The sequence below is a fragment of the Streptomyces sp. NPDC050147 genome (assembly GCF_040660195.1).
Lineage (GTDB): Bacteria > Actinomycetota > Actinomycetes > Streptomycetales > Streptomycetaceae > Streptomyces.
The window spans coordinates 1-57,671 of record NZ_JBFALJ010000038.1; the positions used below are offsets into that span (position 1 = coordinate 1).

47 protein-coding genes, 1 pseudogene and 1 riboswitch (1 of these 49 running past the window's edge) are annotated in these 57,671 nt (G+C 70.2%); of the genes and pseudogenes, 27 read left to right on the forward strand and 21 right to left on the reverse strand.

Features of this window, described 5'->3' with window-relative positions; translation table 11 throughout:
- The 3 genes from AB0I94_RS38740 to AB0I94_RS38750 form a co-directional block, all read right to left on the reverse strand.
- Positions 1 to 392, reverse strand: a 392-nt coding sequence (locus tag AB0I94_RS38740; protein ID WP_363314503.1) for an alpha-amylase family glycosyl hydrolase, incomplete at its 3' end; no start/stop codon positions are given.
- Positions 389 to 2,449, reverse strand: coding sequence for an alpha-1,4-glucan--maltose-1-phosphate maltosyltransferase (locus AB0I94_RS38745; RefSeq protein ID WP_363314547.1), 2,061 nt, complete (start codon positions 2,447 to 2,449; stop codon positions 389 to 391). The genes AB0I94_RS38745 and AB0I94_RS38740, both read right to left, overlap by 4 nt.
- Before the next feature lie 489 nt (positions 2,450 to 2,938).
- Positions 2,939 to 4,153, reverse strand: coding sequence for a S8 family peptidase (locus AB0I94_RS38750; protein WP_363314504.1), 1,215 nt, complete (start codon positions 4,151 to 4,153; stop codon positions 2,939 to 2,941).
- Positions 4,154 to 4,554: 401 nt separating this feature from the next.
- Here AB0I94_RS38750 and glgP point away from each other — a divergent pair, with 401 nt between their 5' ends.
- On the forward strand, positions 4,555 to 7,185 hold the full coding sequence (gene glgP, locus AB0I94_RS38755; protein ID WP_363314505.1) for an alpha-glucan family phosphorylase: 2,631 nt from the start codon (positions 4,555 to 4,557) through the stop codon (positions 7,183 to 7,185).
- Between the two features lie 71 nt (positions 7,186 to 7,256).
- Here the strand turns inward: glgP and AB0I94_RS38760 are convergent, their stop codons facing one another.
- From AB0I94_RS38760 to AB0I94_RS38780, 5 genes and pseudogenes are all read right to left on the reverse strand, one after another.
- Complete coding sequence (locus AB0I94_RS38760; protein ID WP_363314506.1) at positions 7,257 to 8,891, reverse strand: M4 family metallopeptidase; 1,635 nt, start codon at positions 8,889 to 8,891, stop codon at positions 7,257 to 7,259.
- Between the two features lie 302 nt (positions 8,892 to 9,193).
- Positions 9,194 to 11,248 (reverse strand): M4 family metallopeptidase, encoded by a 2,055-nt coding sequence (locus AB0I94_RS38765; protein ID WP_363314507.1) that lies wholly within the window; start codon positions 11,246 to 11,248, stop codon positions 9,194 to 9,196.
- A 401-nt stretch (positions 11,249 to 11,649) separates the two neighbouring features.
- Positions 11,650 to 12,390, reverse strand: coding sequence for a DUF4232 domain-containing protein (locus tag AB0I94_RS38770; protein ID WP_363314508.1), 741 nt, complete (start codon positions 12,388 to 12,390; stop codon positions 11,650 to 11,652).
- A 153-nt stretch (positions 12,391 to 12,543) separates the two neighbouring features.
- Positions 12,544 to 14,568 (reverse strand): ABC transporter ATP-binding protein, encoded by a 2,025-nt coding sequence (locus tag AB0I94_RS38775; protein WP_363314509.1) that lies wholly within the window; start codon positions 14,566 to 14,568, stop codon positions 12,544 to 12,546.
- 647 nt (positions 14,569 to 15,215) lie between these two features.
- Positions 15,216 to 16,997: pseudogene (locus AB0I94_RS38780) on the reverse strand (ABC transporter ATP-binding protein); the annotation flags it as partial.
- Positions 16,998 to 17,183: 186 nt separating this feature from the next.
- Here AB0I94_RS38780 and AB0I94_RS38785 point away from each other — a divergent pair.
- The 4 genes from AB0I94_RS38785 to AB0I94_RS38800 all read left to right on the forward strand — a co-directional run bounded on the left by AB0I94_RS38785 (position 17,184) and on the right by AB0I94_RS38800 (position 20,828).
- Positions 17,184 to 18,086, forward strand: a complete 903-nt coding sequence (locus tag AB0I94_RS38785; RefSeq protein WP_363314510.1) for an ABC transporter ATP-binding protein — start codon at positions 17,184 to 17,186, stop codon at positions 18,084 to 18,086.
- A complete protein-coding gene (locus tag AB0I94_RS38790; protein WP_363314511.1) occupies positions 18,083 to 18,862 on the forward strand; it encodes an ABC transporter permease in 780 nt (259 codons plus the stop codon). The genes AB0I94_RS38785 and AB0I94_RS38790 overlap by 4 nt, the downstream gene beginning before the upstream one ends.
- A gap of 78 nt (positions 18,863 to 18,940) precedes the next feature.
- Complete coding sequence (locus AB0I94_RS38795; protein ID WP_363314512.1) at positions 18,941 to 20,206, forward strand: sensor histidine kinase; 1,266 nt, start codon at positions 18,941 to 18,943, stop codon at positions 20,204 to 20,206.
- On the forward strand, positions 20,199 to 20,828 hold the full coding sequence (locus tag AB0I94_RS38800; protein WP_363314513.1) for a response regulator transcription factor: 630 nt from the start codon (positions 20,199 to 20,201) through the stop codon (positions 20,826 to 20,828). The genes AB0I94_RS38795 and AB0I94_RS38800 overlap by 8 nt, the downstream gene beginning before the upstream one ends.
- Positions 20,829 to 20,831: 3 nt before the next feature.
- Here the strand turns inward: AB0I94_RS38800 and AB0I94_RS38805 are convergent, their stop codons facing one another.
- The 3 genes from AB0I94_RS38805 to glgX form a co-directional block, all read right to left on the reverse strand.
- Positions 20,832 to 22,202, reverse strand: coding sequence for a carbohydrate-binding protein (locus AB0I94_RS38805; protein WP_363314514.1), 1,371 nt, complete (start codon positions 22,200 to 22,202; stop codon positions 20,832 to 20,834).
- A 225-nt stretch (positions 22,203 to 22,427) separates the two neighbouring features.
- Entirely contained in the window at positions 22,428 to 23,381 is a 954-nt protein-coding gene (locus AB0I94_RS38810) for a LysR family transcriptional regulator (protein ID WP_363314515.1), read from the reverse strand.
- Positions 23,382 to 23,462: 81 nt separating this feature from the next.
- Entirely contained in the window at positions 23,463 to 25,793 is a 2,331-nt protein-coding gene (glgX, locus tag AB0I94_RS38815; RefSeq protein WP_363314516.1) for a glycogen debranching protein GlgX, read from the reverse strand.
- Positions 25,794 to 25,957: 164 nt separating this feature from the next.
- Between glgX and AB0I94_RS38820 the strand changes: the two genes are divergently transcribed.
- The 6 genes from AB0I94_RS38820 (at position 25,958) to AB0I94_RS38845 (ending at position 32,676) form a co-directional block, all read left to right on the forward strand.
- Positions 25,958 to 27,211 (forward strand): Ig-like domain-containing protein, encoded by a 1,254-nt coding sequence (locus AB0I94_RS38820; RefSeq protein WP_363314517.1) that lies wholly within the window; start codon positions 25,958 to 25,960, stop codon positions 27,209 to 27,211.
- Positions 27,212 to 27,369: 158 nt separating this feature from the next.
- Complete coding sequence (locus tag AB0I94_RS38825; RefSeq protein ID WP_363314518.1) at positions 27,370 to 28,614, forward strand: Ig-like domain-containing protein; 1,245 nt, start codon at positions 27,370 to 27,372, stop codon at positions 28,612 to 28,614.
- 67 nt (positions 28,615 to 28,681) lie between these two features.
- On the forward strand, positions 28,682 to 29,452 hold the full coding sequence (locus AB0I94_RS38830; RefSeq protein WP_363314519.1) for an enoyl-CoA hydratase-related protein: 771 nt from the start codon (positions 28,682 to 28,684) through the stop codon (positions 29,450 to 29,452).
- 274 nt (positions 29,453 to 29,726) lie between these two features.
- A complete protein-coding gene (locus AB0I94_RS38835; protein WP_363314520.1) occupies positions 29,727 to 30,230 on the forward strand; it encodes an ATP-binding protein in 504 nt (167 codons plus the stop codon).
- A gap of 611 nt (positions 30,231 to 30,841) precedes the next feature.
- Positions 30,842 to 32,035, forward strand: a complete 1,194-nt coding sequence (locus tag AB0I94_RS38840) for a PQQ-binding-like beta-propeller repeat protein (RefSeq protein WP_363314521.1) — start codon at positions 30,842 to 30,844, stop codon at positions 32,033 to 32,035.
- Positions 32,036 to 32,124: 89 nt separating this feature from the next.
- Positions 32,125 to 32,676, forward strand: coding sequence for a glycoside hydrolase family 25 protein (locus AB0I94_RS38845; protein WP_363314522.1), 552 nt, complete (start codon positions 32,125 to 32,127; stop codon positions 32,674 to 32,676).
- 27 nt (positions 32,677 to 32,703) lie between these two features.
- On the opposite strand, the gene AB0I94_RS38850 is transcribed toward AB0I94_RS38845, so the two are convergent.
- The gene (locus AB0I94_RS38850; protein WP_363314523.1) at positions 32,704 to 33,363 is read right to left on the reverse strand and encodes an NAD(P)-binding domain-containing protein; all 660 of its coding nucleotides are present in this window, start codon (positions 33,361 to 33,363) and stop codon (positions 32,704 to 32,706) included.
- A 279-nt stretch (positions 33,364 to 33,642) separates the two neighbouring features.
- Here AB0I94_RS38850 and AB0I94_RS38855 point away from each other — a divergent pair, with 279 nt between their 5' ends.
- Positions 33,643 to 34,287 (forward strand): RNA polymerase sigma factor, encoded by a 645-nt coding sequence (locus AB0I94_RS38855; RefSeq protein WP_363314548.1) that lies wholly within the window; start codon positions 33,643 to 33,645, stop codon positions 34,285 to 34,287.
- Positions 34,284 to 35,402, forward strand: a complete 1,119-nt coding sequence (locus AB0I94_RS38860; protein ID WP_363314524.1) for a CU044_5270 family protein — start codon at positions 34,284 to 34,286, stop codon at positions 35,400 to 35,402. The genes AB0I94_RS38855 and AB0I94_RS38860 overlap by 4 nt, the downstream gene beginning before the upstream one ends.
- Here the strand turns inward: AB0I94_RS38860 and AB0I94_RS38865 are convergent.
- Positions 35,360 to 35,839: an ABA4-like family protein gene (locus tag AB0I94_RS38865; RefSeq protein WP_363314525.1), complete on the reverse strand. Its 480-nt coding sequence runs from the start codon at positions 35,837 to 35,839 to the stop codon at positions 35,360 to 35,362. The genes AB0I94_RS38860 and AB0I94_RS38865 overlap by 43 nt on opposite strands.
- Positions 35,836 to 36,819 (reverse strand): hypothetical protein, encoded by a 984-nt coding sequence (locus AB0I94_RS38870; RefSeq protein ID WP_363314526.1) that lies wholly within the window; start codon positions 36,817 to 36,819, stop codon positions 35,836 to 35,838. The genes AB0I94_RS38865 and AB0I94_RS38870 overlap by 4 nt, the downstream gene beginning before the upstream one ends.
- 156 nt (positions 36,820 to 36,975) lie before the next feature.
- Between AB0I94_RS38870 and AB0I94_RS38875 the strand changes: the two genes are divergently transcribed.
- Positions 36,976 to 37,629, forward strand: a complete 654-nt coding sequence (locus tag AB0I94_RS38875; protein WP_363314527.1) for a MerR family transcriptional regulator — start codon at positions 36,976 to 36,978, stop codon at positions 37,627 to 37,629.
- A gap of 40 nt (positions 37,630 to 37,669) precedes the next feature.
- Here AB0I94_RS38875 and AB0I94_RS38880 read toward each other — a convergent pair whose 3' ends face one another.
- Positions 37,670 to 39,019 (reverse strand): hypothetical protein, encoded by a 1,350-nt coding sequence (locus tag AB0I94_RS38880; RefSeq protein WP_363314528.1) that lies wholly within the window; start codon positions 39,017 to 39,019, stop codon positions 37,670 to 37,672.
- A 150-nt stretch (positions 39,020 to 39,169) separates the two neighbouring features.
- Here AB0I94_RS38880 and AB0I94_RS38885 point away from each other — a divergent pair, with 150 nt between their 5' ends.
- From AB0I94_RS38885 to AB0I94_RS38900, 4 genes are all read left to right on the forward strand, one after another.
- Positions 39,170 to 39,547: a hypothetical protein gene (locus AB0I94_RS38885; RefSeq protein WP_363314529.1), complete on the forward strand. Its 378-nt coding sequence runs from the start codon at positions 39,170 to 39,172 to the stop codon at positions 39,545 to 39,547.
- A 258-nt stretch (positions 39,548 to 39,805) separates the two neighbouring features.
- Positions 39,806 to 39,988, forward strand: coding sequence for a hypothetical protein (locus AB0I94_RS38890; protein ID WP_363314530.1), 183 nt, complete (start codon positions 39,806 to 39,808; stop codon positions 39,986 to 39,988).
- An 82-nt stretch (positions 39,989 to 40,070) separates the two neighbouring features.
- On the forward strand, positions 40,071 to 41,654 hold the full coding sequence (locus tag AB0I94_RS38895; protein ID WP_363314531.1) for an asparagine synthase: 1,584 nt from the start codon (positions 40,071 to 40,073) through the stop codon (positions 41,652 to 41,654).
- A gap of 13 nt (positions 41,655 to 41,667) precedes the next feature.
- Entirely contained in the window at positions 41,668 to 42,288 is a 621-nt protein-coding gene (locus AB0I94_RS38900; protein ID WP_363314532.1) for a GNAT family N-acetyltransferase, read from the forward strand.
- Here AB0I94_RS38900 and AB0I94_RS38905 read toward each other — a convergent pair.
- Complete coding sequence (locus AB0I94_RS38905) at positions 42,285 to 42,977, reverse strand: FCD domain-containing protein (RefSeq protein ID WP_363314533.1); 693 nt, start codon at positions 42,975 to 42,977, stop codon at positions 42,285 to 42,287. The genes AB0I94_RS38900 and AB0I94_RS38905 overlap by 4 nt on opposite strands.
- Before the next feature lie 279 nt (positions 42,978 to 43,256).
- Here AB0I94_RS38905 and leuA point away from each other — a divergent pair, with 279 nt between their 5' ends.
- Both leuA and AB0I94_RS38915 read left to right on the forward strand, forming a co-directional pair.
- Entirely contained in the window at positions 43,257 to 44,969 is a 1,713-nt protein-coding gene (gene leuA / locus AB0I94_RS38910) for a 2-isopropylmalate synthase (protein WP_363314549.1), read from the forward strand.
- Positions 44,966 to 45,757: an ATP-binding cassette domain-containing protein gene (locus AB0I94_RS38915; RefSeq protein ID WP_363314534.1), complete on the forward strand. Its 792-nt coding sequence runs from the start codon at positions 44,966 to 44,968 to the stop codon at positions 45,755 to 45,757. The genes leuA and AB0I94_RS38915 overlap by 4 nt, the downstream gene beginning before the upstream one ends.
- Positions 45,758 to 45,816: 59 nt before the next feature.
- Here the strand turns inward: AB0I94_RS38915 and AB0I94_RS38920 are convergent, their stop codons facing one another.
- Positions 45,817 to 46,029 carry an EF-hand domain-containing protein gene (locus AB0I94_RS38920; RefSeq protein ID WP_363314550.1) on the reverse strand — a complete coding sequence of 71 codons (213 nt, stop codon included), beginning with the start codon at positions 46,027 to 46,029 and terminating at the stop codon, positions 45,817 to 45,819.
- 81 nt (positions 46,030 to 46,110) lie between these two features.
- Here AB0I94_RS38920 and AB0I94_RS38925 point away from each other — a divergent pair, with 81 nt between their 5' ends.
- Positions 46,111 to 46,770: a GNAT family N-acetyltransferase gene (locus AB0I94_RS38925; protein ID WP_363314535.1), complete on the forward strand. Its 660-nt coding sequence runs from the start codon at positions 46,111 to 46,113 to the stop codon at positions 46,768 to 46,770.
- Positions 46,771 to 46,816: 46 nt separating this feature from the next.
- Here AB0I94_RS38925 and AB0I94_RS38930 read toward each other — a convergent pair whose 3' ends face one another.
- The 4 genes from AB0I94_RS38930 to gcvT all read right to left on the reverse strand — a co-directional run bounded on the left by AB0I94_RS38930 (position 46,817) and on the right by gcvT (position 51,206).
- Positions 46,817 to 48,187 (reverse strand): L-serine ammonia-lyase, encoded by a 1,371-nt coding sequence (locus AB0I94_RS38930; protein ID WP_363314551.1) that lies wholly within the window; start codon positions 48,185 to 48,187, stop codon positions 46,817 to 46,819.
- A 159-nt stretch (positions 48,188 to 48,346) separates the two neighbouring features.
- On the reverse strand, positions 48,347 to 49,606 hold the full coding sequence (gene glyA, locus AB0I94_RS38935) for a serine hydroxymethyltransferase (RefSeq protein WP_363314536.1): 1,260 nt from the start codon (positions 49,604 to 49,606) through the stop codon (positions 48,347 to 48,349).
- 30 nt (positions 49,607 to 49,636) lie between these two features.
- A complete protein-coding gene (gcvH, locus tag AB0I94_RS38940) occupies positions 49,637 to 50,014 on the reverse strand; it encodes a glycine cleavage system protein GcvH (RefSeq protein WP_363314537.1) in 378 nt (125 codons plus the stop codon).
- 58 nt (positions 50,015 to 50,072) lie between these two features.
- On the reverse strand, positions 50,073 to 51,206 hold the full coding sequence (gene gcvT / locus AB0I94_RS38945) for a glycine cleavage system aminomethyltransferase GcvT (protein WP_363314538.1): 1,134 nt from the start codon (positions 51,204 to 51,206) through the stop codon (positions 50,073 to 50,075).
- Between the two features lie 157 nt (positions 51,207 to 51,363).
- Positions 51,364 to 51,469: riboswitch (glycine riboswitch) on the reverse strand.
- A gap of 153 nt (positions 51,470 to 51,622) precedes the next feature.
- Here gcvT and AB0I94_RS38950 point away from each other — a divergent pair.
- The 6 genes from AB0I94_RS38950 to AB0I94_RS38975 form a co-directional block, all read left to right on the forward strand.
- On the forward strand, positions 51,623 to 52,297 hold the full coding sequence (locus AB0I94_RS38950; protein WP_363314552.1) for an AAA family ATPase: 675 nt from the start codon (positions 51,623 to 51,625) through the stop codon (positions 52,295 to 52,297).
- Between the two features lie 61 nt (positions 52,298 to 52,358).
- Entirely contained in the window at positions 52,359 to 53,162 is an 804-nt protein-coding gene (locus tag AB0I94_RS38955) for an enhanced serine sensitivity protein SseB (protein ID WP_363314553.1), read from the forward strand.
- Between the two features lie 204 nt (positions 53,163 to 53,366).
- A complete protein-coding gene (locus tag AB0I94_RS38960) occupies positions 53,367 to 54,140 on the forward strand; it encodes an enhanced serine sensitivity protein SseB C-terminal domain-containing protein (protein ID WP_363314539.1) in 774 nt (257 codons plus the stop codon).
- Positions 54,141 to 54,494: 354 nt separating this feature from the next.
- Positions 54,495 to 55,499: an ABC transporter permease gene (locus AB0I94_RS38965; protein WP_363314540.1), complete on the forward strand. Its 1,005-nt coding sequence runs from the start codon at positions 54,495 to 54,497 to the stop codon at positions 55,497 to 55,499.
- Positions 55,500 to 55,602: 103 nt separating this feature from the next.
- Entirely contained in the window at positions 55,603 to 57,372 is a 1,770-nt protein-coding gene (locus tag AB0I94_RS38970) for an ABC transporter substrate-binding protein (RefSeq protein ID WP_363314541.1), read from the forward strand.
- Positions 57,373 to 57,497: 125 nt separating this feature from the next.
- Positions 57,498 to 57,671, forward strand: the 5' portion of a protein-coding gene (locus tag AB0I94_RS38975; RefSeq protein ID WP_363314554.1) for an ABC transporter permease. It continues 828 nt past the right edge of the window; only the first 174 of its 1,002 coding nucleotides appear in the window; the start codon lies at positions 57,498 to 57,500; the stop codon falls past the right edge of the window.

Below are 57,671 nucleotides of genomic sequence, written 5' to 3' on the forward strand. Positions count from 1 at the left end.
TGCTGGAACCACGGGTGCTGATCGCTGGTGTGGTTCATCACGAAGTCGATGATCACGCGCATGCCCCGCTGATGCGCGGAATCCACGAACTCCACGAAGTCGGCCAGATCACCGAACTCCGGAAGGACCGCGGTGTAGTCCGACACGTCGTAACCGCCGTCCCGCAACGGCGACTTGAAGAAGGGCGGCAGCCACAGGCAGTCCACGCCCAGCCACTGCAGATAGTCCAGCTTGGCGGTGATCCCCTTGAGGTCACCGATGCCGTCGCCGTTGCTGTCCTGGAAGGAGCGGACCAGGACCTCGTAGAAGACGGCCCGCTTGAACCAGTCGGGGTCTCGGTCCTTGGCGGGCGTGTCCTCGAACGTGTCTTGGACGGGCTCGTTGATGATCATGGTGTGGGTGACCCTCCGATCAACGGTGAGGACGGTCGCAGGACCCTGCTGTGCTCGGCCGGGGGAACCCCTTCGGGCCCCCGGCCGAAAAGCAATACGTGCGAGCCGCCCGGAGCGAGTCGCACATAGTTGGCCCTGCCCCAGTGATAGGTGTCGCCGGTGAGCTCGTCGCGCACCGGCACGGTCTCGTGCCACTGGAGGCCGAGTTTCGGCATGTCCAACGAGACCGTGGCCTCCTGGGTGTGGTGGGCGTCGAGGTTCACGACCACCACGACCGTGTTCGTTCCGTCCTTGTCACTGGCCGTCTTCGAGTACGCGATCACCGCTTCCTGGTCCGTGGGGTGGAAGTGCAGGTCACGCAGTTGCCGCAGGGCGGGATTGGCGCGCCGTACGCGGTTCAGCGCGGTGATGAGGGGCGCGATGGTGGAGCCGGTGCGCTCAGCGGATTCCCAGTCGCGCGGGCGCAGTTGGTACTTCTCCGAGTCCAGGTACTCCTCGCTGTCGGCGCGCGCCGGGGTGTTCTCGCAGAGCTCGTATCCGCTGTAGACGCCCCAGGTCGGCGCGAGGGTCGCGGCGAGCACCGCACGGGCCTCGAAGGCGGGACGTCCGCCGTTCTGCAGGTAGGCGTGCAGGATGTCCGGGGTGTTGACGAAGAAGTTCGGCCGGAGGTAGTGGGCGGTTTCGTCCGCCAACTCACGCAGGTAGTCGGTGAGTTCCTCCTTGGTGTTGCGCCAGGTGAAGTAGGTGTAGGACTGCTGGAAGCCGATGGCGGCCAGGGTGTGCATCATGGCCGGGCGGGTGAAGGCCTCGGCCAGGAAGATGACGTCGGGGTCGGTGCGGTTGATGTCGGCGAGGACCTGCTCCCAGAAGGCGACGGGTTTGGTGTGCGGGTTGTCGACGCGGAAGATGCGCACGCCGTGGTCCATCCAGAATCGCAGCAGGCGTACGGTCTCGGTGATCAGTCCCGGCATGTCGCGGTCGAAGGCCAGGGGGTAGATGTCCTGGTACTTCTTCGGGGGGTTTTCGGCGTAGGCGATGGAGCCGTCGGTGCGGTGCTGGAACCACTCGGGGTGTTTGTCGACCCAGGGGTGGTCGGGGGAGCACTGCAGGGCGAAGTCCAGGGCGACCTCGAGGTGCAGGTCGCCGGCGCGGCGTACGAAGGCGTCGAAGTCCTCCAGGGTGCCCAGGTCGGGGTGGATCGCGTCGTGGCCGCCTTCGGGGGAGCCGATGGCCCAGGGCACGCCGACGTCGTGCGGGCCGGGAGACAGGGAGTTGTTGGGGCCTTTGCGGAAGGTGGTGCCGATGGGGTGGATGGGCGGCAGGTAGACGACGTCGAAGCCCATGGCGGCGATGGCCGGCAGTCGTTCGGCGGCGGTGCGGAAGGTGCCCGACCTGGGGGGCTCGCCCTCGCGCACGACGGCGCCCTCCGAGCGCGGGAAGAATTCGTACCACGACCCGAACAAGGCCCGCTCCCGCTCCACCAGCAGCGGCAGCCGCTCCGACTCCGTGACGAGTTCGCGCAGCGGATGCTCGGCGAGGACCGCGTCGACCTCCGGGGTGAGGGCGGCGGCCAGACGGGCCGCGGCGGGGCGCTCCGTGTCCCGCAGGGCCTCGACGGCGGTGCGGAGGACGGCGCGGTGACGCTCGCTCGGCCCGGCTGCTGCCGCGGCCCGTTCGTGCAGCCGGGCGCCTTCCTCAAGGACGAGCTCGGTGTCGATGCCCGCCGGTACCTTGATGTGCGCGTGGTGCCGCCACTGGGTGAGGGGATCGCCCCACGCCTCGACGCTGTACGTCCAGTGTCCCTCCGCGTCCGGAGTGACGTTCGCGCCCCACCGGTCGGTGCCGGGGGCCAGCTCGCGCATGGGCGTCCACGGTCCGGGGCGCCCCTCGGGATCGCGCAGGACGACATTGGCGGCGACCGCCTCGTGCCCTTCGCGGAAGACGGTGGCGGTGACCTGGAAGACCTCGCCCACCACGGCTTTCGCGGGCCGCCGCCCGCCGTGGACGAGGGGCGCGATGTCGAGGACGGGTATGCGGCCGGTGAGGGGGGCGGCCAGGGTGGGAGAGGGGGGCGGGTCCTGCGGGTCCCGCCGATCCTGCGTGTCCCGTGGATCGTGCTGGGGCGCCGGGGACGTGGGCACTCTTGTGGAGACCTTTCCCGAGGGCGTCGCCGACGGGCGAGTTGAGGGCATTACCGCTCCTGTCCGCTTTACATGAGTGGGGCGGATACGGGGTTATGGAGAGGTTCAGCGACTGCGTGCCGCGCTTGTTCGGCCGTATTCGAGCCGTGACTGCCGTACTTGAGCCACTACTGCCGTACCGAGTCGTGACTGACCGTACTGAGCCGTGTGCGTACCGGGGGAGCCTTCCCACCAACTTCGGGCGGGCAATCCGACTCTTCGTTAACTACTGGTGCGTAAGGCCTCATACAAGACCGACGCCCTATCGAGGGTGCTTCGGGATGGCGCCGGAGGCAAGGCCGCACCCACACACGCAGAACCGGCCCCGCCGGGTTCGGCGGGGCCGGTTCTGTGCCGCGGTGTGCTCTACGGGTTGTTGACCTGCAGCAACTTGTTCGGCGAGCCGAGACCGGCGCCCGTCACCTTGCCCACCGCCGCCTGGTCGGCCAGTGCCTTGCCCACCTCGGCCGGGGTGGCCGACGGGTGATCGGCGAGGTGGAGCGCCGCCGCGCCCGCCGCGTGCGGCGAGGCCATCGACGTGCCCGAGATGGTCTCCGTGGCGCTGTCGTCCGTGCTCCACGCGGAGGTGATGCCGACGCCCGGCGCGAACAGGTCCAGGCTGCTGCCCCAGTTGGAGAAGCTCGCCTTGGCGTCCTTGACGTCGCTCGCGCCGACCGTGACCGCCTCCTTCACGCGGGCAGGCGAGAACAGGAACGCGGGAAGCCCGTCGTTGCCCGCGGCGACCGTGTAAGTGACGCCGGACGCGATGGAGTTGCGTACGGCGGCGTCGAGCTGAGTGTTGGCCGTGCCCCCGAGGCTGAGGTTGGCGACCGCGGGCTTCCGGGCGTTCTTCGTCACCCAGTCGATGCCGGCGATGACCTGCGCGGTCGTCCCCGACCCGGCGTCGTCGAGCACCCGGACGCCCACCACGTCCGCCTTCTTGGCGACGCCGTGGCTCTCGCCCGCGACCGTCGCCGCGACGTGCGTGCCGTGGCCGTTGCCGTCCTGTGCCGTGGCGTCGTTGTCGATGAAGTCCCATCCGCTGCTCGCGCGAGCGCCGAAGTCCTCGTGCGAGGCGCGGATTCCGGTGTCGATGACGTACGCCGTCACGCCCTGGCCCGACGGCTCGGGCGAGGTGTAGGACTTGTCGAGCGGCAGGTTCTTCTGGTCGATCCGGTCGAGCCCCCAGGAGGGCGGATCCTTCTGGGTGCGGTCCAGGGACACGATGCTGTCCTGGGCGACGGAGGCGACCTCCGGGTCACCCGCGAGTCTCTTGGCCTGGTCGGAACCGGCCCGCACCGCGTAGCCGTTGAGCGCGGTGCTGTAGGTGTGACGTATCTTCGCCCCGTACTTCGCGGCGAGGCCCTTGCCCGCGTCCGACGGTGCGGTGGTCCCGCCCTTGAGTGTGACGATGTAACTCCCGCTGATGGAACCGGGCTCCCCGGCTCCGAGTATCTTCCCCAGCGGGGCATCGGCGGGAGCGGCGTGTGCGGGCAGCGTGATGGCCGAAAGCACCACCGCCGTGGTGGCGGCGGTAACGGCCCCGGCCCACCGCAGACGCTTCGTTCGCGACAGAGTCATACGCTGGTTTTCCCTCCCCAACTTGACGTGCGCCTCGTGAGGTTGGGCCGGTCCGTGCCGGATTCCCGGTGTCCTCCACGAGCGCCACTTGGCAGCCTCTCGTGCGGCGTGAGGCCCTACAAGACCACACGGCGTGGGGGAATCGGCCATATCGCCGGTGGGGGTGCTGTGAGGGTTGCGCCGATTTCCGGACGGATTCGGGATGCCTCCGACAGGTGCGGTGGCACGGGGTGACCGTCGGTAAGCCGAGCTTCTTCCTCCCTCGGCCCTGAGGGCCGTGCGCCCTGTGCGCCGTGGTGGCAGGAGCGGCACACCGCTAACGTCGATGCGGCATGGCGACAAGCGAGGTTGGAAAGCCCCGGCACACGCCCCGTCAGACGCTCCGGCAGAGGTGCACCGTGATGAAGGCCATCCGTCGATTCACCGTACGTCCCGCCCTTCCCGACCCCCTCACCCCGCTCTCGGAGCTGGCGCGCAATCTGCGCTGGTCCTGGCACTCCGGAACCCGTGACCTGTTCCAGTCCATAGACCTCGAGCAGTGGGCCGCCTCGGGTTGCGACCCCGTGCGGCTGCTCGGCGGCGTGCCGCCCGCCCGGCTCGCCGAGCTGGCCGGGGACGGGGAGTTCCTGCGCCGCCTCGCCGAGGCCTCGGACGGGCTCCGGGAGTACGTCACCGGTGCGCGCTGGTACCAGGAAGAGGCCGCCGAGCGCGGAGGGAAACTGCCGCGCGCCGTCGCCTACTTCTCGCCCGAGTTCGGCATCACCGCCGCTCTGCCGCAGTACTCGGGCGGGCTCGGCATCCTCGCGGGCGACCACCTGAAGGCGGCGAGCGACCTCGGGGTTCCGCTCATCGGGGTCGGGCTGCTCTACCGGCACGGCTACTTCCACCAGTCCCTGTCCCGCGACGGCTGGCAACAGGAGACCTATCCCGTACTCGACCCGAACGAGCTGCCTCTCACCCTCCTGCGCGAGAGGGACGGGACCCCGAGCCTGGTCGCGATCGCCCTCCCCGGCGGGCGTGCGCTGCGTGCGCACGTCTGGCAGGCGAGCGTCGGGCGCGTACCGCTCCTGATGCTCGACTCGGACGTCGAGGAGAACGACCCCGGGGCCCGCGACGTGACCGACAGGCTCTACGGCGGCGGCAGCGAGCACCGGCTGCTCCAGGAGATGCTGCTCGGCATCGGCGGCGTCCGCGCCATCAGGTCGTACTGCCGGCTGACCGGGCACGCCGAGCCCGAGGTCTTCCACACGAACGAGGGCCACGCGGGCTTCCTCGGTCTTGAGCGCATCCATGAACTCGCCCAGGACGGCGTGGGGTTCGACGCGTCGCTGGAGGCGGTGCGGGCCGGGACCGTCTTCACCACCCACACCCCCGTCCCCGCCGGAATCGACCGCTTCGACCGTGAGCTGGTCGCCCGGCACTTCGGCCCGGACGCCGAACTGCCCCGCATCGACGTCGAGCACATACTGCGGCTCGGCATGGAGACGTACCCGGGTGGTGAGCCCAATCTCTTCAACATGGCCGTGATGGGCCTCAGGCTCGGGCGGTGCGCGAACGGCGTGTCGACCCTGCACGGCAAGGTGAGCCGTCAGATGTTCGCGGGCCTGTGGCCGGGCTTCGACGCCGAGGAGATCCCGATCTCCTCCGTCACCAACGGCGTGCACGCCCCGACCTGGGTGGCCCCCGAGGTGTTCCGGCTCGGGGCCCGGCAGATCGGCGCCCAGCGGACGGAGGAGGCGCTGTCGGTGGGCGGGTCGGAGAGGTGGGACGCGGTCGCCGAGATCAGGGACGCGGACATCTGGGAGCTGCGGCGGGAGCTGCGCGGGCAGCTGGTGACGGAGGTCAGACGGCGGCTGCACGCCTCGTGGCGCGGGCGCGGCGCGGCCAGCGCGGAGCTGGGCTGGATCGACGACGTGCTCGACCCCGACGTCCTGACCATCGGCTTCGCACGCCGCGTCCCGTCCTACAAACGCCTGACGCTGATGCTGCGCGACAGGGACCGCCTGATGGAGCTGTTGACGCACGAGGAGCGGCCGATCCAGATCGTCGTGGCGGGCAAGGCGCATCCGGCGGACGACGGCGGCAAACGCCTCATCCAGGAGCTGGTGCGCTTCACGGACGACCCGCGGGTCCGCAACCGGATCGTGTTCCTGCCGGACTACGGCATGGCGATGGCGCAGAAGCTGTATCCGGGGTGCGACGTCTGGCTGAACAACCCCCTCCGTCCGCTGGAGGCGTGCGGGACGAGCGGGATGAAGGCGGCGCTGAACGGCTGCCTCAACCTGTCGGTCCTCGACGGCTGGTGGGACGAGTGGTTCGAGCCGGACTTCGGCTGGGCGATCCCCACGGCGGACGGCGCGGCGACGGACGACGACCGGCGGGACGACCTGGAGGCCGCGGCGCTGTACGACCTCCTGGAGCGCAGGATCGCGCCCCGCTTCTACGAGCGGGGACCGGAAGGCCTGCCCGACCGGTGGATCGAGATGGTGCGCAGGACGCTGACCCGGCTCGGGCCGAAGGTGCTCGCGGGGCGGATGGTGCGCGACTACGTGGAGCAGCTGTACGTGCCCGCCGCGCGGGCGCATCGCACGCTGGACGCGGATACCGCGGGGGAGTTGGCCACCTGGAAGGCTCGGGTGCGCGCCGCCTGGCCGCGGGTCGCCGTCGACCACGTCGAGGCGTCGGCGTTCGGCACGACGGCCGAGCTGGGGGCGACGCTGGCGCTGCGGGTCCGGGTGCGGCTGGGGGAGCTGACCACGGACGACGTGGAGGTGCAGGCGGTCGCGGGCCGCGTCGACCCCGAGGACGTCATCGCCGACGCGAGTCCGGTGCCGCTGAAGCCGGTGGGCGGCCCCGACGCGGAGGGCCGCCGTCTCTACGAGGGCCCCCTGTCCCTGGACCGCACAGGGCCCTTCGGCTACACGGTGCGGATTCTGCCGGCGCATCGACTGCTGGCCAGCGGTGCGGAGCTGGGTCTTGTGGCGGTGCCCACGGAGGGGGCGGGGGAGGCCGCGGGGATGTTGTTGCGTTAAGGGCGGGGCGGCCCTCGCGGAAAAAGCCGGACGGGCTGGAGGCGCTCCAGCCCGTCCGGTCGTGCCGGGTGTTACTTGACGTTGACGCCGGCCCAGGCCGCGTCCACGCCCTTGTACTCCGCGGAGTCCGCGCCGTACAGGTCCTTCGCGGCGCTCAGCGTGCCCTCGCGGGCCGCCTTGTAGTCCGTCGTCGTCGTGAAGTACGACGTCAGGGCCTTGAACCAGATCTTCTCGGCCTTGTCGCGCCCGATGCCCTCGACCTTGGATCCGTCGGCGGTCGGGGAGTCGTACTTGACGCCGTTGATCTCCTTCGCGCCGCTGCCCTCGGACAGCAGGTAGAAGAAGTGGTTGGCGATGCCGGACGAGTAGTGGACGTCCACGTCGCCCGCGTCCGCGCTCCAGTTGTCCAGGGAGTTGCCGTCCTTGGAGGGCTTGTCCATGTAGCGCAGCGGCGATCCGTCGCCGTTGATGTCGATCTTCTCGCCGACCATGTAGTCGGGGACATCCTCGGCGTTCTTGGCGTTGAACTCGACCGCCGCCGCGAAGATGTCGGAGGTGGCCTCGTTCAGGCCGCCCGACTCACCGCTGTACTCCATGTTGGCGGTCGCCGCGGTGACGCCGTGCGTCATCTCGTGCGCCGCGACGTCCATCGACGTGAGCGGTTTCTTGTCGCCCTCGCCGTCGCCGTACGTCATGCAGAAGCAGCTGTCGTCCCAGAAGGCGTTGACGTACGCGTTGCCGTAGTGGACGCGCGAGGTCGCGCCCTTGCCGTCGCCCTTGATGCCCTCACGGCCGTGCACGGCCTTGTAGTAGTCCCAGGTCAACTGGGCGCCGTAGGCGGCGTCGACGGCGGCGGTCTGGGCGTCGTCCGGCTTTCCGGTACCCCACGTGTCGTCGTCGTCCGTGACGAGCTTGCCCTCGCCGCTCTGGCCGTGGGCCAGGTCGTACGTCGAGTGGCCGCCGCGCGCGTCGTCGGTCAGGTCGAAGCCGCTCGAACCCTTCTTGGAGCCGACCTCGACGTCGCCGCTGTACTGGCTGTGGCCCGCGCCGTTCTTGATGTCCTGGTACTGGAAGAGCTTCTCGCCCGTGGCCGCGTCGGTGATGACGTGCAGCCTGCTGGGCGTGCCGTCCTTCTGGACGCCGGTGACGACGGTCTCGTGGGCGAGGACCGGCTTGCCGGAGGCGGCCCAGACGACCTTGCGCGGAGTCAGCGCGTCGGCCTTCTTGGTGTCGCCGGACTTCGCGGCGGTCGACTCGGCGGACTTCGCGGCCGACTTGGCCCCGACCTTCGCCGTGGTGGAGGCGACCTTGATGGCGGCCTTGGCGGCCTTGGTCACGCTCTTGACCGAGCCGCTCTTCGCGGTGTGGACGACCAGGTCGCCGCCGAGGACGGGCAGTCCCTCGTACGTGCGCTCGTAGCGGGTGTGCGTGGTGCCGTCACGGTCCTTGACGACGTCGCGTACGACGAGCTTCTCCTTGGCGCCGAGACCGATCTTCTCGGCGGTGGCCGCCTTGTCCGCGTTCGCGTCCCGCAGCAGGTCGGCGCGGGCGGTGGAGGAGAGCGCGACGGGCGCGCCGGAAGGCGTCGATGCCCGGTCGGGCTGCGCGGAGGCTCCGGTGGTCAGAGCTCCGGCGAGGAGCGCTCCGGCGGCCACAGCGGTGGCGATGGCCAGGGTGGAGCGCTTCCGGGATATGTGGGGGGTCACGCATGCTCCTTCTGTGGGGGGCCCGGACGGCGGTGGGGAGCTGTCCGGGCTGAAAGATGCGGTGCGGGTGTACTGGTGTGGCTGTGCGAGGGAAGAGTGCCAGTTGGGGCAGGTTCATGTCAGGTACTTGATCAGAGGTTGGCCGGAAATCGTCCGTTGAGCGATGGTCCATGTACGCAATGCGAACGGCGCGTTACGCGGCTGACGGCAGACATGGGTGCGCCGCTCCGGGGAGTGGATCCACCCGGAGCGGCGCAGTCTGCACGTACCTTCAAGCCCGGTCGGGGGCTTGGGCCCAGGGCCTACGGGAACGTCAGCTTCCAGCTGTTGATGCGGCCGACGTCCTGCGCGGCCACGTCCTGGACCTTCAGCTTCCAGGTGCCGTTGGCCACCTCGGACGAGGCGTTGACCGTGTAGGTCTCCTGGATGTTGTCCGCCGAGTCCGACGAACTCGAGTTCTTCAGGCGGTACGTCGAACCGTCCGGGGCCACCAGGTCGACGACCAGGTCGCCGCGCCAGGTGTGGACGATGTCCACGCCGACCTTCAGCGCGGCGGGCGCGTTGCCCGTGCGGCCGGTGACGTTGACCGACGAGGTGACGGCCGCGCCGCGGTCCGGAATGGCCACGTCCGTGGTGTTCTCGAAGTCCGTGCCGCCGCCACCACCGGGCCGCGCTCCGACGTTGACGCCGGCCCACGCGTGGGCCACCGCCGCGTACTCGGCGCTGGTGGTGCCGTACAGCTCACCGGCCACCGCGAGGGTCCCGGTGCGGGCCGCCGCGTAGTTGGTGGTCGTCGTGAACTTCGTCGTCAGCGCCTTGAACCAGATGAGCGACGCCTTGTCACGGCCGATTCCGGTCACGGGCAGGCCGTCGGAGGTGGGCGAGTCGTACGAGACGCCGTTGATCACCTTGGCGCCGCTGCCCTCGCTCAGGAGGTAGTAGAAGTGGTTGGCGACACCGGACGAGTAGTGGACGTCGATGCCGCCGATGCCCGAGTACCAGGAGTCCTTGGACGAGCCGTCCTTGCTGGGCTTGTCCATGTAGCGCAGCGGGGTGCCGTTGCCGCGGATGTCGATCTTCTCGCCGACGTTGTAGTCGCCCACGTCCTGCGCGTTGTTGGCGTGGAACTCCACGGCCGCCGCGAAGATGTCGGACGTCGCCTCGTTCAGGCCACCGGACTCACCGCTGTACGTCATGTTGCCGGTGGCCGCCGTCACGCCGTGCGTCATCTCGTGGGCCGCCACGTCGATGGACGTCAGGGGCTTGGCGTTGTTCGCGCCGTCGCCGTACGTCATGCAGAAGCAGGCGTCGGACCAGAACGCGTTGACGTAGTTGTTGCCGTAGTGGACCCGTGAGGACGCGCCGACGCCGTCACCCCGGATACCGGAACGGCCCTGCACGTTCTTGTAGTAGTCCCAGGTCAGCGCGGCACCGTAGTGGGCGTCCGCGCCTGCCGTCTCCAGGTTGGAGGGAAGTCCGTTGCCCCACACGTCGTCCGCGCCCGAGAAGAGGGTGCCGGAGCCGGACGTGGCGCGGTTGAGGTTGTACGTCTTGTGGTTGCCGCGAGCGGTGTCGGTCAGGGTGTAGTTGGACCCCGACTGCGCGGTCCCCAGGGGGACTTGACCGCTGTACTGGGTGTTGCCCGTGCCGTTCTCGATGCCCTGCCACTGGAAGAGCTTCTTGCCGGTGGCCGCGTCCGTGATGACGTGCAGCTCGTTCGGGGTGCCGTCGTGCTGCAGCCCGCCGACCACCGTCTCGTACGCCAGAGTCGGCTTGCCGTCGGCCATCCAGACGACCTTGCGCGGCTCGCGGTCAGCGTCCGTCTTCTTCGACCCCTCGGCCTTCGCCGCGCCGAGCGCCTGCTTCTCGGCGGTGGCCGCCTTCACCTCGGCGCTGGTGTCGACGCCCTTGAGCTCCGCCTTCGCGGCCTTGGTGACGCCCTCGGTCTTGCCGGACTTCGCCTCGTCGACCACCAGGTCGCCGCCGAGGACGGGGAGTCCGTCGTACGTGCGCTCGTAGCGGGTGTGCGTCGTGCCGTCGCCGTCCTTGGTGACGTCACGTACGACGAGCTTCTCCTTGGCGCCGAGCCCCAGGTCCTTGGCCGTCTCCGCCTTGGTGGCGTTGGCGTCCTTGAGGAGCGCCGCACGCTGGGCGGGAGTGAGCTTCACGGGCAGGGAACCGGGGTCGGCCTTGCCTATTTTCACGGCGGCCGGGGCTTTGGCCTTCGGTATCGCGGGGTCGTCGGCGGATGCCGGGCCCGTCTGGAAGGCCACCGCGACGAGAGCGGCGACGGCGGTCAGGGCGCCCGCGGCGGTGGCGCGTCGGTGGGAGGCAGGTCTGTGAGAGGTGCTTCTCAACACGGACTCCTTCTGCGTGGCCGCGGGGTACGCGGCCAGGGGGAACGGTCGGCGCGGTCGTGCCGGCCGGGCAGAACAAGGCAGAACGTGGAGCTGGGGTGCACGGTGGAGCTGGGAATCGAACGGTGGAGCCGGGAATCGAGGGGAAGAGTGGCACCGGTGCGCTCTGTTTGTCAGGAGTGCGTCAAGAGTTGGCCGGAAATGGTCCGCTGCCCGGTGGGGCACGTTCGATATACGGAGGAGGTACTCGCGGTAAGGGGCTTCGCATTGTTCGAGGAGAGCGCGTCGCCGGGGCACGGAACGGCGTGGCTGATTCCGCACCCCGGCCTTCCGTAACCCGGCTTTCCGCAGCCTGGCCTTCCGCGGGCCGGCTGTCGCCTGGCATCGACGCAACCGGTGGATCAGAAGTCGTAGGGCTTCGTGGTGTTCCAGTTGGTGACGTCGGCGTCGGACCAGGTGAACACCGACGGCACGCCCTCGCCGTCGAAGGCGTCCGTCCCGGCGCCCGGACCGGTGTCGCCGGTCTGGTCGCGCAGGGCGACGGAGAGCTCCGTCGACGTGTGGGTCTTGCCGTCGGCCGTGAAGAGCGCCACCGCGGAGTAGACCTTGCCGCCGGGCTCGACCGTGATCCGGTCGGCGCCGCCCGGCGCGTCCTTGGACGAGTGGGGCAGGACGTCCGGGGTGTCGCCGAGCATCACCGACGGGAGCGAAGTGACCCAGCAGGGCCGGGAGTCGGTGTTCGTCGCGGTGATCAGGAGGTGCTCGCCCTGCTCCGCGGGGAAGCGGTGCAGCACGGCGTACGAGATCTCGTCGCCCTCGCAGGGCTGGGCCTTCGCGATGTGGGCGGGGGCGGCCTTGCCCGCACCGGAGCCGGGCGTCCTGACGCTGTCGGACGTCTCGGAGACCCCCGTCGTGCCCGCCGTGCCCGTGGTTTCCGTCGTCCCCGTGGTCTCCGTCGCCTCCCTCACCACCGTCGTCCTCTCGGCGTCCATCGCGCCGTCCGCCGTGGCGACGCTCCTGCCCGTACCGGACCCGGAGGCGTTGTCACCGGAACCGTTCGCACCGCCGCAGGCGGCCAGGGACAGGGCGAGCGCGGCGGTGGTGGCGGCGAGGACGGTGGTGCCGATCCGGTTCGTACGCATGCTGAGGTTCCCCCGCGAGGTGAGTGGGTGCGGGACGCGCTGGTCTCTCCCGCTGTCGACGCCACTGTGGCCACCCCCACTGGTGTTCCGCTCACGCCCCACTGACATTCCACTAACGCGCCGGCGCGCGCCGCACAGGGGGCTGACCCGGGCCTAACCCACCACGCTGTCCCGCCACGCCCGGTGCAGCTCCGCGAACGACCCGCTGCCCGCGATGAGCTCGGCCGGGGTGCCGTCCTCCACGACGCGTCCGTGTTCCATCACGAGCACCCGGTCGGCGATCTCCACCGTGGAGAGCCGGTGGGCGATCACCACGGCGGTCCGGCCGCGCAGCACCGTGTGCATGGCGCGCTGCACGGCCCGCTCGCCCGGGATGTCGAGCGAGCTGGTCGCCTCGTCCAGGATCAGCACCGCCGGGTCGGCGAGCAGCGCCCGCGCGAAGGCGACCAACTGGCGCTGACCGGCGGAGATACGGCCACCCCTCTTGCGTACGTCGGTGTCGTAGCCGTCGGGCAGGGACGCGATGAAGTCATGCGCGCCGATGGCCTTGGCGGCGTGTTCGATGTCCTCGCGGGTGGCGTCGGGGCGGCCGATGGCGATGTTCTCGGCGATGGTCCCGGAGAAGAGGAAGGCCTCCTGCGTCACCATCACCACGCCACGCCGCAGCTCGGCGTTGGCGAGGTCGCGCAGATCGACCCCGTCGAGCAGGATCCGGCCGTCCGTCGGGTCGTAGAAGCGGGCGAGCAGCTTGGCGAGCGTCGACTTGCCGGCGCCGGTGGAGCCGACGACGGCGACGGTCTGCCCGGCGGGCAGCGTCAGGTCGAAGCGGGGCAGGACCTCGCCGCCGGTCCGGTAGGCGAACCGCACGCCGTCGAAGCTGACCTCGCGGCCGGGGTGCTCGGAGGCGAGGGCGGGCAGAGACCGGGAGCGGTCGGGGTGCGGTTCGGGCACGGAGGGGGCCTGGGCGAGCAGCCCGGCGACCTTCTCCAGTGAAGCGGCGGCCGACTGATACGAGTTGAGGAACATCCCGAGCCGGTCGATCGGGTCGTACAGGCGCCGCAGATACAGCACGGCCGCGGCCAGGACGCCGAGCGCCAGGGTGCCGTCGGTGACGCGGTAGGCGCCCCACAGGACGATGCCGGCGACGGAGGTGTTGGCGACGAGCCGGGAGCCGAGCACATAGCGGGCCATCTCCAGCATGGCGTCGCCGTTGGCGCGCTCATGGCGACGGTTGAGCACGGCGAACTCCGCCTCGTTGGCGCGCTCGCGCCTGAAGGCGCGGACCGGGCGGATGCCGTTCATCGTCTCGGCGAACTTCACGATGACGGAGGCGATCGTTGTGGACCGCTTCCCGAAGAGGGGGCCCGCGCGGCGCTGGTATCGGCGTACGAGGAGGTAGAGCGGCACGAACGACGCGACGGCCGTGGCGCCGAGGCTCAGGTCGAGCCAGAGCAGCATCGCCGAGATGTAGACGAAGGACAGGATGACGGTGATCAGCTCCTGCAGCCCTTCGCTCAGCAGCTCCCGCAGGGATTCCACGTCGGTGGTGGACCGGGAGATGAGCCGCCCCGAGGTGTACCGCTCGTGGAAGTCCACGCTGAGGGCCTGCGCGTGACGGAAGATGCGCCCCCGCAGGTCGAGCAGCACGTCCTGGTTGACGCGGGCGGAGGCCACGATGAACGCGTACTGGAAAGCGCCGGACGCGCCCGCGCAGAGGAGATAGCCGGCGCCGATGGCGACGAGGGGCCCGTAGTCGTCGGCGCGGACGGCGGGTACGCCCCGGTCGATGGCGTACGCGACGAGGAGCGGCCCGCCCTGAACGGCGGCCTGCTGCAGAAGAAGCAGCACAGCCGCGAGGATGACGCGCCCCCGGAGGGCCGAGAGCAGGGAACGAAGCAGGGCGGAGGTGGCGCCGGGAGGTGTGGGGAGGCTGTCCCGGTCGAACTCGTCGCCCGAAGCGGGGCGGGACGCGCCGGAGTCGCGTTCGGACTCCTGCGGCTCTCGGGCGTGGCCGGTGGCGGGCACGGCGGGGGAGCGCTTGCCGGCGGCCGGGTAGGGGCGGCCGTCGGGTTCGCCGGGGCGCCCGGCCCGGCCTTCCGCTCCGGAGTATCGGTGCTGGTCGGGGCGGTTCTCCTCGTCCGGGCCCGTGGTCCGTGACGCAGACGTCGATGAGGTCATCGCCCGCCCTCCCTCTCCGCGGACGCGCTGCCCGCCTCCGTCTGCACATGTCCGACCACGGGGCCGACCACCTCCCCCGCCTCCCCCGGGGAAGCGGCCCGCACCTGCGCCTGCCCGCTCGCGGACGCGGGGACCGCCTTGCCTGGCGCGGGCGCGGGGCCCGCCTTGCCTGGCGCGGGCGCGGGGCCGGTCTTGTCTGGCGCGGGCGCGGGGCCGGTCTTGTCTGGCGCGGGCGCGGGGTGAGCTTTCGCTGGCGTGGGTGTGGGGCCCGTTTCCCCTGGCGTGGGCGTCGGATCCACCTTCCCCGGCGCGGGCGTTGAGCTTCTTCCCCCTGGCGTGGGTGCCGGGTCCGCTTTCCCCGGCGTGGGTGCCGGGCCCGCTTCCCCGGGCGTGGATGCCGGGTCCGATTCCCCACGCGTGTGCGTCGGATCCGCCTTCCCGGGGGTGGGCGCCAAGCCCGTTGCCCTTGGCGTGGGCGCCGGGCCTGCCTGCCCGGGCGTGTGCGACGAGCCCGCTCCCCCTCGCGTAGGCGCCGGGCGCGCTTCCCCCGGCGTGGGCGTCGGGCCCGTGTCCCCCGGCGTGGGCGACGGCCCCGCTTCCCCTGGCGTGGACGCCAAGCCCGCTTCCCCCGTCGCGGGAGCGACATCCGCGCCCGACATCAGCCACGCGTACTCCGCGTTCCCCCGCAGCAGCTCATGGTGGGTGCCCACCGCGGTGATTCTGCCCGCGGAGAGCAGGGCGACCCGGTCGGCCAGTAGGACCGTGGAGGGGCGGTGGGCCACGACCAGGGCTGTCGTGTCCCGCAGGACGCGGCGCAGGGCCGCTTCCACCAGGGCCTCCGTGTGGACGTCCAGTGCCGAGAGCGGGTCGTCCAGGACCAGGAAGCGGGGGCGGCCGACCACCGCGCGGGCCAGGGCCAGGCGTTGGCGCTGGCCGCCGGAGAGGCTCAGGCCCTGCTCGCCGACCTGCGTGGCCGTGCCCTGCGGGAGCGCGTGGGCGAAGTCGGCCTGGGCGACCTCCAGGGCGCGCTCCAACTCCGCGTCGCCCGCGCCCTCTTCGGTGCCCATGAGTACGTTTTCGCCCACCGTCGCGGAGAACAGCGTCGGCTCCTCGAAGGCGACCGCCACCAGCGTGCGCAGCCGCTCGCGGTCCATCTCCGCGATGTCCTCGCCGTCCAGCGTGATGCGGCCCCCGCTGACCTCGTGCAGCCGCGGCACCAGCGCCGTCAGCGTCGTCTTGCCGCTGCCCGTCGCGCCGACGAGGGCGAGCGTCTCGCCGGGGCGGACATGCAGGTCGATCCGGTCGAGCGCGGGCGGCGCGTCGGCAGGCGCGTCCGGGTAGCGGAACTCCACGCCGTGGAAGCGCAGTCCGCCCGCAACGGAGCCGCCCGCCGAAGGGACGACCCCCGCGGAGGACTCCGGCTCCGCGTCCATCACCTCGAAGTACCGCTCAGTGGCCGTCGCCGACTCCTGGCTCATCGCGAGCAGGAACCCGATCGATTCCACCGGCCAGCGCAGCGCGAGCGCCGTCGAGAGGAAGGCGACCAGCGTGCCCGTCGACAGTTCCCCGTCCGCCACCCGCACCGTCCCCAGGACGAGCGCCGCACCGATCGCGACCTCGGGCAGCGTCATGATCACCGCGTTGATCGCGGCGAGCAGCCGCGCCTTGGCCAGCTCCGTGCCCCGCAGCCTGTGCGACAGCTCGCGGAACGCGTGAGCCTGACTGCGGTGGCGGCCGAAGCCCTTGATGATGCGGATGCCGAGCACGCTCTCCTCGACGACGGTCGTCAGATCGCCGACCTGGTCCTGCGCCCGCCGGGCAACGGCCATGTACCGCCCCTCGAAATACGCGCCGACGATCACCAGCGGCACCAGCGGGGCGAGCAGCACGAGACCGAGCGTCCAGTCCTGTGCCAGCAGAATCGCCATGCCGACCACGATCGTCGCCCCGTTCACGACCAGGAACGTCAGCGGGAAGGCGAGGAACATCCGCAGCAGCATCAAATCTGTGGTGCCGCGCGACAGCAGTTGGCCCGAGGCCCACCGGTCGTGGAACGCCACCGGGAGACGCTGCAGATGGCGGTAGAGATCCGCCCGCATCGACGCTTCGACCGAGGCGAGCGGTCGCGCCACCAGCCACCGCCGCAGACCGAACAGCAGCGCCTCGGCGACACCGAGCAGAAGCAGCAGCAGCGCCCCGAGCCACACCCCCGCCAGGTCCCGGTCCGCCACCGGCCCGTCCACGAGCCACTTGAGTACGAGAGGGAAGACCAGCCCCGTACAGGACGCGATGACGGCCACACATGCCGCGCTGAAAAGGCGGGTTCGGACAGGCCGGACGTACGGCCACAGCCGCAGCAACGTCCGTACGGCGGACCTTCCTCCCGCCGGCTCCGCTGATTCCTTGGTCAGTGCATCTGGTTTCGGCATCAGAAGCGAGCCTACGGACGGCCACTGACAGAACCCACCGAGTTTTGGCCCGTCCAGAGCCGTCCGCTGGTCCTAGGACCCGGGCCGCACCAGCGAAGTCGTACCGCTCCATCAACCGATCGGCTGATGCCACTTCGAGCGCGATGGGCGATGCCCGGACCCCCGCCCACCGACGAGGCTCGGCCCATGCCCATCATCGAAGTGCACGACCTGCGCAAGGCGTACGGCGGACGCGCCGCCGTCGACGGCGTCTCCTTCACCGTCGAGGAGGGCGAGATCTTCGGCGTCCTCGGACCCAACGGCGCAGGCAAGACCACCACCGTGGAATGCGTCGAGGGTCTGCGCGTCCCCGACACCGGAACCGTCCGTGTCGCCGGGCTCGACCCCGCAGCCGACCACGCCCGCGTCACCCAGATCCTGGGTGCCCAGCTCCAGGAGAGCGAACTGCAGGCGAAGCTCACCGTGCGCGAGGCGCTCGAACTGTACGCCGCGTTCTACCCGAACCCCGCCGACTGGCGCCCCCTCGCCGAACGCCTGCGCCTGACCGACAAGCTGGACAGCCGCTTCGGTAAACTCTCCGGAGGCCAGAAGCAGCGCCTGTTCATCGCGCTCGCGCTGATCGGGAACCCGAGGGTCGTCGTGCTCGACGAGCTGACCACCGGCCTCGACCCGCGCGCCCGCCGCGACACCTGGCAGCTCATCGAGGACGTACGCGACAGCGGTGTCACCGTCCTGCTCGTCACCCACCTCATGGAGGAGGCCCAGCGCCTCTGCGACCGCATCGCGGTCATCGACCAGGGGCGGATCGCCGCGCTCGACAGCCCGGCGGGCCTCATCAGCCGGGCCGCGGGATCGACCGTCATGTCCTTCACGCCGTCCGCGCCGCTCGACGAGCGGGAGCTCGCCGCGCTGCCGCGGGTGATCTCCGTCGACCACCGAGACGGCCGCTACACCCTGAACGGCACCGACGAGACCGTCAACGCCGCCATCACGCTGCTCGCCCGCCACCACATCACCGCCCATCAACTCCGGGTGAACGACGCCACGCTGGACGACGCGTTCCTCGACCTCACGGGAGCCTCCGCATGAGCGCCGCCGTCACCGCACCCCACGCCCCCGCGAGGAGCAAGGCCTCGGCCGCCGTGCTCAAGGCCGAGTTCCGGATCTTCCGCCGTGAGCCCGGCTCCCTCTTCTGGATCATGGCGTTTCCCACGGTCCTCCTGGTGATCCTCGGCTCGATCCCCTCCTTCCGGGAACCCGCGGACTCGCTCGGCGGGCTCAGGATGGTCGACGCGTACGTCCCCGTGACGGTGCTGCTCTCGCTGATCATGGCGGGCCTGCAGGCCATGCCGCCGCTCATCACCGGCTACCGCGAACGCGGCATCCTGCGCCGCATGTCGGCCACGCCGGTCCGCCCCTCCGCCGTGCTCGGCGCGCAGATGGGCCTCCATGGCGCGGCCGCGCTCGTCTCGTCCCTGCTCTCCCTGGCCGTGGGCCGCCTGGCCTTCGACGTGGTCCTGCCGCGCCAGGCCATCGGCTACGGGATCGCGCTGCTCCTCGCCGTCCTGTGCGGGCTCGCGCTCGGTGCCGTGGTCTCCGCGATCTCCCGTACGACGAAGGCGGCGACCGCGATCGGCTCCGCCGTCTTCTTCCCGATGATGTTCAGCGCGGGCGTCTGGCTGCCGGTACAGGCGATGCCGGACGCGCTTGCCCGCGTCGTGGAGGCCACCCCGCTCGGGGCCGCTTCCCAGGCGCTCAGCGAGGCAGCCGCGGGCGACTGGCCCGGCTGGGTCCGCCTGGGTGTACTCGCGCTGTGGACCGTGGCGCTGACGGCCGGGGCGGCGCGCTGGTTCCGGTGGGAGTGACGGTGGAAGAGCGACAGTGGGCTTGACGGTGGGCAGGAGACGGTGGGCGTGACGTGGTACGTCGAGGACACTGGGCCGGTGAGCACGAGCACGGCGGACGCCACGAGGACGATCGAACAGCGGTGGGGCTTGTTCCACCGCTGGGGCCCCTACGCCCTGTTGGGCTTCGGACTGGTCATGGCCCTCGGCACGAGCGTCGTCGTCGGTATGAGCCGGGGCGACTGGTACGTGGCCGGGGCCCTGGTCGGGGCGGGGATCGCGCTCCAGCTGGGGTGGGGCACACTGACGCCGTCTCACCCCGGGCCCTCTCCCGCGGGCGTCGCCTACTACGCCGTGCGCTGGGCGATCGCCTTCGTCCTGACCTGGATCAACCCCTTCTTCGCCTTCTACGCCGTCGTCGGCTACTTCGACTCCGAGCGTTTGCTTCCCGCGCGCCTGGTGAAGCCCGGCCTGTTCCTCACCGCCGTCACCATGTCGGGCTCCCAGTCCGGCGGCCTTCCGCCGGACGAAGAGCTCGGCTGGGGCGTCTTCGGCGGGCTGCTCGCGGTGAACGTCGCGCTGCTCGGCGTCTTCTCCCACCTCGCCACGCAGGAGGACCAGCGGGCCCGCGACGCCGCCGCCACCATCGTCGAACTGGAACGCACCAACACCGCCCTCCAGCAGGCCATGGACGAGAACGCCGCCCTGCACGCCCAACTCCTCGTCCAGGCGCGGGAGGCGGGCGTCGCCGACGAGCGGCGCCGGCTCGCCGCGGAGATCCACGACACCATCGCGCAGGGCCTGACCGGCATCATCGCCCAGCTCCAGGTCGTCGCGACCGCCGCCGACGAGACCCTGGCTCGCGCACACCTGGGCCGCGCGGCGGACCTGGCCCGGCACAGCCTCGGCGAGGCCCGCCGCTCCGTCCACAACCTCTCCCCGACGGCCCTGGAGCACGACGCGCTCCCCGAGGCGCTGAAGAAGACGGTCGCACAGTGGTCCGAACGCGCCGGTGTCCGAGCCGAGTTCACGGTCACCGGCACCGCCGAGCCGTTGCACGAAGAGATCGAGGCGACGCTCCTGCGCATCGTCCAGGAAGCCCTGTCCAACGCCTCCCGGCACGCGGCGGCCACCCGCCTCGGCGTCACCCTCTCCTACATGGAGGGCGAGGTCACCCTCGACGTACGCGACGACGGCCGCGGCTTCGACCCGCTGACGCCGGTCCGGCGCAGCGGCTCCGGCGGGTTCGGCCTCGACGGCATGCGGGTGCGCGCCGAACGCATCGCGGGCTCGTTCACCGTCGAATCGGAGCCGGGACACGGGACCGCCCTCTCGGCTCGCGTACCGTTGGTCCGCCATGGCTGACCTGATCACTCTGCTCATCGTCGACGACCATCCCGTCGTACGGGACGGTCTGCGCGGCATGTTCCGCTCGGACCCCTGCTTCGAGGTGCTCGGAGAGGCGGCCGACGGCGTCGAGGCCGTCACCCTGGCGGAGCGCCTCGACCCGGACGTCGTCCTGATGGACCTGCGCATGCCCGGCGGCAACGGCGTCGACGCGATCGCCGAGCTGGGCCGGCGCGGCTCCCGTGCCCGGGTCCTTGTCCTCACCACGTACGACACGGACTCGGACACCCTGCCCGCGATCGAGGCGGGCGCGACGGGCTACCTCCTCAAGGACGCGCCCCGGGACGAACTGTTCACCGCGGTCCGCGCGGCGGCCCAGGGCCGCACGGTCCTCTCGCCCGCCGTCGCCTCGCGGCTCGTCTCGCGCGTGCGTGCCCCCGGCAACGAACCGCTGAGCACCCGCGAACGGGAAGTGCTCGCGCTCGTCGCCAAGGGCACGTCGAACCGTGCGATCGCCGTGGAACTCTTCATCAGCGAGGCCACGGTCAAGACGCATCTCACCCACATCTACGGCAAGTTGGGCGTCAAGGACCGGGCGGCGGCGGTGGCCACCGCGTACGGCAGGGGAATCCTCGGCTGAGTGCTACGCCCGCTGCCACAGAGCCGGGGTGTTGGGCGGCTCCCACCCAAACTGGGCCTGATGCCCTTGCAGGCACCGATAGGTGGCCCCGCCGTAGGTGACCGAGTCACCCGCGGCGTAGACCTTGCCCGCGGCCCACGTGCCGCCCGGGTCGGGGTCACCGGGGCCGGGGTCGCCACCTCCCGTGGTCTTCAGCGTCAAGCCGAACTGCTGGAGCAGCGGATTGATCGGCTGGTGGTAAGTCGTCCCGCCGCTGCGGCAGTTGCCCGAGCCGCCCGAAGTGACACCCTGCGCCTGGCTGCCGGATATGTAGGAGCCGCCCGAGTCGCCGGGCTCCGCGCAGACCGTCGTGCGCGTCACGCCGCTGATGGTGCCCTCGGGGTAGGTGACACTGGTGTTGTGCTGCTGGATCGTGCCGCAGTGCCACCCCGTAGTGGAGCCGGAACGGCAGATCGACGCACCCACCGGGGACTGCGTGGAGCCCCCGACGCCGACCCGTTGCCCGCCCTGGCCCTTCACGTACGGGGTGGCGGTCCACTGGGAGTTGGTGGCGACCCAGGCCATGTCCCTGCCGGGGAAGATGGACGCCTGGAACGTGCCCTGTGCCACCTGGTTGTAGCCGGTGGTCGCGGTCCCGGCCCGCCCGCAGTGGCCCGCCGTGGCGAAGCCCTGCTGGGTGCCCTTGGTGATCGGGAAGCCGATGGAGCAGCGACCGCCCATGTAGTACGGGTCTCCGCCCACGAGGTCGTACAGCGGGCGCGGCCGGTCCTTGGCCCTCTCGACGCGTACGAGGGAGGAGTCGACCCCCGCGGCGGAGACGAGGGCCTTCGCGGCGGCGGGCCGCACCGCGCGCACGACGACGGCGTTGGAGCGCACGTCGACGTACCAGACGGGAGCGTCGCGCGTCGCCGTCTTCGAGGCGGCGCGGTCCAGGCGGTCCTTGGCGGCGTCCAGTTGGCCGATGGAGTGCGCTGCGACCTCGGCCCGCGCTCCGCGTGCCTCGATCGCGCGGACGTCGGAGGCGTCGGTGGTGGCCACGGTGAGCCGTGCCGAGGTGGCGCCGTGCACCCAGGCTCCCGCGAAGTCACGGCCGAGGGCGTTCCGCAGGGCTCCCGCGACGGCGCCGGCTTCGGCCTCGTTGACCAGACGGGCCTCGGCCTGCGCCGACGTGAGGCCGAGGTCGCGCTGCATGGCCTTCAGCACCTCGGGCGATGTGCTGTCGACGGCGGCGGTCTCGGCGGGGGAGGGCACAGAGGACGCTGCGGGATCGGCCTGCGCGTTGGCGGTACCGGGCAGTCCGGCGAAGACCAGGGCACCGGCCGCGGCGACCGCGGCACACGCGGCGGCGGCGCGTCTGGGTGGGATGGGGAGCATGGGGGCTTCTCCTCGGTTGCGAGGGGCGAGCGGATCGCCCACACCGTAGAAGCCTCAACTGCCTGCCGAAAGCTGTCAGCCGACCCCCTCCCCGGGCGTTATGGAAGGGACGAAGGGAAGGCCGGGGAAACGACGACGAGCACACCGCGAGCCACACCGTACGGCTCTCACCGGGGGCGTCGGCTTGTGTGTGCAGGGGTCTCCGGGGGGGGCGGTGGGTTCGGGTCAGGCGTGGTCCCGCGAGGGTGCCGCGAGCCATGCTGTGTAGCTTTCGCTGCGGGCGGCGGCCTCGGCGTGGGCCGCGCGGGCCTCGGCGTAGACCGTGGGGGCCGTGGCGTCGGCGCCCGTCCCCGGGTGCCAGCCGAGGAGGTGGCGCCAGTACAGCGGTGCTCCGGTGAGCGGTCGGGTCACCAGGCCCGGCGTCGGCGGGAACGTGGCCCGGCACAGCCCCACCGCCCGTCCGACCTGGACCAGATGGACGCAGGACGCCACGTCCGTCTCGTACACGGATGAGGGCGTGAAGCCCGCGCGGGCGCACGCCGCCGTGAAGCAGTCCGCGAAGCAGCCGTCGCCCGGCACGTCCGTCCACGCCTCGCCGGCGAGCCGGGCCAGGTCGATCTCCCGGCGGACGGCCAGCGGGTGATCCGTGGGCAGCATGACGAACACCGGGTCGCGGGCCACCTCACGCCACACCAGGAGCTCGTTCTCCGGCGGAGCACTCGCCCCGCACGTTCCCACCAGCGCGAAGTCGAGGCGCCCGTCGGCCGTGCGGGAGGCGATCTCCCGCTCCGACCAGGAGGTGTGGGTCGTCACCGGCACCCCCGGATGCGCGGCGGCGAGCCGGTCCACCAGGGCGCCGAGCAGCGGCCCGTGTGTCGCGCCGAGCCGGAACCCGGCCCCGCCCTCCCAGGCCCTGCCGAACCGCAGCGCCTCCTCCCGCAACCCGCTGACCGCGGGCAGCACCACCCGGGCGCGGGCCAGCACGAACTCGCCGAGCGCGGTGGCCCGCACGCCGTGCCGTCCCCGCTCGAAGAGCTCCCCGCCCAAGGCGCGCTCGATCCGCTTCAGCTGCGCGCTCAGGGCGGGCTGCGCCAGCCCGAGCACGGTGGCGGCCTTGGTCAGGCTGCCCGCGTCGGCGATCGCCCGGATCGTCCTGAGGTGCCGCAGCTCCAGGTCCATGCGCCGAGCTTGACCCGTGCGGGGGAGCGCGGCAATGGGCAGGTACGGACCAATGCGGGCGCCGTCAGCCAGGCGACACCGTCAGCCTCCCGGGTCCGTCACTCCCTCCCGCACCCGCAACAGCAGCACCGACCGCCCGGTCACCGTGACCGTCGCATCGGCGCGCAGAACCCTGCCGGGCGCCGCGCCCTGCTCCTCCAGGGACGTGTCCACCACCACCTCGTACTCCCGTGCCCACGGCGCCCCCGGCAGCACGAAACTCCCCGCACGGTCCGCCGCGTGCAGGATCACCAGGAAACTGTCGTCGACGACCGGCACGCCACGGGCGTCACGCCCGGGTATGTCGCGGCCGGACAGATACATGCCGAGCGTCGCAGCAGGCGCGTACCAGTCGCCCTCCGTCATCTCCGTCCCGCGCGCGGTGAACCACGCCAGGTCCCGCAGCCCGTCCGCCGAATGCGCACGCCCGGAGAAGAAGGCCCGCCGCCGCAGCACGGGATGCCGGTGCCGCAGCACTATCAGACGGGACGTCAGGTCGAAGAGCGCGGCCCACCCCGGCTCGTCGAGCAGCCCCCAGTCCACCCAGCTGACCTCGTTGTCCTGGCAGTACGCGTTGTTGCTCCCCCCTTGCGTACGCCCCATCTCGTCCCCGGCGACGAGCATCGGCACCCCCGTGGAGAGCAACAGCGTCGTCAGGAGATTGCGCAGCTGGCGCCGCCGCAGCTCCGCCACCCGCTCGTCCGCCGTCTCACCCTCGACGCCACAGTTCCAGGACCGGTTGTCGTCCGAACCGTCCCTGTTGCCCTCCCCGTTCGCCTCGTTGTGCTTCCGCTCGTACGACACCAGATCCCGCAGCGTGAACCCGTCGTGCGCCGTCACGAAGTTCACCGACGCGTACGGACGCCGCCCTCCCCACGCGTAGAGGTCGCTGGACCCCGAGAGCCGGTATCCCAGGTCCCGGACATCGGGCAGCGCACCGCGCCAGAAGTCCCGCACCGCACCGCGGTAGCGGTCGTTCCACTCCGTCCACAGGGGAGGGAAGGCCCCCACCTGGTAGCCGCCGGAGCCCACGTCCCACGGCTCGGCGATCAGCTTCACCCGCCGGAGCACCGGGTCCTGCGCGATCACCGCGAGGAAGGGGGACAGCATGTCGACGTCGTGGAACGAACGCGCGAGCGCCGCCGCCAGGTCGAAGCGGAAACCGTCCACCCCCATCTCGGTCACCCAGTAACGCAAGGAGTCCGTGATCAGCCGCAGCACGTGCGGCTGCACCACCTGGAGCGTGTTCCCACAGCCCGTGTAGTCCGCGTACCGCCGCGCGTCGGACGGCTGCAGCCGGTAGTAGCCGCGGTTGTCGATGCCCTTGAGCGAGAACATCGGGCCCAGCTCGCCCGCCTCGGCCGTGTGGTTGTAGACCACGTCCAGGATCACCTCGATCCCGGCCTCGTGCAGCGCCCGCACCATCCGCCTGAACTCGCCGACCTGCTCGCCCCTCGTCCCCGACGCCGCGTACGCCGCGTGCGGTGCGAAGTAGCCGATCGAGTTGTAGCCCCAGTAGTTGCCCAGGCCTCTTTGCAGGAGATGGTCCTCGTGGGCGAACTGGTGCACCGGCAGCAGCTCCACCGCCGTCACCCCGAGCCGCAGCAGATGGCCGATCGCCGCCGGATGAGCGAGCCCCGCGTACGTACCCCGCAGTTCCTCCGGAACCCCCGGGTGCAGCTTGGTGAAGCCGCGGACGTGGACCTCGTAGATGACCGAGTCCGCCCACGGCGTCTTCGGGCGCCGGTCGTCCGCCCACTCGTCGTCCGGGGCGTCGTCGTGCACGACCACACCCTTGGGGACGTACGGAGCCGAGTCCCGGTCGTCCCGCACCGTGTCGGCCACCTGCTGCTGGGGCCAGTCCCGCACGTGCCCGTACACCTCGGGCGGCAGGCCGTGCGTCGCGAAGTCGCCGTCCACCGCGCGCGCGTACGGGTCGAGGAGCAGCTTCGCCGGGTTCCAGCGCGCGCCCGTCCAGGGGTCCCAGCGGCCGTGCACGCGGTAGCCGTAGCGCTGGCCCGGACGGACGCCCGGCACGAAGCCGTGCCATATCTCGTGCGTCAGTTCGGTCAGCGATGTGCGGGCCTCGACGCCCCGGTCGTCGAAGAGGCAGAGCTCGACGGCCTCCGCGCCCCCCGCCCAGAGCGCGAAATTGGTGCCGGCGACCCCGTCGGGCCCCACTCTGAACCGCGCGCCGAGCGGCGTCGGCGCCCCCGGCCACACGGGCAGCCCGCGCTCCGGGGGAACACCGCGCGGCAAAGCGCGCACCTCCGTCGGCGTCCCGTTCACGGCGGGGGCCTTCCCGTTCACGGCGGCCGCGCCCGTCCCGCGCCGCCCACCCCGGAGTGCTTCCTGTTCGGCTGCGCTGGACACCCATTCGCCTCCTGCGGCTCGACCCCTGCCGCGTCCCGGCGGCGGCGTACCCGACCGGACGGCACCCGCGGACCCGAGGGTCGGCGCCGTCCTCCTCACTGTTCTGCCCAGCGTGTGCGTCGCACTCACGTTTCCCCAGGAGGGGGACGGTCGTTGGGACGGACGTGAGACAGGTAGCGAGGCGCGCACGGCGCGCAGGGGCCGCGCTGGCCGCCGTAGTGACATGGGCAGGACTGCTCGCCGGTGCCGCGGGATGCAGCGGTGACGGTGATGGCGTCGACAGACTGATGGGCAAGCCGCGGTCGCCCGCCGACGCGATCCGGGTGACACCCGACGACGGCAGCAAGGGAGTCGAGGGAGACCAGCCGCTCCGGGTCGAGGTCCCCGACGGGCGCCTCGAATCGGTGCGGGTCGTCCGGGTGCAGGACGCCCGGGAGCAGGCCGTGCCCGGCCGCATCGACGAGGACGGCATGACCTGGAGGCCGCTGGACGAGGGCGGACTCGCGATGGCCGCGAAGTACTCGGTGGACGCCGTCGCCCTCGACGGCCACGGCCGCCGCTCGGCCCGGCACACGACGTTCACGACGGCCGTCCCCGACGAGCGGTTCATCGCCTACGTCTCGCCGGAGAACCGTTCCACCGTCGGCACCGGCATGATCGTCTCCCTGGAGTTCAACCAGGAGATCGAGAACCTTCCGGCCGTCCAGCGCGCCATCAGCGTCACCGCGGAGCCCGCCGTCGACGTACGGCCCCACTGGTTCGGCCGGACCCGCGTGGACTTCCGCCCCGAGAAGTACTGGAAGCCCGGCACGAAGGTCACCGTCGGCCTTCGGCTGCGCGACGTCGAGGCCGCCCCCGGCGTCTACGGCCTCCAGGACAAGAGCATCTCGTTCACCGTCGGCCGCAGCCAGACCTCCCTGGTTGACGCCGCCGAGCACACCATGGAAGTACGCCGCGACGGCGAGGTCCTGTCGACCATCCCGATCACCGCGGGCGCCCCCAAGACCACGACGTACAACGGAAAGATGGTGGTCACGGAGATGCTGGAGGTGACCCGGATGAACAGCCGCACCGTCGGCTTCGGCGGCGAGTACAACATCCCCGACGTCCCGCACGCGATCCGCCTGACGACGTCCGGCACCTTCCTGCACGGCAACTACTGGGCACCGGACGCCCCCGGCAACACGAATGTCAGCCACGGCTGTGTGGGCTTGCGCGATGTGAAGGGCGGCAGCTCACAGACCCCGGCGGGGTGGTTCTTCGACCGCACGCTGATCGGCGATGTGGTGGAAGTCGTCAACAGCGATGACAAGAAAGTCGCTCCTGACAACGGCCTCGGTGGCTGGAACATGGAGTGGAAGGACTGGACTGCGCCGCCCGGATCGAAGCCGAAGGCCGAGCCCACGGACCGGCGCTGAGGCTGGGCCCGCACCACGTGCGCAGTTGGGACGGAACAGTGACATTGGCGGGGAGTCATCGGTCAGGACCGTGTGGTTATCTAGCGCAGGCGCGTGTCTGTGCGCGCTGAGGCACAGGGGTGCCGGCCTGACCAGGGCCGTGCGAGGGGAGACACATCTTGAACGGGCGACCGATATCGGGGACGTCGGTTGGTGCGCGGGGGCGTGCACGACGACGGGGGACCAAGGGCCTCTTTGCGGTGGCATCGGGTGTGACGCTGCTGTTGGTCACGGCGTGTGGCGGGGGAGGCGGCTCGGACTCGGGCGGCGAGGGCAAGGGCGAGGCGGCCGACAAGAACGCGCCGTCGACGGCGGTGGTGACCATAGCCCCGAAGGACGGCGCCGACTCGGTGGCCACCAGCGGCGCACTGAAGATAGCCGCCGACAAGGGCAAGCTGTCCGAGGTCAAGGTCGAGGACAGCAAGGGCAATCCGGTCCCGGGCAAGATCACCTCGGGCGGCGCCACCTGGACGCCGGCGCATCACCTGGCCGCCTCCACGAAGTACAAGGTCCACGCGATAGCCAAGGACTCCGAGGGACGTGAGTCCGCCAAGGACACGTCGTTCACGACGCTGACCCCGAAGAACACCTTCATCGGGCAGTTCACGCCGGAGGACGGCTCGAAGGTCGGCGTCGGAATGCCGTTCTCGGTCCACTTCACGCGCGGCATCACCGAACCGGAGGCCGTCGAGAAGGCCATCGAGATCAAGACGGAACCGGCCGTACAGGTCGAGCCGCACTGGTTCGGCAACGACCGCATCGACTTCCGCCCCGAGAAGTACTGGAAGGCGGGCACGAAGGTCACCGTCAAGCTCAACCTCGACGGTGTCGAGGGCAGGCCCGGCGTCTACGGCGAGCAGGCCAAGACCCTGAAGTTCACCATCGGCCGCAGCCAGGTCTCCACCGTCGACGCCAAGTCCCACCAGATGAAGGTCGTCCGGGACGGCAAGCAGATCAAGAAGATCCCGATCACCGCGGGCGCCCCCGGCACGACGACGTACAACGGCCAGATGGTCATCAGCGAGAAGCTCAAGGTCACGCGCATGAACGGCGAGACCGTCGGCTTCGGCGGCGAGTACGACATCAAGGACGTCCCGCACGCCATGCGCCTGTCCACCTCGGGCACGTTCATCCACGGCAACTACTGGTCGGGCGGCGCCTTCGGCAACACGAACGCCAGTCACGGCTGCATAGGCCTGAGCGACGTGCGCGGCGGCTACAGCAAGAAGACGCCCGCCGGATGGTTCTTCGACAACTCCCTCATCGGGGACCTCGTGGTCGTGAAGAACTCCGCGGACAAGACGATCCAGCCCGAGAACGGCTACAACGGCTGGAACATGTCCTGGGAGAAGTGGAAGGCCTGACAGCCCGGCCGGGATCACACCCCGGCCGCATGTCCCCGTCATGCGAGGCACGGCTAACGTGCCTCGCATGACATCTGTGCATCTCGAAGTCGCCGAAGGCGTCGGCACGATCCGCCTCGACCGCCCCCCGATGAACGCGCTCGACATCGCCCTGCAGGACCGGCTCAAAGAGCTGGCCGAAGAGGCGACCCGGCGCGACGACGTACGCGCCGTGATCATCTACGGCGGCGAGAAGGTGTTCGCGGCGGGCGCGGACATCAAGGAGATGCAGGTCATGGACCACGCGGCGATGGTCGCGCGGTCCAGGGCCCTGCAGGACTCCTTCACCGCGGTCGCCCGTATCCCCAAGCCCGTCGTCGCCGCCGTCACCGGCTACGCGCTCGGCGGCGGCTGCGAGCTGGCCCTCTGCGCCGACTTCCGCATCGTGGCGGACAACGCCAAGCTCGGCCAGCCGGAGATCCTGCTCGGCCTGATCCCCGGCGCGGGCGGCACCCAGCGCCTGTCCCGTCTCGTCGGCCCGTCCAAGGCCAAGGACCTCATCTTCACCGGCCGCATGGTCAAGGCCGACGAGGCGCTCACCATCGGCCTGGTGGACCGGGTCGTGCCCGCCGCCGAGGTGTACGAGCAGGCGCACCAGTGGGCCGCGCGGCTCGCGCAGGGGCCCGCGCTCGCGCTGCGCGCCGCCAAGGAGTCCGTGGACGCGGGCCTGGAGACGGACATCGACACCGGGCTCGCCATTGAGCGCACCTGGTTCGCGGGTCTGTTCGCCACCGAGGACCGTGAGCGGGGCATGCGCAGCTTCGTCGAGGAGGGCCCCGGCAAGGCGAAGTTCCTCTGAATTGCCGCGTGAGCGCGCTCAGTTGAGGCTACGTCAGCCGGAGTGTCCCCCGAAGGAGCGGATTATGCACGGCTTAAGAGAACCTTAAGCCTGGTCGCTCCGGGGCCCTAGTGATCACCCGTAAGCGGGTAGTCACCGCAGGTCAGAAGGGGTCTGACAAGGTCCACGCTGCCACTGGCATATGCCTACCCGGCCCCCCGGAATGGATGGTTCCGGGGGGCTTATTCCGTCGGAACGGCCCCGGAACGCGCTGTGTGCGGCCATGATGGAGGGCATGGCGGGGCTGGAGGACATCGAACAGCCGCGGCGACACGGGAGTGCGACCGCGGCGCGCTGGTCGCCGGCGGTTGAGGACGAACACGCGCTCAAGGCGCTCGAGTTGTTCGGCAATCCGACGGACGCGGAGGTTCCGCTGCCGTCGCGCCCGGAGTCTGCCGCCATCGCGCGCCGGCTCGCCCAGGTCGTGGTGCTCCGGCACTGGGGGCTCTCCCCGAAGCTGACCGAGGACGCGGTACTCCTCACCTCCGAGCTCGTCGGCAACGCCGTGCGGCACACCGGCGCCCGCGTCTTCGGGCTGCGGATGATGCGGCGGCGCGGCTGGATGAGGATCGAGGTGCGCGACCCCTCGCGCGGACTGCCTTGTCTGATGCCCGTCCAGGAGCTCGACCTCAGTGGCCGCGGCCTCTTCCTGGTCGACAAGCTCTCCGACCGTTGGGGCGTCGATCTGCTGCCGCGCGGCAAGACGACCTGGTTCGAGATGCGGGTCGCCGACCGCTGAGGTGGTCGCTGAGGTGGCCGTGGACGTGACCGCCGAGGTGGCCGTGGACGTGACCACTGGCACGCGAAAGCCCCCGGTCGCCGTTTTCGGCGCTGCGGGGGCCTGCGCGGAGCGCCGCGGACATAGGGGTGTGGTCCACGGACACCAATGACGACCTGAGCCCGGGTCAATGGGGGTCGTGGTTCCGACTATGGCAGACGGGGGCCAGCGATCCAAAAGCACCTATCCGGGCATATGGGTGCAAAACATGTCAGTTCAAAGGTGAATCCTTGGTGAGCTGGGACACCTGCCTGGTAAACGCTGGTTAAGTTCTGGCTGTGGCAGGTGATCCGCAAGAGGCGGCAAGGTGGCCACCGGTCTCCACCGGCCCGACCCGCAGGGCTCGCGCGTGAGCAATAAGCGGCTTCTGGCCTCTTTGCCCATTAAATGGTCGGGTGACCGAGACCGACCGCCGTGGAGCCCTGCGCGGCGCGCCCTGGCCGTGGGCCCGCGGTGAGCACGCCCGCGGCGGCAAGGCCGGCGCCCGCTACGGTCGCCGCGCTCCCCGCCGTCCTGGAAGAACTGGACCGCCGCAACCTGCGCGCCGTCACGACCACGGAGTTGCTGACCTGATGACCCTGCACCTGAACCTCACCCGGCGCACCGGAGCGGTCATCGCCGCCGGTGCGGTCGTCACCGCCGCGCTCGCCGGGTGCGGCGGCGAACCCCGCGAGCACGAAGCCCTCGGCACCAAGGGCATCCAGAAGTCCACCAAACCCCAGCCCAAGGCCGCGGACGTCCTGCCGGGCATGCCGCCCCTCCTCGACCCCAAGGACGTCTACGCGGCCGACCGCCCGAACAAACTCTCCCCGGTGGTCAAGGACTTCCCCTCCCGGGTCTACGTCCCCAACACCAACTCCAACACCGTCTCGGTCATCGACCCCAAGACGTACGAAGTGATCGACACGATCGACGTCGGGGTCCAGCCCCAGCACGTCGTTCCCTCCTGGGACATGAAGACGCTCTGGGTCAACAACAACCGCGGCCACACGCTCACCCCCATCGACCCCAAGACCGGCAAGGCGGGCAAGCCGGTCGACGTCCACGACCCGTACAACCTCTACTTCACGCCCAACGGCAAGCACGCGATCGTGATGGCCTCGATGGACCGTGAGCTCGTCTTCCGCGACCCGCACACCATGAAGAAGGTCAAGACCGAACCGGTGAGCTGCTACGGCGTCAACCACGCCGACTTCTCGGCCGACGGACGCTACTTCATCGTCTCCTGTGAGTTCTCGGGTGAACTCCTCAAGGTCGACACGGAGAAGATGAAGGTCATCGGCCAGCAGAAGCTGCCCTTCAAGGGCGCCATGCCGCAGGACGTGAAGATCTCGCCCGACGGCAAGACCTTCTACGTCGCCGACATGATGGCCAACGGCATGTGGGTCCTGAGCGGCGACAAGTTCGACAAGCCGAAGCTCCTGCCGACCGGCAAGGGCACCCACGGCCTGTACGTCAGCCGGGACTCGCGCGAGATGTACGTGTCCAACCGTGGCGAGGGCACCGTCTCCGTCTTCGACTTCCCCAAGAACAAGCTCACCAAGAAATGGAAACTTCCCCAGGGTGGCAGCCCCGACATGGGCGGGGTGTCGGCGGACGGCAACACCCTCTGGCTCTCCGGGCGTTACGACTCCGAGGTGTACGCGATCGACACCCGCACCGGAGTCCAGACCGCCCGCATCCCGGTGGGCGGCGGCCCGCACGGCCTCGCGGTGTACCCGCAACCCGGCCGCTACTCGCTCGGGCATACCGGGATCTTCCGGTGAGCTGTTCAACGGTTGACCATAGCGGCCACCGGGCACAAAAAGGGTAGATCCACCTACCCCCCACCCCCCTGCCGCTCAGGAGGTCGCCCGTGCTCAAAGGCATCGACGTCAGTTCGTACCAATCCACCTTCGACACGGACGGCATCTCCTTCGTCATCATAAAATCGACGGAGGGCCGCTCGTACGTGAACCCACGCCTGACGGCCCAGACGAAGCGAGCACGGGACGGCGGCTGCGTGGTGGGCTTCTACCACTTCCTGTGGCCCGGGAACATCACGGCGCAGGCGGAGTACTTCGTCAGCAAGTCCCCTGAGAAAGCAGGGGACTTGCTGGCGGTGGACTGGGAGTGGACGGGGGACCGGACACGCGCGAGCAACGCGGAGAAGGACCGCTTCATCCGCGAGGTGAAGCGGCTACGGCCGAACCACCGGACGATCTTGTACTGCAACCGCGACTTCTGGCTCAACTACGACACCACGTCCTACGCGGGCGACGGCCTCTGGATCGCCGACTACGTCACGGCGGGCAAGCCCCGCATCAAGGCGAAGTGGCGGATCCACCAGTACACGTCGACGCCGCTGGACAAGAATGTGGCGGACTTCGCGAGCAAGCAGGCGATGCGGGACTGGGCCACGCCGTAGGTCCCGCACGCGGCCCGCGGTGTTCGGTCAGGCGCGCCAGTCCGGTGTGCGCTCCTGTGAGGCCGAGTCCAGTGCCTTGCGGACCGCGTCCGCGTCCGCCGCGAGGCCGTAGACGGGAGTGCCTGGCTGCTGGCGCCACGACTCGTCCTGGCCGCCCGTGTCGACGGTGTCGAAGCCCATCTCGTCGAGCAGGTCGCGTACGACCTTCTTGGCCGCCTCGTCGTCGCCGGACACCGGAAGGGCGACGCGGCCGGGTGCGCCCTTGGGCTGCGGCTTGTCGAGGATGTCCTGGGCGTACGTGCCGTTGAAGGCCTTGATGACCGGGTGGCCGATCTGGCGCTCGGTCCAGCGGCTCTCGGTCAGGCCCTCCTCGATCTCGGCGATCTTCCCGTCACGCTGCTGCGGGTAGTAGTTGCCGGTGTCGATGACGGCGACGTTCTCCGCCGCGCCGTCGAGGAAGCCGGCCGGCAGGTTCGGTACGGCCTTCAGGGGGATGGTCACGACGACGACCTGGGCGCCGCGCGCGGCTTCCTCGACCGTCACCGGCGTCGCGCCGGTCTCTTCGGCGAGTGCGCTGAGGGTGTGCGGGCCACGGGAGTTCGCGACGGACACGTCGTGGCCGATTGCCGTGAGGCGACGGGTGAGGTTGCCGCCGATGTTGCCCGCGCCGATGATGCCGATCTTCATGACTGACCCTTCCGGGGTTGTTGGCCGGTGTCGTAGCGGAGCCAACCTCCGGAACGGGGGAAGTATTCCGGCCGGGGATGGGGTGGTCGGGCTCGCCAGAATTTCACCCCGCCCACCGGAATCACGGGAGGCCGCGCGATAGTGCGTACGTGTGGGTGTTGGTGCGAGCGTCGGTGCGGTGGCGCTCTGAGGCCTGTGTGACGCAGGGCACAGGAACTCGTCCCCGGGCGCGGAGAGGTACGTGGTGTGAGGCGTACTGAAGTGGGAGACGGAGACGGCATCCATGCGCGGATCCGGGCGGGGGAGCGGGAGGCGTTCGGTGAGTTGTACGAGGCGTACGCGCGGACGGTCTACAACCACGCCCTCCGGCTGACCGGCGACTGGTCGACCGCCGAGGAGGTCATGTCCGAGACCTTCCTCGCGGCCTGGCGTACCCGCGACCGGCTTGAGCCGGACGGCGGTTCGCTCAAGCCGTGGCTGCTCGGCATCGCGACGCACAAGGCGCAGAACGCCAACCGCGGTCTGAGGCGTCGGCTCGCTTTTCTTTCGCGTCAGCCCCCGCCGCCCGAAGTGGCGGACTTCGCGGAGGAGTCGGCGGGGCGGATGGACGACGCGCGGCGGCTCGCGGCGGTGCACGGCGCGCTGCGCAGGCTGCGTCGCCCGGAGCGCGAGGTGCTCGTGCTGTGCGTGTGGTCCGGCCTTGACTACGCGCAGGCCGCGGAGGCGCTCGGGGTTCCGGTCGGCACGGTGCGGTCGCGGCTCTCGCGGGCGCGTGCGCGGCTGCGGCGGCTCAGCGAGGACGCCGAGATGGACGTGACTGATGTGCCGGAAGTGAAGAACGTGACGGAACCTCTCCGTGGCCGCGGAGAGGTAGAGAGTGAGGCCGCGTTCGCGGCCCTGCCCCTGCGGGAGGAATTCCGATGAGCGCCGCCACCCCGTCCCGGGGAGAGGACGAGGCCGCTGAGCTGGCCCGCCTGCTGCCGGAGTCGGGCGAAGACGAATGGGAACTTCCGCCGGGGCGTCACCTTCACCACAAGGACGTCCTGATGCAGCAGATCGACCGAGACACCGTCACGGGCCGCCAGGAGCCCGCCCCCGCATCTCTCCACCGCAGGCTGCTGCGTCCCGCGGTGCTGATGCCGGCCGCCGCCGCGCTCGCGGTGGCGGGAATCCTTGCCGCCACGCTGACCTCCGGTGACGGCGATGGCGTACGCGACATGGGTACTGGCCGGGGCGCCACCCCTGGCGCGGCCGTCACCCTCGACCGGATCGCCACCGCGTCCCTGAAGTCCGACTCGCAGCGGGTCAAGGACAGTCAGTTCGTCTACGTGCGCAGCCTCGTCCAGGGCAACGAGGGCGAGCTCAACGGCCGGGTGAAGCTCGGCGCCCCGCACAAGCGGCAGGTCTGGTTCTCGCAGAACCCCGCGCCCGTCACGGACATCGGCATGATCCGGGAGAGCGGGAAGGGGGCGTCGATGCCCGGCCAGGACCTGCCCATCGAGGCGTCCGCGGTGGACGGTTCCGATGACTCCGGTGCCATACCGGAGGGGCCCGACCGGCCGACGTACGACTGGCTCGCCTCGCTGCCCACCGATCCCGACGCCCTGCTGAAGAAGCTGTACGCCGAGACGCGGGTGATCGAGGGGCAGGAGACGAAGGCGCAGGCCGTCTTCGACAGGATCGGTGACCTGCTCGCGGAGGCGATCATGCCGCCGGAGAACGCAGCCGCGTTCTACAAGGTCGTCGCGAAGCTCCCCGGGGTGACCGAGGTGCCCGACGCGGTGGACGCGGCGGGCCGCCACGGGATCGGCATCACCCTGGAGGAGTCGTCGTTCGCGACGCGCAGCGAATGGATCTTTGACAAGAAGACCTTCGCCTATCTCGGCTCACGCGGCTACATGACGAAGAACCACAAGCCGGGCGGCAAGCCGGGCAAGGCCGGGAATCCCGAGGTTCTGTACGGCAGCCAAGCGGTCCTGGAGAGGGCTGTCGTCGATCAGCGCGGCATGGAACCCGAATCCGCGAGCGACCGCGGCTGAGAGCGGTTCGCCCGGGCCGCCCGCCCTGTCCGCACCGCCCGCAGCAGCAGGAAGAGCAGCAGCCCGAACGGCGAGAGGAGGATCGTCAGGACCAGGAGTGGCCCCATCACCAGCGGGTGGATGCCGACGCGCCGCGCCTCGTGGTACATCCACTGTCCGATCAGCAGGTCCCAGGCGATGACCTGGGCCCAGATGGCGCCCGCCCCGTTGGCGAGGACGAGCAGTTCGCGGAAGCCGTCGATGTCGGGGCTGCTGACGGCGGCCCAGAGTTCGGGGAGGACGGGCAGCGCCATCGCCACGTAGACGGCGAGGATCGGCAGGACGGTCAGGGGCGAGGCGGCGACGCGGGCGGTCGTCCGCCACCCCGGCGCGAAGATCATGAGCAGCCAGACCGGGGCGGCCAGCCAGAAGGAGAGTTCGAAGAGGAAACCGGTCATGCCGCGAGCTCCTTGTCGTGGTCGCTTTCCTTGTCGCCGGTCTTTTGAACTGCCCTTCCGGGGCGGGCGGTCGGGCCCCGCAGAGCTCCGTACGTGCTGACGGCCGTGGCGCCGAGGATCAGCCCCGCCGCCGTCAGCGTCGCGCCGTCCGGGTGGATGAGCGGCTGGCCGCGCAGTGCCTGCCAGGTGACCAGGGCGAAGGCGGCGGCGTACGCGCCCGAGGCGATGAGCACGAGCCGCAGGCGCACCCGTTCGTCGCCCAGCAGGCCGAAGCGGGGGCGCGCCGCGAGCGCCGTCAGGACCATGAGGAGCAGCAGGAGCAACTGCAGGGCGTGCATGCCGACGAAGTGCGGGATGCGCAGGTCGCCGCCGGTGGTCGACCAGCCGGTCAGCGGCATGGAGGGGCCGCCGTCCGGTACGCCGACGCTGTGGGCGCCGACGATCGGGGAGGTGCCTCGTTCCTGGCCGGGCGCCGGCTGGGTCATCAGGAACCCGACGGCGGCACCGGCGAGCGCGATGACGACTCCGCACCGCATCGTCCAGGCGGACGCACGGTCGGCGATGCGGGCGCGCAGCAGCAGGATCGCGATGAGCAAGGTGCCGAGCCACAGGATGACGACGGTGACGGCCATCGCGTTGAAGAGGGCTTCATCGAACGGGGTCTGATGGTTGAAGTGGCTGCGCTTTCCCCGCACCACCTGCCCGGTGATGAGCAGCATCTCCACGAGGCTCGACACGGCGACGACCGTGCCCGCCCACCAGCCCGCTCTCCGGCCGCGGTCGAGCAGCGACAGCATCCAGGCGAGCGAGAGTCCGTAGGCGATGAACGAGACCGAGAACTTGAAGGGTTTGAACCAGATGCGGGCCCCCGTCAGTACGCGGTCGTCGACGACGAGGCCGACGCCGGAGATGACGGCGAGGATCGCCATGGATGCGGAGAAGACGACGAGTGGCCGGTGCCACGAATGCCATAAGGACATAGAAATTCCCCCTGCGAAATGGATAGTGATGCTGTCCACTAACCGATAGTGCCACTATCTATGCTGGGGGTGCGGGATGGCAAGGGCGCAGCCGGTGGCAGAGTGGCGAGCGGGAGCGCGAAGAGGCGGGAGCGCGAAGAGGAGAGTGGGCAGGCCGTGCGTATTGGCGAGTTGAGCCGCAGGACCGGTGTGCCGGTGCCGACGATCAAGTACTACGTCCGTGAAGGGCTGCTGCCGGCGGGCGAGTTGAGCAGCCCGAACCAGGCGCAGTACGGCGAGGCGCATGAGCGCAGGCTGCGTCTCATCCGCGCTCTGCTCGACGTGGGCGGCCTGAAGGTGGCCGCGATCGCGGAGGTGCTGAGCGCGATCGACGATCCCACGCGCCCGCTGCACAAGGTGCTCGGCGCCGCCGCGGACCGGCTCGGTTCGGCGGGGGAGGCCGACGACGATGCCGAGGCGGTGGCCGCGAGCGCGGCGGTCGAGGAGCTGATCGCGCGCCGCGGCTGGCAGACCCACGAGTCGAACCCCGCCGCGACCGACCTGTCACGGGCGCTCGCCGCCATGGGGCGCGTCGGCCACGGAGCGTTCACGGAACTGCTCGACGAGTACGCCGACGCCGCCGAAATGGTCGCCCGCGCCGACCTCGGCTACGTGGGCCGGCGGGCGGCCGTCGAGGACCTGGTGGAGAGCGTGGTGATCGGCACGGTCCTCGGCGAGGCGGTCTTCAACGCGATGCGGCGGATGGCGCATGTGGATGCGTCGGCGCGGTTGTACGGGGTTGAGGGGGCGGGGCGCGAGGAAAACCGATAGGTGACCCCGTACGCCCCGGTCGCCGGGAGCCCCCGCTCCCTCAGGCTTTAAGGGCGGCGACCTCTTTCGCCCGTTCCGCCAGTTCCTTCACGGTCCGCGCCCCGGCGTGAGCACGCATCTCCCGGCGCATCGTCCCGAAGTGCTCGTCGCCGCGCGCTGAGGAGACAAGCTCGTACTCGTCCAGGAACCGGCCCCAGGAGACACACGCCGCGTCCAGATGCCCGTGGGCGAGCTGCCGCTGGGCCAGCAACGCGTAGGAGTGCACGCGTCCCTGGCGCTCCTGTACGGGCTGCACCTTGATGGAGTCCTGCAATGCCTTGATGCTGCCCGGCAGGTCCCTCTCCTCGTACAGCACGTGCGAGAGGTGGAAGAGCCATGCCGTTCGGTCGTAACCGCCCACGGCGTCCCTGCGGTTGTCGGCCTTCGACAGTGCGGCCTCGGCCTCGCTCAGCCGCGCGTGAGCCTGCCTACGGTCCTTCACCATGGACGCGGCGTGCGCCTGCTGGCCGCGCAGGAACGCCACCAGACGAGGCCCGGCCTGCGGTGCGGCCTCGGCGGCGCTGTCGGCGAACTCCAGCCCCTTGCGGCCGTGGCGAAGGCTCGTCATCTGCAACGACATGCCGCGCAGTGTGCGGCAGTACGTCACATGGTCCCCGGCCTCATCGGCCAGGGAGAGGGCTTTGAGATACCAGCGCTGGGCGGCGGCGTGGTCCTTCTCGTACATCGCCATCCAACCGGTCAGATACGTCAGATCCGAGGCCGCGGCCTTCATGTCAGCCGCGACCGCTCCTGAGGCTTGCGCGTTCATCCAAGGCCCTACCGTGTTCACGAGGAATGCCGCCGCCATCGGCCGGGCGTGACCTGCACCGTCTTCGTCCAGGATGGACGCGATCCTGATGGTCGTGCGCCTCACGGAGGCGACCTGCGAGCCGCCGATTCGCGTGGTGGCCTTGCCCGGTGTGACTGGTTCGCTGGCGTGTGCTGCCGCCGTGCCGAAGGCGGGCACGGCCAGCGCCGCGGTGAAGACGCCGGCTGCGAGCACGCCGCGCCGAGAGGGATCCATGTCCGCCCTTCCCAGGTCGATCAACTCCTCGACAGTGCCGGGGTGTTGAGATCCGTCAGCGGACGTGGCAGGGGTCAGGCCCGCTTCCTCGTGCGTGATGGGCCTGCCGAGTTTCTCCGACAGGGCGGCCACGACGAGAGCCCTGACCTGTTGCTTCGGCTGGTGTCCGCGCAGCCACATGGACACGGACTGTCCGCTGTAGGTCAGTGGCACCCCGGCGAGGGCGCCAATGCGGTTCACAGCGCGGGCGAGTTCTTCTCGCTGACATTGTCCCTGGTCAAGCAGGGTGGCCAGCCTGGTGTTAGGCGTACGCGGTGTGCCTGCCATGCGTGTACTCCCGACAGCTCTGACAGCTCTGACAGCTTTTACGGCGTTTACGTGCGCGTTATTCCTCCACGGTACCCGCGGAGAGTGACCGGGGGTTGGCTGTACGTCAGGAACCAGACGGAACCATCACGTCCAGCCAGGGAGCCTGCGGTGACCCCCATGACCACCCCTCACCCCGACCGTCAGACCAGCGACCCGGTGGACCTGGCCCTTGTCGACGACGCCGTCCATCGAGCCGAGGGACTCGCCGTCGCCGACCCGAGCAGCCGTCTCGCCGACGCCGTGGCCGCCGAGCTGACCACGTACCTGGCCGCGCTGATCACACCCGCCGAGTGCCACCTGGACCGCATGCCGCACCGTAGCCCTGCCCAGCGACGCGCTCGCGACGTTCTCGCCGACAGCATCGGCCACGCCAGATCCGTCCACCACGATCAGCAGACCGGCGCCTTCACGAACCCCACCGCCCGCCTCTACCTCCTCGCCGGGGCGTGCCGCCTTCTGAAGAACGCGATGGTGCCGTCGTGGTGAGCCGCTGGGACGGCTACCGTGCCCGGCGCCCGGTGCGCTCCAGGATGACCGAGGCGGTCATCGCCACGGCGCTGGTGTCACTGGTCGTGATGACCTTCGCCGCGCTCCTCATCCATACCCTCACCGGGCGCCAGCGCCCTTTCCGAACTCCCGTGCCGGGCCTGACCAATCTCCCGGGCTCTCCCTGCGAGGCGGCCCGGCACGGGCCCTGCGGGCAGACCCGCCCGCTCCGGAGCACCACTGACGAATGGAACCGCTGTGAAGCAACGTCTGGAGAGGTCCACCAGCCTGCAAGCCGCCACGCTCGGCGGAATCGAGCTGGGCCCACTGTTCACCGACCGCGCCCAGTTCGAGGTGCCTGACCTGGCAACCCGCTTTGCCTACAAGAAGGAAGCGGGCTCCTCGGACACCAACCACGAGTACGACAGCCTCAAGGTCTGACCCCCGCCCCCTCGGTGCATCAGGCCCGGCCGGGCCAAGACCCCCGCCCGGCCGGGCCCACGCCCCACCTCGTGGAGGACTCGTGCTCAAGCTCCGCATCGAACCCACTCCATCCAGCCGCGAACTCAGCGGCTGGGCGTGGAACAACACCCGCCTTGAACGCGGCTCGTCCTGGGTCGCCCCTCTCGATCACCCGGCCGTGGACGCGCTCGCCCTCACCGACCGCGACACCGGAAAGGCACTCATCCACGTGCGTGAGCGCAACGCCCATCGCGTGGGCGAGGGGCGACGCGCTGTCGTGGAGCTGCCCTCGGCCACCTTCCACAAGCTCCGCGCAGAGCTTCTGGCATGGCCTTTGGACTTCATCGCCATCGACTTTGCCCCCGAGGGAACTGTCAGCGTACGGGCCGGTGAACGTGGCACCGCACCGCTGTACCTGACGGCCAACGCTGGTGTACTGCACGGGTCGTGGACCACCGCAGACCTCGTCAAGCTACTGCCTCGCGTGGACTTCCATGTCGCCGAGACGGCACGACTGCTCAGCCTGTGGTTCCGCTACAGCCCTCACACCTGCTTCACCGGCTTGTACCGGCTGACCGAGCGCGCCGCCGCCCACTACGACGGCCACGGGCCGATCTGCTTCGAGCAGCCTTCCGCGGCGCTGCACTCCAAGGCCCGCACCCTCGCGGAGAGCGCCGATGTACTGACCGCCTACGGCAGCATGCTCGACGCGGTGCTCGACCGGCACCTCTACGACCCGGACACCACCAGCGCGCACGTCTCAGGCGGCCTCGACTCGGCTGTCACCGGCACCCACTTGTCACTGCGACACCCCGAAAGGATCACCGCTTCGGCGATGCTGTTGCCGGGCCGGACGGGGGCCCAACAGCGAGTACGGCGGGCCGAGATGGTCCGCACCGGACGCTTCCGCACAGACATCACGACATGTGCCCTTCCTCCACTGCATCCCGGCGGGCGGCGCGCCCAGGGCGGATATGTCTACCCCTACGAAGAGCCCTATCACGAAGCCACAGCCGCTCTGGTCGAGCAGTTGGCCCGAGTCGGCGTCCGTACGGTGGTAACCGGGATCGGCGGAGACGAGATGGTCGCCCTCACTCCGGAGGAAGCTCCGCACCAGCCTGTCGGGCCAGGGCATGCGATGACCGAATGGCTGGGCCCCGTGGCCCGCGAAGCTCTCATGGACGTGGACGCGGACACCTGCCCACCCGCCGTCGTCAACGAGATGACCTTGCTCGCCATGGCGTCGGCAGCCCCGTTGCTGCTGAGCGCCGGGATCTGGCCCATGCACCCCTTCGCCGATCCAGACATGATCCGTTTCGGCGAATGGCTGCCCCGGACCTGGCGCTCCCGCAAGAATCTGCACCGCCACCGCCTGACTGCCCTGGGCTTTTCCAAACTGGTGGTGGAGCCGCCGCTGCCGGAGAACTTCACCGGTGTCATGAACGCCGCGATCGGCACCACACTGCCCGCACAGGTGCGGCGCCTGCTCGACAGAGGGTCCCCTCTCGTTGACGCCAAGCTCGTAGATGCTGACGCCCTCACACAGGCACTGGCACGCATCGAACGCGGTGACATCCGCGCCACAGACGACCGCCTCGCCGACGTGGTCGCCGCTGACCTCGCCTACCGCGCCGCTCACCACTGAGAGCCTCGAAGACATGTACCTGATGCGTCCCGCCACGACCCACGACCGGGCCGCCTATACCGAGCTGATCCGTGCCCGCGCCGCATGGATGGTGCGCACGGGCAAAGTCGGCGGCGAAGAACTCCTCGAAGGCGACCGGGCCGAACAGATCGCCGCACAGGCCGGAAACGACCACACCCCAGTCTGGGCGCTGACCACCCCAGAGGGCGAACTCGTCGGCTGCACCAGCCTCTATGACCAGACCCCCGAGTGGGGCTGGACCGATGCCGAGCGCTCCGATCCGGCGCTCTTCCTGGCCACCACGTTCACCCACCCCGGCCACCGGGCCGCGCAGCCGGGCACGCTGATGGCCTGGTGGGCCCTGGGGCACGCCGCTCGCACCGGAAAGCTCTGGGTGCGGCGCGGCTGTGGACACCTGGGACTGGTGCGCCACTACCGGGATCATCAGGGCTTTGACCTGATCCACAAGACCGAGCGCGGGGGTCACTCCGCCTACCTTCTGGCCCGCGAGGCGGAGGAGATCAGGCATTTGCCCGTCACCACCTTGTTCACATATCCCGGTGCCGGCTGGCTCGCCGGATCAGCAACGAAGTCTCGCCCGTGCGGATCCACCGGCCCGACCCCCACCAGCTAGCCCCGCGCCAGCAACCGCCCCAGCGTGTCCTGAAGTTCCGCCTGGGTCACGCGTGCCGCCTCCTCCGCGTCCCTCGACTCGACCGCCCGTACGAGCGCGGCATGGGCGGCGTCGCCGTGGTTCTTCTCCTCCGTGCGTACGTCGATCAGGTCGAGGAGGTTGATCAGGCCTTCCCGTAGTACGGGGGCGAACTCGGCGAAGAGGTCCGTGAGGACGGGGTTGCGGGCCGCTGCCACGACCGCCGCGTGCAGGGCGATGTCGGCGTCGATGAAGGCCGCGTCGCTCGCCGAAGCGGTGGCTCTGCGGCCTTCGAGTGCGTCGCGCATCGCGGTGATGTCCTCGTCGGTGCGCCGCAGCGCCGCGAGCCGTGCCGCCTGCACCTCCACCAGCATCCGCACCTCGTACACGTCCGACACCGCCGCGCGCCGCAGCCGCGTCGGCCAGTCCGCGAACGGCTCCGTGGCGATGACGAAGACACCGGCGCCCTGCCGGGCCTTGACGAGTCCGGCCCCGGCGAGGGAGCGCAGTGCCTCGCGGACGGTGGAGCGGCCGATGCCGAGCTCCTTGGCCAGGGTCGTCTCACCGGGGAGTTTGCTGCCGATGGGCCAGTGGCCGCCGGAGATCTGCTCGCGCAGGCGCTTGGTGGCCTGTTCGACCAGGGGGCTGGGGCGCAGGGAACCGAGCGGCATTGCGGGGCCTCGCTTGTCTGAGGAGAACATGTCCGGGGAGGGGGATTCGACTGGGGAGCATTTGTCTGAGGAGTACTTGTCTGAGGAACTGACGTGTGGCTAGTGTAGTCCCGTGATCTTCTGCGGTCTCCTTCTTCTCGGCTGCCGCGGCGGGGCCTGAAGCGACCGGCACCCCGCCGCGGGGTGCCGTGCTGCCGGTCGGCCCGTCGACCGAGCCGAGAGACCACCGTGAAATCTTCTGCGCGCCCGTATCAGTGGAACCCGCAGCGCCTCAGCCCCATGCCGCACCACCGCTACCGCCCCTACCAGGACCGGGTCACCGTCCCCTCGCCGGACGCCGACCGCGATTGGCCGGGCGCCCGCTTCGAGCGCGCCCCCCTCTGGGTCCCCGTGGACCTGCGCGACGGCAATCAGGCGCTCGCCGAGCCGATGGACCCCGCCCGCAAGCGCCGCTTCTTCGACCTGCTCGTCTCGATGGGGTTCAAGGAGATCGAGGTCGGCTATCCGTCCGCCAGTCGCGCCGACTTCGACTTCGTGCGCGACCTCGCCGCGCTGAGCGAGAGCGGCGGGATCCCGGATGACGTCAGCATCGTCGTCTTCACGCCCGCCAAGCCCGAGCTCATCGACCGCACCTTCGAGTCGATCGAGGGGCTGCCCCGCGCCGTCGTGCATCTGTACATCCCCACCTCGCCCGTCTGGCGCGACGTGGTGCTCGGGCGGTCGCGGGCACAGGTGCGCGAGGTCGTCACGGAAGCCGCCACCCACATGGCCCGACTGGCAGACGCGCGGCCGGGCGCGGACATCCGGTTCCAGTTCTCACCGGAGACCTTCAACCTGACCGAGCCCGACTACGTACTCGAACTCTGCGACGCGCTCACCGAGTTGTGGGACGCGAGCCCCGAACGGCCCGTCACCCACAACCTGCCGGCCACCGTCGAGATCGCGACCCCGAACGTGTACGCCGACCAGATCGAGTACCTGCACCGCCACCTCGCCCGGCGCGACTCCGTCATCCTCTCCGTCCACCCCCACAACGACCGCGGCACCGGCGTCGCCTGCGCCGAACTCGCCGTCCTGGCCGGGGCCCAGCGCGTCGAGGGCTGCCTCTTCGGCAACGGCGAGCGCACCGGCAACGTGGACCTGGTGACGCTGGCCCTGAATCTGTACGCCCAAGGCGTCGACCCCATGGTCGACTTCTCGGACATCGACGCCGTGCGCGAGGTCGTCGAGCACTGCAACCGGCTGCCCGTTCACCCCCGCCACCCCTACGCGGGCGACCTCGTGCACACCGCCTTCTCCGGCACCCACCAGGACGCCATCAGCAAGGGCTTCGCCCACCACGCCCGCCGCGCGGCCGAGTTGGGGGTCGCGGAGAGCGAGGCGCCCTGGGACGTGCCGTACCTGCCGATCGATCCGGCGGACATCGGCCGCAGCTACGAAGCCGTCATCCGCGTCAACTCCCAGTCCGGCAAGGGCGGAATGGCGTACCTGCTGCGCACCCGGCACGGCCTCGACCTGCCGCGGCGCATGCGGCCCGACTTCTCGCGCGTGGTCCAGGAGGCCACCGACGACAGCGGGCAGGAGGCGAGCGCCAAGGAGCTGTACGAGCTGTTTCGCGCGACCTACGTAGCGCCGGGGCAGGGCGGCGGCGAGGTGGAGCTGAGCTCCTGGACCACGGACCGGGCTCCGGACGGCGCCCACCGGTTCGTCTGCACGCTCCAAGTCGGCGACCGCACAGGGGACTTCGAGGGAGCGGGGAACGGGCCGCTTTCCGCGTTCGTCGAGGCGCTCGCCGCCGCCGGGATCACCGTCGACATCCTCGACTACTCCGAACACGCCATCGGGGCGGGTGGCGGCAGCGAGGCCGTCGCGTACGCGGAGTGCCGGGTGGGCGATGTCGTCCGCTGGGGCGCGGGCCTGGACACCTCGGTCCTGACCGCCTCCGTGCAGGCCGTGCTCGCGGCGGTCAACCGGGCGGGGGCCACCGGATGACCACAGGCCTCCCCGTCCTGCACGCCGACACCGTCACCGTCGTCCGCGAAGGGCGGCCCATCCTCGAAGAAGTGACCCTCGCCGTCCGCCCCGGCGAGCACTGGGCGCTGCTCGGCCCGAACGGCGCGGGCAAGTCGACCCTGCTCAGCCTCTGCGGTGCCGTCACCCACCCCACGCACGGCACGGTCGAGGTGCTCGGCCGCCGTCTGGGCAGCGTCGACCTGCGCGACCTTCGCGCGTACGTCGGTCATGTGAACCCCCGACACCCACTGCGCTCACCCCTGGCCGTCCGCGATGTCGTCCTCACGGGGCTCACCAACAGCGTGGAACCGCTGCCTCGTTGGCGCCCCACGTCCGAGCAGGAGGACCGGGCCGATCGCCTGATCGCCATGCTCGGCCTCGCGCACCGCACCGACGCGTGCTGGCCCACGCTCTCCCAGGGCGAACGCGGACGGACACTGATCGCGCGCTCGCTGATGCCGAGACCGCGGCTCGTCCTGCTCGACGAACCGGCCACCGGGCTCGACCTCGCGGGCCGCGAGCGCCTCCTCGACAGCCTGGACGCCCTGCGCGAGACCCACCCCGAGCTCGCCACGGTCCTTGTCACGCACCACCTGGAGGAGCTCCCGGCCGGTACGACGCACGCGCTGCTGCTGCGTGACGGCCGCGCGCTAGCCTCCGGCGCCGTGGACGACGTACTGACCAGCGACCAGGTGAGCAAGTGCTTCGACCACCCGGTGCGGTTGGAGCGCACCGAGGGGCGCTGGAGCGTGCGGCGCGCCCGCTGACCGCGCGGAAGGGGCCCGGCGCACTCACGTGCCGGGCCCCTTCCGCGTACTGCCTGCCCCTACTTGTTCAAGCTCGCCCAGAACTCGTCGAAAGAGAGGCGCTTGTCCTTGTCGGTGTCCTTCGTGCCGATCACGGCCTCGGCGACCGTCTCGGTGACGTAGAAGTCCCCCATCTTCGCCATGGCCGACTTCCACTCGACCGCCGTGATGAAGCCGTCGCCGTCCGCGTCGAACTGCTCGAACGTCTTACGCGCTTCCTCGATGTCCGCCACCGGATCCACCCCTTCTTCGTGCACTGCTGACGAGGGTTAGGGTATCGGCCGTTCGAGGACGCGATCACAAGGAGTACGCCCATGGCCAGCACCTCTGCCTCGCTCGGAGCGATCCTCGACGCGGCGGCCCGCGGTCAGTTCCCGCCGCCCGACGGCACCACCACCGTCGTGCCGCAGCCCTGCCACCGCGACGCGGGCGTGATCGCCTTCACCGCGCACTCGGTGGTCTTCACGGACGAGGATCCGCAGTGGGTGCACGCCACCCTCGCCGCGCTCGACTGTGATGCGCTGGCCGCCACGATGAACCCCGTCTTCCTCGCCGCCTTCCTGGAGCGGACGGGACGCGCGACGGACACCACCGACCTGCTGACCGTGGCCGACGCCCTGCCGGGCGGGCCCGACCCGGCTCTGGGGCTCCGCGAGATCGACGACCCGGACCACCCCCGGGTGGCGCGGGCCCGTAAGCGCCGGGACGACGTACGGGTGTGGTCCGCCGACAGCGGCGGGGTACTGGTGCTCGGACGCGGACTCGCCGGACGCTGGGAGGCCGCGATCGAGGTCGGCGAGGACGTACGCCACCGGGGGCTCGGCCGGGCGCTGGGGCTCGCGGCCCGGCATCTGGTGCCTGACGGGGACCACGTGTGGGCCCAGCAGTCCCCGGGCAACGCGCGCAGCGTGCGGGTCTTTCAGGCGGCGGGGTACCGGCCGGTGGGCGCGGAGGCGTTGTTCGTCGCACGGTGAGACTGCCGGTAGCCGGTAGCCGGTAGCCGGTGACCGTGGCCGCGGCTCAGCACTCGATGATGTTCACCGCGAGCCCGCCCCGCGCCGTCTCCTTGTACTTCACGCTCATGTCGGCGCCGGTCTCCTTCATGGTCTTGATGACCTTGTCGAGGGACACCTTGTGGCTGCCGTCGCCGCGCATCGCCATCTTCGCCGCGGTGACGGCCTTGACCGCCGCCATGCCGTTGCGCTCGATGCACGGGATCTGGACGAGGCCGCCGACCGGGTCGCAGGTCAGGCCGAGGTTGTGCTCCATGCCGATCTCGGCCGCGTTCTCGACCTGCTCGGGGGAGCCGCCCAGGACCTCGGCGAGGGCGCCCGCCGCCATCGAGCAGGCGGAGCCGACCTCGCCCTGGCAGCCGACCTCGGCGCCGGAGATCGAGGCGTTCTCCTTGAAGAGCATGCCGATCGCGCCCGCGGCGAGCAGGAAGCGGACCACGCCCTCCTCGTCGGCCCCGGGGATGAAGTTCATGTAGTAGTGCAGGACCGCCGGGATGATGCCCGCGGCGCCGTTCGTCGGGGCGGTCACGACCCGGCCGCCCGCGGCGTTCTCCTCGTTCACCGCCATCGCGTACAGCGTGATCCACTCCATGGAGCGGGCCAGCGGATCGCCCTCGGCGCGCAGCTGCCGTGCCGAGTTGGCGGCGCGGCGGCGGACCTTGAGGCCGCCCGGCAGGATGCCCTCGCGGGACATGCCGCGCGAGACGCAGGACTGCATGACGCCCCAGATGTCGAGCAGACCCGAGCGGATCTCCTCCTCGGTGCGCCACGCCTTCTCGTTCTCCAGCATCAGCGCGGAGATGGAGAGGCCGGTCTCCTGAGCCAGGCGCAGCAGCTCGTCGCCGGTGCGGAAGGGGTGCTTCAGGACCGTGTCGTCCGGCACGATCGGGTTCTCGCCGGCCACGGCGTCGTCGTCGACCACGAAGCCGCCGCCCACGGAGTAGTACGTCTTCTCCAGGACGAGGCCGCCGTCACGGTCGTACGCGAAGATCGTCATGCCGTTGGCGTGGTACGGCAGGGCCTTGCGGCGGTGCAGGACCAGGTCCTCGTCGAAGTCGAAGTCGATCTCTTGCATGCCGAGGAGGTTGAGGCGGCCGGTGCTCTTGATCTGCTCGACGCGGTCGTCGGCGAACTCGACGTCGACCGAGCGCGGAGACTCGCCCTCCAGGCCGAGCAGGACCGCCTTCGGGGTGCCGTGGCCGTGGCCCGTCGCACCCAGCGAGCCGTAGAGCTCGGCCCGTATCGCGGTGGTGTGGGCCATCAGGCCCTCGTTCTTGAGGCGGCTCGCGAAGATGCGGGCGGCGCGCATGGGACCGACCGTGTGGGAGCTGGACGGGCCGATACCGACCGAGAACAGGTCGAAGACCGAGAGGGCCACGAGAAACTCCAATGGTGGTTGGTAGACGCCGTTGTCTGCCGGGGTGGTGCAGAGAACTACGGAAAGCGGGGCATGAGCCGGGGCACCGCACTCACTGTCTTCACTGTCCAGTGTGCGCGGTGCCCCGAAGGTTCGTACGAAGGAAAGCGTACGAAAATGCTACAGGTTGGGGTACAGCGGGTGCTTTGCTGCCAAGGCCGAGACGCGGGCCTTGAGCGACTCCGCGTCGAAGCCCGGCTTCAGCGCCTCGGCGATGACGTCGGCGACCTCACGGAAGTCGTCCTCCTGGAAGCCGCGGGTCGCGAGCGCGGGCGTACCGATCCGCAGGCCCGAGGTGACCATCGGGGGGCGCGGGTCGTTCGGGATCGCGTTGCGGTTGACCGTGATGCCGACCTCGTGGAGACGGTCCTCGGCCTGCTGGCCGTCGAGCTCGGAGTTGCGCAGGTCCACCAGGACCAGGTGCACGTCCGTGCCGCCGGACAGAACGTCGACGCCGACGGCCTTCGCGTCGTCCTGGACCAGGCGCTCGGCCAGGATGCGGGCGCCGTCCAGGGTGCGCTGCTGGCGCTCCTTGAACTCCTCGGAGGCGGCGATCTTGAAGGAGACGGCCTTGGCCGCGATCACGTGCTCCAGCGGGCCGCCCTGGAAGCCGGGGAAGACCGCGGAGTTCAGCTTCTTCGCGAAGTCCTTGTTGCGGGCCAGGATGACGCCGCCGCGCGGGCCGCCGAGCGTCTTGTGCGTGGTGGAGGTGACCACGTCCGCGTACGGCACCGGGTTGGGGTGCAGACCGGCGGCGACGAGACCCGCGAAGTGCGCCATGTCGACCCACAGCTTCGCGCCGACCTCGTCGGCGATCCGGCGGAACTCGGCGAAGTCCAGCTGACGCGGGTAGGCGGACCAGCCCGCGATGATCACCTTCGGGCTGTTCTCCTTGGCCAGGCGCTCGACCTCGGCCATGTCGACCAGACCGGCCTCGTCCACGTGGTAGGCGACCACGTTGAACTGCTTGCCGGAGAAGTTCAGGCGCATGCCGTGGGTGAGGTGGCCGCCGTGTGCCAGGTCGAGGCCGAGAATCGTGTCGCCGGGCTGGGCGATCGCGAAGAGGGCGGCCTGGTTGGCGGAGGCGCCGGAGTGCGGCTGGACGTTGGCGTACTCGGCGCCGAACAGGTCCTTGATCCGGTCGATCGCGATCTGCTCGGTCACGTCGACGTGCTCGCAGCCGCCGTAGTAGCGGCGGCCGGGGTAGCCCTCGGCGTACTTGTTGGTGAGGACCGTGCCCTGGGCTTCCATGACCGCGACCGGAGCGAAGTTCTCCGAGGCGATCATTTCCAGGGTGGACTGCTGACGGTGGAGCTCGGCGTCGACGGCGGCGGCGACGTCCGGGTCCAGCTCGTGGAGAGGGGTGTTGAGAAGCGACATCAGGTGGTCCCTAAGGGTCTTCGGGGGGCTTCAGCTGCCGGAGAACTCGGTGTACTCGTCCGCGGAGAGCAGGTCCTTCGGCTCCTCCGTGATCCGCACCTTGAACAGCCAACCACCCTCGAACGGGGCGGAGTTGACCAGCGACGGGTCGTCCACGACGTCCTGGTTCGACTCGACGACCTCGCCGGTCACCGGCGAGTACAGGTCGCTGACCGACTTGGTCGACTCGAGCTCGCCGCACGTCTCGCCCGCGGTCACCGCGGCGCCGGCCTCGGGCAGGTCGGCGTAGACGACGTCACCGAGCGCGTTGGCCGCGTGCTCCGTGATGCCGACGGTCGCCACACCGTCCTCGGCGGCCGAGAGCCACTCGTGCTCCTTGCTGTAACGCAGCTGCTGGGGGTTGCTCATGACCTGAATTCTCCTGTACGCGGGGGAGTGCTGGTGAACGAGGCTGCTGTGCGGGGTGTCACTTCTGGCGCTTGTAGAACGGGAGCGCCACGACCTCGTACGGCTCGTGCGTGCCGCGGATGTCCACGCCGACGCCCGGGGTGCCCGGGGCGGAGTGCTCCGCGTCGACGTACGCGATGGCGATCGGCTTGCCCAGCGTCGGGGACGGGGCGCCCGAGGTGACCTCGCCGATGACCTTGCCGTCGGCGACCACCGAGAAGCCCGCGCGCGGGACGCGGCGGCCCGAAGCGATCAGGCCGACCAGCTTGCGCGGGGGAGCGGTCTCGGCGCGCTCGGCGGCGGCCGCGAGCGCCGCGCGCCCCACGAAGGTGTCGGACTGCGAGGTCTTCTCGAACTTGACGACCCGGCCGAGACCGGCGTCGAAGGGCGTCAGATCCGCGGTCAGCTCGTGCCCGTACAGCGGCATGCCCGCCTCAAGACGCAGCGTGTCGCGGCAGGAGAGCCCGGCGGGAACCAGACCGACGGGCTCGCCCGCCTCCATCAGCGCGCCCCACAGCTTCTCGGCGTCACCGGGCGCCACGAAGAGCTCGAAGCCGTCCTCGCCGGTGTAGCCGGTGCGGGCGATCAGCGCGGGTACACCCGCGACCGTGCCCGGCAGGCCCGCGTAGTACTTCAGGCCATCCAGGTCGGCGTCCGTGAGTGACTTCAGGATGCCGGGGGACTCGGGACCCTGGACGGCGAGCAGGGCGTACGCGTCGCGGTCGTCGCGGACCTCGGCGTCGAAGCCGCCGACGCGGGCGGTGAGCGCGTCGAGCACGACCTGGGCGTTCGACGCGTTGGCGACGACCATGTACTCGGGGGCCTCGGTCTCGCCCAGGCGGTAGACGATCAGGTCGTCCAGGATCCCGCCGTCCTCGGCACAGATCATCGTGTAGCGGGCGCGGCCGACACCGATGGAGCCGATGTTGCCGACGAGCGAGAAGTTCAGGAAGTCCACGGCCTCGGGCCCGGTGACCGTGATCTCGCCCATGTGGGAGAGGTCGAAGAGACCGGCCTTGGTGCGTACGGCGTTGTGCTCGTCGCGCTCGCTCGCGTAGCGGAGCGGCATGTCCCAGCCCGCGAAGTCGGTCATGGTCGCGCCGAGCGCACGATGCACGGCATCGAGTGCGGTCAGACGGGGGGCAGTACTCATTCGTGGAACTCCCAGGGGCATGACGGGTGAGGTCGATCCTCCCCATCTGTCATCGGAACCTGAGAGGTTCACCACGACCCGTACGTACATCTCGTACAGGGGGTCATGACTTGCACCTTGGGTGGAGCCGCCGTGGCGACCCGCTTTTCAGATGTGCCTCGCCCGCGCGGTACGGGGCCTGAGAGATTCAAGGGAGGGACTTGCTCCTTCGGCGCCCCGGTGCGTCAATCGACGGCCACCGGGAACTCTCCCGCGCGGATTCAAACGGCCTGTATGGAGTTTGCGCGCACATCATTGCACGCGCCTGCGTCACAAGGCAGTGCCAGTCCAGTAATGCTGTTGTGCCGCATTACCTTCTCTTTACACTTGCCGGGGAAGCTGCGGGAAGCAGGTACGTGACCGCTAAGGGGAGGCCGATCACGGTGCGCAGGACCAGCGTCTACGCGACCAACACAGGGGTGGCCCTGCCCAAACAGGCCGCCGTCCCGACCAGGGAGAGCTGCGGCCCCCTGCCGGCGGCCGTCGTCCGCGACCTGCGGCAGCGGACCGGCCACAGCCCGCACCGTCTGACGTTCGGCGAGGGCGACCTGATCGTCGTCTCCGGGCTGCCGGGCAGCGGCAAGTCCACGCTGATGCGCAGAGCCGTCGCGGGCCCGCGCATCGACTCGCAGGACACCCGCGACCGCTGGGCCCGGCGCATGCCGAGCCTCCTGCCGTACGCGGTGTACCGCCCCCTGGTCCGCCTCGCGCACTACGCGGGCCTGCGCAGAGCCCTGCGCTCCGGCGAGGGCGTCGTGGTGCACGACTGCGGCACCCAGGCGTGGGTGCGCCGCTGGCTGGCCCGCGAGGCCGCGCGGCGCGGCACGACCCTGCACCTGCTGCTGCTCGACGTGCCACCGGACACCGCCATGGAGGGGCAGCTCGCACGCGGGCGCGGCGTGTCGCGGTACGCCTTCGCGCGGCACCGCAGGACGGTCGGCCGGCTCGTCGGCGCCGCCGAGCGCGGCGACCTGCCGCGCGGATGCGGCTCGGCGGTGCTCCTGGACCGGGCGGCGGCCGGGGTGCTGCGGGGGATCGGCTTCGGGGACTGAGCCGCCCGCCGCGCTAGGGTCGTGCCGCAGGCAGAGCGGGACCGAGCAGGGGTTAGAAGTGATGGACATTCCGGCGCAGGCGCATCCCCATCCGTACGGAGGATGGCCGGGCAACGAACTCGAAGAGGTGCTCGCGGCGTCCCTGGGCGCCCCCGGCGCGCCTCAGGCGTCCGCGGGGGCCCGCATCGTCGAGGTACTCGGCCGCAGCCGCGTCTGGGTCCCGCTGCCGAACGGCGGAGCCCCCGACAGCGGCACCCTGGACCTGCCCACGCTGGAGATCGACGGTCAGGCCTACGTCCCCGTCTTCAGCTCCGAGCAGCAGTTCCAGCAGGCCACCGGTGGCCGGATGAGCTGCACCGTGGCGCCCGCCGTGGAGTTCGCGCGCGGCCTGCCCCCGCAGCTGGGCATCGCGGTCAACCCGGACGGCACGGTCGGTGTGCCGCTGCCGCCGCCGGCCGTCGCCGAGCTCTGCCGCGCCGGGCGCACCCCGCTGGACGGTCCCGCGACCGGCGGCCGGGTCCGCCTCTTCGAACCGGACTGGCAGGAGGACCCGGTGGACTTCCTGTCCGCCGCCGCCCGCGAGTTCGAGGCCACCGGGGTCGTCCTGAGCGCCCGCCGCTGTCTGGCGAGCGTCGAGGGCGGTGCGCCCTCCCTGTTCGTCGGCGTCGAACTGACCTCCTGGGAGGGCAGCGCGCGCGAGCTGCCGATGGAAGCCGTGGGCCGGGCCCTGGGGCAGGCCCCGGTGGCCTGGCCGGTGAACCTGGTGCTGCTCGACGTGGCCCAGGACCCGGTCGGCGACTGGATGCGCGAGCGGGTCCGGCCGTTCTTCGGTCAGGCCCCGGGACACGAGCACGGACGTGTGTAAGGACATGTGCAGGTACGTGTGTGAGGGTGCCGTACGTCAAGTCGGTGTCGGGATCGCCGCTTAAGCTGGTTTCATGACCCGGGCGGGGCACGGCCCTGCCGGTCGGCCCGGGTCCCCTGGTCAGCTCAGGTCACGTCGGGTTCATCAGGTTCCAGTTCCACCGGATCAGCGGGTCAGCGGGTCATCGCGAAGGGGCGGTTAAGGGTGAGTGCGTCGGGCACGGCTGCGGCCGGGCAGGTCGAGCACATGCTGCGCCAGGTGACACCGGGGCGCTATGACGCCTACGAGGCGCTCCTGCGGGCGCTCGCCGCCGACCAGGTGTGGATGCTGCTCTGGCACGGCCAGGCCGGGTCCCCCGACGCCCAGTACGGGAACATGGAGGTCGAGGGCCTCGGGTACGCGCCGTGCGTGACCTCGGCCCAGGAGCTCTCCGCCAGTGGCTGGAACCGGTCGTACGAGGTGGTCGGCGGTGTCGACATCTCCCGCACCCTCTTCCCCGACCACTACGGCCTCTGGCTCAACCCCCACGCCCCCGGTGGCGGCGTCGGCATCCCCTGGCTCGACCTGCGGCGCATCGCGTCGGGCCTCGACCTGCTGCCCGCGGGACCGCTTCGGCTCACCGAGCCCGCCATCGAGATCCCCCAGTTCTACGCCCTGCTCACGCAGAACGCCCACCGCACCCCCGCGGTCCGCTCGCTGCGCCGCGCCTGGGTGCAGCCCGCGCTCGGCGCCCCGTATCTGGCCATCGGCCTCGATGTGTACGACACCGCGCCGGCGTCGGTCGACGGGGTGCGCACGATGATGCAGCAGTCGATCGCCGCCGTCCCCGACGGTCTGCCCGTGTCGACCGTCGCGATGTCCGACGGATACGACCCGGTCGCCATGTGGCTGCGCGCCAACGCGCGCCCGTTCTACGACCGCGAGGCGCAGCCCGCACCGGCGCCCGCAGGCGGATACGGCTACCCCGCGCAGTACTGAAGCGGCGCTCCTGGCCGCACCGGAAGGGCCGGGAACCGGCCACCGCGGCTCGTATACCTGCCCCGACCGCCATGATGTCCGTTCTGATGGTGGAGGGGGTCTATAGGCTCCCGTGGCACCTTGCGACCCAACTGCCCCGTGTTCGCCCCTCGTTCACGTGCGTCCGGATAACGGAACACCTCGATCAGCATCACGGTTGCGCATCCTTTCCCCGTCAAGGCTGGTAACAGATCGCGACCGCGATGAAGACTCCCGCACCAGGGGTGCTTCGCCCCTGTGCACGACGGACTGATCACGTCGCTACAGCGGCAAGTGCGGGCCGGTCACCACCGGTTGAGAGGGGTCCCTGCCACGATGACGGCACCATTGCATGACACACCTGCGGACGCGGACCCGACAGCGGACGTCGCTCCCGCAGCTGATGCAGGGGTGAAGAAGGTCGAGGGGCGGTCCCTCAAGCAGATCGCCTGGAACCGCCTGAGGCGGGACAAGGTCGCTCTGGCCGGCGGCATCACCGTGCTCGTCCTGGTCTTTGTCGCCGTCTTCGCGCCCCTGATCGTCTCCCTGCTGGGCCACCCGCCCAACGAGTTCCATCAGGACGAGCTGGAAGACCTGACGAACCTGCCCAAGGGCGCGTTCGGCGGCATGAGTCCGGACTTCCTCTTCGGGGTGGAGCCGAACAAGGGCCGCGACGTCTTCAGCCGGATCGTCTACGGCGCCCGGATCTCACTGCTCGTGGCGTTCCTCGCCGCCGTGGTGGCCGTGGTGCTCGGGACCTTCTTCGGCATCATCGCCGGCTACTTCGGCGGTTGGGTCGACGCGACGATCAGCCGGGTCATGGACGTGCTGCTCGCCTTCCCGCAGCTGCTCTTCGTGATCTCCCTGGTGTCGGTCCTCCCCGACGACCTGCTCGGACTCACCGGCAGCGGCGTCCGCATCGCCGTACTGATCCTGGTGATCGGCTTCTTCGGATGGCCCTACGTCGGGCGCATCGTCCGAGGCCAGACCCTCAGCTTGCGCGAACGCGAGTACGTGGAAGCGGCACGCAGCCTCGGCGGCGGTCAACGGCACATCCTCTTCCGTGAGTTGCTGCCGAACCTGGTCGCTCCGATCACCGTGTACGCGACGCTCATGATCCCCACCAACATCCTCACCGAAGCGGCGCTCAGCTTCCTCGGCGCGGGTGTACGTCCGCCGACGGCATCCTGGGGCGGCATGCTCCGGGACGCGCTCGCGACGTACGAGCACGACCCGATGTTCATGGTCTTCCCCGGCCTGGCGATCTTCGTGACCGTGCTTGCCTTCAACCTCTTCGGTGACGGGCTGCGCGACGCCCTGGACCCCAAGGGAACTCGGTAAACAGTTCCAACTGGCTTGCCCCTGCCGCATCGTCAGGTGGCTCTTCCCATGGTTCTTCAGGCAGTCAAACGCCAAGGACCGCGAATCTCGGAGGATGCGAGAAATGCCCACAGGTTCCTCTAAACGACGGTTGACCGCAGGCGCGGCCCTCGTCGTGGCGGCGCTGGTGACCACCACGGCGTGCGGCGGCGGCAGCGACGACGACGACAGCAAGGGCGCCGGCTACAACGCGGCGATCGGCAAGGTCGCGAACAAGTCGGCGAAGAAGGGCGGGACGCTCAAGTTCATCGCCAAGCAGGACCTGGACTCGGCCGACCCGCAGCGTGCGTACTACGGCATGACGTGGGACTTCATGCGGTTCTACACCCGCACGCTGATCACGTACGACACCAAGCCGGGTGCCGCGTCCAACAAGCTCGTCCCCGACCTCGCCGAGTCCACGGCGAAGATCAGCGACGACGGCAAGACCTACACGTACAAGCTGCGTGATGGCCTGACGTGGGAGGACGGCTCGAAGCTGACCTCCAAGGACATCAAGTACGGCATCGAGCGCATCTGGGCGACCAAGGTCATCACCGGTGGCCCCGGCTACCTGAAGTCGACGCTCGACCCCAAGGGCGAGTACAAGGGTCCCTACGAGGACAAGTCGAAGGACAAGCTCGGTCTGAAGGCGATCGAGACGCCCGACGACAACACCATCATCTTCAAGCTGCCCAAGAAGAACGGCGACTTCGAGCAGATGCTCGCGATGCCGTCGGGCACCCCGGTCAAGCAGTCCGAGGACACCGGCGCCAAGTACACCCAGCGCCCGTTCTCCTCCGGCCCGTACAAGTTCCAGAACTACAGCGCCGGCAAGAGCATCACGCTGGTCCGCAACAAGAACTGGAAGAAGTCGTCGGACCCGGTCCGTCCCGCGCTGCCGGACAAGATCACGGTCACCATCTCGGCGAACCTCGAAGAGAACGACAAGCGCCTGATGGAAGGCGACTACGACATCGACATGAATGGCACCGGCATGACCCAGTCGGGTCGTACCACCGCCATTCAGGACCACAAGGGCAACGTCGACAACATGCAGACGGACTTCGTCCGTTACGTCGCCCTGGTGACCAAGGCGAAGCCGTTCGACAACGAGGCCTGCCGCAAGGCCGTCTTCTACGCCACGGACTTCGCGAGCCTGCAGAAGACGCGTGGCGGCCCGGTCGCCGCCGGTGAGATCGCCACCAACGTCTTCCCGAAGTCGATCAAGGGTTACGACGACTACGACCCGTACGGCATCAAGGAGCGCAAGGGCAAGCCGGACGTCGCCAAGGCGAAGGCCCAGCTCAAGGAGTGCGGCAAGCCGAACGGCTTCTCGACCAAGATCTCGGCCCGCACCAACCAGCCGGGCGAGGTGGACGCCGCCACGGCGCTCCAGGAGTCGCTGAAGAAGGTCAACATCAACGCCGATGTCGACCAGATCGACGGCGCCGACTCCTCCAGCATCACCGGCTCTCCCTCGGTGGTGAAGAAGCGCGGCATCGGCATGACGATGGCGGGCTGGGGTCCTGACTTCCCGACCGGCCAGGGTTACGCCCAGCCGCTGTTCGACAGCCGTTTCATCAACGAGAACGGCAACTACAACGAGTCGCAGATCGACGAGCCGAAGATCGACAAGTTCTTCGACGACGCGATCGGCACGGTCGACCCGAACAAGGCCGGTGAGATCTACACCGATCTGGCCCACGAGATCGTCGACAAGGCCTACTGGATGCCCTTCCTCTACGAGAAGAACATCAGCTGGCGTTCCTCGCGGGCGACCAACGTCTACTCGTCCGCCGCGTACAGCGGTCGCTACGACTACGTCTCGATCGGTGTCAACGACGCGAAGTAGTAAGTAGCAGTCGCCGCAAGGCAGTCCCACCGCCGAATCCCGCCAGTCCGAAGGGCAGGTGATGGCCCCGGGCGGTGGCCGGGACCCCTCACAAGGGGGTTCTGGTCACCGCCGGGCCGCGCACAGTGCTTGCTTATCTCATCCGGCGCCTGATCGCCGTTGTCGTCATGGTGCTGGTCGTACTGCTCGCGACCTTCACCGTCTTCTTCATGTTGCCCAAGTGGGCGGGACAGGACATCGCCGTCCTCTTCGCCGGCAAGTCATCCGGTGCCGAGCAGCTCGCGGGCATCCGGATCAAA

What these genes read in the sequence shown, in the direction of transcription:
- AB0I94_RS38790 (WP_363314511.1), top strand. Translation starts at nt 18,083, where the DNA reads ATGAGCGCCGCCGTCACCGCACCCCACGCCCCCGCGAGGAGCAAGGCC.
- AB0I94_RS38955 (WP_363314553.1), top strand. Translation starts at nt 52,359, where the DNA reads ATGGACATTCCGGCGCAGGCGCATCCCCATCCGTACGGAGGATGGCCG.
- AB0I94_RS38880 (WP_363314528.1), bottom strand. Translation starts at nt 39,019, where the DNA reads ATGGCAGGCACACCGCGTACGCCTAACACCAGGCTGGCCACCCTGCTT.
- leuA (WP_363314549.1), top strand. Translation starts at nt 43,257, where the DNA reads ATGCCGCACCACCGCTACCGCCCCTACCAGGACCGGGTCACCGTCCCC.
- AB0I94_RS38915 (WP_363314534.1), top strand. Translation starts at nt 44,966, where the DNA reads ATGACCACAGGCCTCCCCGTCCTGCACGCCGACACCGTCACCGTCGTC.
- AB0I94_RS38905 (WP_363314533.1), bottom strand. Translation starts at nt 42,977, where the DNA reads ATGCCGCTCGGTTCCCTGCGCCCCAGCCCCCTGGTCGAACAGGCCACC.
- AB0I94_RS38810 (WP_363314515.1), bottom strand. Translation starts at nt 23,381, where the DNA reads ATGGACCTGGAGCTGCGGCACCTCAGGACGATCCGGGCGATCGCCGAC.
- AB0I94_RS38800 (WP_363314513.1), top strand. Translation starts at nt 20,199, where the DNA reads ATGGCTGACCTGATCACTCTGCTCATCGTCGACGACCATCCCGTCGTA.
- AB0I94_RS38870 (WP_363314526.1), bottom strand. Translation starts at nt 36,819, where the DNA reads ATGTCCTTATGGCATTCGTGGCACCGGCCACTCGTCGTCTTCTCCGCA.
- AB0I94_RS38785 (WP_363314510.1), top strand. Translation starts at nt 17,184, where the DNA reads ATGCCCATCATCGAAGTGCACGACCTGCGCAAGGCGTACGGCGGACGC.
- glyA (WP_363314536.1), bottom strand. Translation starts at nt 49,606, where the DNA reads ATGTCGCTTCTCAACACCCCTCTCCACGAGCTGGACCCGGACGTCGCC.
- AB0I94_RS38830 (WP_363314519.1), top strand. Translation starts at nt 28,682, where the DNA reads ATGACATCTGTGCATCTCGAAGTCGCCGAAGGCGTCGGCACGATCCGC.
- AB0I94_RS38900 (WP_363314532.1), top strand. Translation starts at nt 41,668, where the DNA reads ATGTACCTGATGCGTCCCGCCACGACCCACGACCGGGCCGCCTATACC.
- AB0I94_RS38835 (WP_363314520.1), top strand. Translation starts at nt 29,727, where the DNA reads ATGGCGGGGCTGGAGGACATCGAACAGCCGCGGCGACACGGGAGTGCG.
- AB0I94_RS38965 (WP_363314540.1), top strand. Translation starts at nt 54,495, where the DNA reads ATGACGGCACCATTGCATGACACACCTGCGGACGCGGACCCGACAGCG.
- AB0I94_RS38840 (WP_363314521.1), top strand. Translation starts at nt 30,842, where the DNA reads ATGACCCTGCACCTGAACCTCACCCGGCGCACCGGAGCGGTCATCGCC.
- AB0I94_RS38750 (WP_363314504.1), bottom strand. Translation starts at nt 4,153, where the DNA reads ATGACTCTGTCGCGAACGAAGCGTCTGCGGTGGGCCGGGGCCGTTACC.
- AB0I94_RS38970 (WP_363314541.1), top strand. Translation starts at nt 55,603, where the DNA reads ATGCCCACAGGTTCCTCTAAACGACGGTTGACCGCAGGCGCGGCCCTC.
- AB0I94_RS38865 (WP_363314525.1), bottom strand. Translation starts at nt 35,839, where the DNA reads ATGACCGGTTTCCTCTTCGAACTCTCCTTCTGGCTGGCCGCCCCGGTC.
- AB0I94_RS38775 (WP_363314509.1), bottom strand. Translation starts at nt 14,568, where the DNA reads ATGACCTCATCGACGTCTGCGTCACGGACCACGGGCCCGGACGAGGAG.
- gcvT (WP_363314538.1), bottom strand. Translation starts at nt 51,206, where the DNA reads ATGAGTACTGCCCCCCGTCTGACCGCACTCGATGCCGTGCATCGTGCG.
- AB0I94_RS38850 (WP_363314523.1), bottom strand. Translation starts at nt 33,363, where the DNA reads ATGAAGATCGGCATCATCGGCGCGGGCAACATCGGCGGCAACCTCACC.
- AB0I94_RS38860 (WP_363314524.1), top strand. Translation starts at nt 34,284, where the DNA reads ATGAGCGCCGCCACCCCGTCCCGGGGAGAGGACGAGGCCGCTGAGCTG.
- glgP (WP_363314505.1), top strand. Translation starts at nt 4,555, where the DNA reads ATGAAGGCCATCCGTCGATTCACCGTACGTCCCGCCCTTCCCGACCCC.
- gcvH (WP_363314537.1), bottom strand. Translation starts at nt 50,014, where the DNA reads ATGAGCAACCCCCAGCAGCTGCGTTACAGCAAGGAGCACGAGTGGCTC.
- AB0I94_RS38770 (WP_363314508.1), bottom strand. Translation starts at nt 12,390, where the DNA reads ATGCGTACGAACCGGATCGGCACCACCGTCCTCGCCGCCACCACCGCC.
- AB0I94_RS38805 (WP_363314514.1), bottom strand. Translation starts at nt 22,202, where the DNA reads ATGCTCCCCATCCCACCCAGACGCGCCGCCGCCGCGTGTGCCGCGGTC.
- AB0I94_RS38925 (WP_363314535.1), top strand. Translation starts at nt 46,111, where the DNA reads ATGGCCAGCACCTCTGCCTCGCTCGGAGCGATCCTCGACGCGGCGGCC.